The organism is Sphingobacterium sp. UBA3549 (assembly GCF_002376635.1).
Lineage (GTDB): Bacteria > Bacteroidota > Bacteroidia > Sphingobacteriales > Sphingobacteriaceae > Sphingobacterium.
Map to the genome: position 1 here is coordinate 1 of NZ_DFOE01000020.1, position 57671 is coordinate 57671.

Sequence of the window (57671 nt, forward strand, 5' to 3'; positions counted from 1 at the left end):
TGTAGTTCGTAGGGGGGATACGTTTCATTTGCTATTTTTATCTCTAACAAAATCGAAATTTGCAATTCAAACTTAAATCATTAATATCAGCAATATGAAAAGTCTATTTAGTAAAAAAATTGAAGATATATATCGCAATTTAATGGGATGCTATGAGGATACTAATAGGTACTCGCCAACTATAACAGGAGCGGAAAGAGAAATCTTTAATAAAGAGCTATTCCAAAAAATTTTACCAACTTCATACCGCGTGGGATCAGGTAGCATAATTGATTGTAAAGAATTGTAAATCTTTAAATCATTTCGGCAAATTGAACTAAGCAAAAATATAAGTACTTTAGTCAAAATTTGGGAAGTAAAATCTTTGTTCCAATCTGTCAGCTAGCTGGGCACATTAATGTATTTTATGTTATAGAAAGAGGGTAGGCTAAAGATTTGTTATTTTATAATGGTATTGCGATTGTCTCTGAAAATCTAGAAGATTTGCAAATCATAGAGAAAATACTTGAATCAAATATGTTTCTAAAGTATATCAAAAATACTACTAAGGATTATTTATTTGGCTATATTTCAATGAGCAAAAACTATATTAAAAATTTTGGGATTCCGAAATTAAATGTTAGTCAGAAAAAGGAATTACTTAGCTTGGAAAATGTCGATGATTTTTTAAAAAAATTATACGGTATTAATAAATTGATCTGATTGACGTAAATAAAAAGTATTAATTGTAATAATGTTTTCAATTTTTCAAGATCATTTTGAAAAATTTCCTAATTTTGAAAGAATCATTTCGGATGATGATTCTTTGAAACAAGATAAAAATCCATATTCATGGCACTAATAGAAAAGTACCTTAAAAAGTACGTTTAAATGGTCTGGAAGAAGTTGGTTCGATTCCCTCCCTTTCCGCCAAATGATACAAATGCCACGAATAAGCGGTATTCGTGGCATTTTTGTCTTTAGCACTATAAAATACGCACTGGAAACGGCTCTAATCCATAAGGTTCGAATCCCGCCGATTCCACAAAAGGTGATCGTGAGCCACATTTTAGTAAAACATTTGACGTAATAATCTGCAAAATCCCTTTTACAAACCTTCATACGTTTTGTCTATCAAAAATGAAAGCGATTCTTTAATTGCCTTCCTACCGTCTTCACTTGCTATATCAATACCGCAAAAGTTACTACCGTTAACAGCAGCATATAAATTAAGGTAGTAGGTACCGGCAATTAGTATGGCCATAACTGCACGGTACTTCTCTGCGTTAGTGCCAAAATACGGATCGGTAATCGTCTGAAGCAAAGTTTCTCCATTTGCTTCCTGCTTTTGGGTTAATCTTTTCAGGGATTCTCTTTCTTCAGACAATCTCCATAAAAGAATTTTTTGAAACTCCGGATTACCTCCTACATAATCGAATTGTTGTTGCAGCATTGCTTTAGAAAATTCATGCCCGCCATCGGTAGTCGCTACAGGAACCTTATTGCCTTTAATATTACTCCAAAAGTCTTGGGAATCTATATATTCATCCAGCAATCCGTTTAAATCACCAAAGCATTTATTAATCATCTTCCTGTCCAGGCCAGCTTCTTCAGCTATCTGATTCGTTTTCAGTCCTGCATAGCCCGATGATATAAGGATTTTGCCTATCGATTTTAAAAATTTTTCCCGGCTCCTGTCCTTATTCCGTATTATTCCCGCAACTATTTTTCTGTCCATGATATGTAAATATAAGTGCTAAGATACTTATTATTTCAAAATATTTAAATAAGACCCTTAAATGGGTCTTATTTTATTTATATTTACATCGTTCAATTCAAAATTATCATCGATTACTTAACCAATAAACATTAATTAAAAATGGAAAGAAAATTATCTGAACTGACATTAGACGAATTAAAAGAAAGAAAGAAAAAAATTGCTGGGGTAAGCATAGGTCTTGGTATTGTAATGGCTATAGCTTGCCCATTCCTTTTTTATTTTGCCATTACACAAAAAAATTACGCACTTATGGTAGTTGCAACAGGTTCTCTAGCATCACTGGCTCCGGGACTGTCTGTGATGAGCCAAATAAAGAAAGAGATTAAAACAAGGGAAACAAAAACGGAGTAAGTACCGTCCCAAACATGCTTGCCTGTTTGATCACACAGCGGTCAAGGATACGCCGTTCCATCAATTGGGCTTTGGTACGTTCTCGCTGTCTTATTCCGATATATTCGAAATCACGCAGTACAAAGCCATCTATTTTATGAAAAGGATAGATTACGAACACCTGATCAAAACCGGGCGCACGCTCTGGTACCGCACGGTTTTCCATATTGAGCCGTGTGCGGTATTCGTTGATCTCACGGAAACCTTGTTCGTTCTTGGCAATGGCTACAATGCAAATCTGATCGCCCTTGCGAAACTCCATCCCAGCCAGCAGGTTGAGTCCGGCCGCTCGCCCCAATTTGATAAAATCGAGTGAGCCGGAACTCTTGTTGATATCGGTCAGCACAGCAGTATCATAGCCTCCCGCCAGCATTCCCGAAATGAGATCCTGCAGACTGAGGGTGCCATATCGAAGGCTAAAGTAGCTATGTAGATTTAAAAGCATCTCCCCCTCCTTTCTCCGGCAAGCGGTGCGCAGATCCCTTTCATCAAAAATTCTGATCCATATCGCTTTCTGATCTTATCCATGCCCTGCATCAGGTTTACTTCCTCTGCACTATCATCAAACAGGTCGGTCTGATAGGATCCGTAGATCAGTCCAGAAAACTTGATTCCGATAAGGCGAATAAGCATCCGCCGACTATAAAGCTTTTTAAAAAGGGAAAGCACAACATCTGTGAGTTTCCGGTCCGAGTTTGTATAAGAAACCAATAACAGCTGGGTATGGGTATCAAAATTACTGTACCTGATCTTGAGCGTAACACAGCTGGTCAGTTTCTGGTCTTTTCTCAGATTAAAGGCCAGTGTATCGACCATACCGATCAAAGTCCGGCGCATTATATCCATATCGATAGTGTCCTGTTGAAAAGTATTTTCCTTGGACATAGATTTCTGTTCACGGAAAGGTACGACGAGAGAATCGTCAAGTCCATTTGCTTTGCGCCAGATATTGATCCCGTTCTCACCAAGCACTTTCTGCATGGTAAATACTTCCATCTGCTGTAAAGTACCGATTCTGGAGATACCCATGTTGCGGAGTAGTGTAAAGGACTTCTCTCCGACCATCGGTATTTTTCGGATGGACAATGGCGCCAGAAATCCTTTTTCTGTTCCGCTGTTGACATGCTTTTCGCCACAGGGTTTGGCCTGACCGGTGGCGATGTCTTTCAATTGTATAAAAAGCCGTCCGCCGGCTTCCATTAATCTGGTAGTTGCCCAATTCAAAATAACTAATATTATTAGCAAAAAGTCAAGGGAGCGCAATGCTAATGTAATAAAAAGCCACTTTCTTCAGATGAAATTGAAAGGCTTGAAAATAAAGTGTTTTCTTCTGAGCGACTTTCAGTCATAAGAGATATATTTGTTTTCCAATGGTATACGGGAATTTCTTACATTTATGACTACCAGTTAGTACCGGATGATATCAAAAATGGAATCGACGGCAGCTTATGGATAATGACAAGCAGGCAAAAATCAAAATCGAAGACTGATATTCCTCTTCTGCCCCAGGCGATCGAAATTATGGATTGATACAAAAATCACCCATTATGTATTGAGCGTGGATCTATTCTGCCTGTTAAATCGAATCAAAAAATGAACGAATACCTTAAGGAGATCGCTATAATCTGCAATTTGGCCGGCGAGCTTAATACACATAAAGCAGGGCGGACATTTGGGAGTACCGTAACACTGAAAAATGGATTGTCTATTATAATAATGAAAAAACTTGATTCAATAAAGGAGATGCTTTTAGGAAATAATATGTAAGACAATTAGATGCACATAAAATTAAAATTCATAATTTAATGTCCGCTAGCATCAGTAACATGTTACTGATGCCTATTAACGTATGGCCTAAAGATTCTTCATCTTAAAAATCTGCGAGGTGTAATTTAACTCCTTTGTCTGCAAAATGTTTGTTTTGGCCCGCGCAAGGAGGGCAAATTCTTTGGGTGCAAGGTTTTTTAAAATTTGTTCTCTCCATTAGCAACTATATATGTATATTGAAAGGCAATGCTTTCTCATTGAAAAACTGCAATGTAACAAATTAACGCAACCAGTTGTCATTACCTTAGGTTCACCTTTTAAAATATCATATGAAAAGTTCTTTCAAGATCATTTTACTACTATTTGCAAGCACATTGTCTCAGCAGGTTTTTGCGCAAAGTACTTCGGACAGCATTGATCTCTTCATAAAAGAGAAAATGTTCAAGTTAAAAATTCCTGGACTTCAACTTGCCATCGTTAAGAACAATAGGTTAGAGAAGCTGTCCGCCTATGGCCTCGCCAACATTGAACATCAGGTTGCTGTTGATTCAAAAAGTTCATTTTCAATCAATTCCATGACAAAGACCTTCGTGGGTGTAGCTATCATGCAATTACAGGAGCGGGGGAAATTAAAGGTAGAAGACCGCATCTCCCAATATATTTTAGATATTCCTGATGATTGGAAATCGATTACCATTAGGCAATTATTAAGCAATACTTCCGGACTTCCGAACAACATAGACTATAAAGAACAGGTTCTTGGTGATGGCACAGAAGGGAAAAACTGGGAGATGGTAAAGAAATTACCGATGCAATTCAAACCGGGAGAAAGGTTCAGCTATAATCAGACCGGATATTATATCCTGGGAAGAATAATCACTATATTAAGTGGTCAGCATTTCACTAAATTTATTGAAGATAATCAATTTAGGGTGGCAACGATGAGCGCAACGCAGTTCGGCGACTCCAATGACATCATACCCAATAGTGCAGGGGCATATTCTACAATTGTCAATGTGGACGGTAAATGGATCAATGACGGCAAGCTGCATAATGCCTTTGCCACTTTCCCACTCTTCTTCAGAACTGCAACAGGTATAATCTCAACATGCGAGGACTTGGCCAAATGGCTGATTGCATTACAAAGTGGAAAGCTGTTGAAAAATAAGAAGAGCGTGCAGCAATTGTTTACTTCCGTAAAATTGAACGACGGTCATATTGATGGTTTTAACAAACTCACTAACGGCTATGCATTGGGTTGGCCTACCGTAGTCAGAGATGAACATCCCGCAGCTGCTCCTGTAGGTGGAATGCGCTCTGCATTATTCGTCTATCCTAAAGATGATCTGTCGATAATCGTTCTGACTAATCTTCAGGGTTCTAACCCCGAATGGTTCATTGATGAGATAGCAGGATATTATTTTCCAGATATGAAAATAGCAAACGGTTTTGGATTGAGTAAAAATCTTAAACTGCTACGGCAGGAACTTTTGAAGAATAATTTTCAGAACAGTTTTAAAATCTATTCCAATATTAAACGTAGCAATAAAGCATTTGATCTGTCAGAAGACGAGGTCAATTCGTGGGGATACCAGCTTATTGAACAAAATATGAACAAGGAAGCATTACAGATTTTTCAATTAAACACTTTGTTGTTTCCGAAAAGTGCAAATGTCTATGATAGTTATGCAGAGACGTTAGAACTGCTAGGAAATCGCAAAGAAGCCATCAAAAATTACAGCAGATCCCTTGAACTTAATCCAAAAAATGACAATGCTCGCCAATTTTTAGAAAACAAAAAATAAGAAATTTCTAGATCAGTAATTCATTATCGATCTGCTCCACATTAGCGTGGTCGCCCAAAGAAACTGGTTATTTTCAAATATCGAACTTCCCTCAAGAATCAATTTCTCCAGTGAAGCATTTCATAGGGATAATATTGCTATTCTTTAAGACTGTTGTCATCCAAGCCGGGAATTTTAACCAGAGCGTCAGGTTCAAAACTCCAGTAACCTGTATCGGAATGCCCCTTATACCATTGCTTCTGAAGATAGAGTCGAATATTAAAAAGCGCCTGATCTGCTATTACCATTTCTTTATGAAAAGTTAAAGTCAGAATCAAATGAACAGCTGATCGCTGTAGTCGTTGTTGTGATTCAGGATTAATTAAAATTGCTCTTAAAGAAGCGAATCGGCAGATTCAGAAAGGCTTTGATTTTAAAAGCTGGTAGTACATTAGTTATTGAATTGATCTAAATCATACGATTGATTTTAAACTATTTAATGCTCATCCTTTACATAAGATAACTATGCAGCCCATTCAGCTATATAAACAAGAGGTAAAAGAAATGACTGAATTAATCAGAACGCAATGAAGTGATGTCCGTTCAATCACTGAGCAGAATAATCTTTCGCCTACTAATACTAGTATCGAACACTAGCAGGGAAATCACAATGAAATATTACAGTCGATATCTAACACATTTGGCCCCTCTAGAGACCATAGAAGATAATATTATCTATGATGGTTGTAGAAATTACATGTATGAGAAAAATTCAAGAGTGGAAAATGCTTCAGATGTCCTATCTGTATATGAAGGATTAAGAGATGGAACATTATTCTTTATGCATAAGTTGTTGAATTCATATTCCATTAACGAACGTGTAGCTAAACATTTCATTGTTCTGAATCGTTCAATTAATTTAAAATGTTGCTGGGCAGATAAATCGAGCCATTTAATTCATTATATTTATTATAAAATATCCATATTAGAATAATTTGCTACAATTGAATCTTAAATTTCAAATATTCTACTAAAGATTCCTGGTTAAAATAAGAAAAAATGAACGGAGCGCACTGGCATCTAATTTTAAATCATCTACCACTGATATTCCCACTGGTAGGTTTAATCGTCCTGATCACAGGATTCATCTCAAAATCTGAACCGGTTAAAAGAACAGCGTTTTTGGTTTTTATTTTGGGAGCTTTGGCAACAATCGCTGCAATGGCGACCGGAGAAGGTGCTGAAGATGTTGCAGAAAAATTGACCGGAGTGACGAAGGACTATATACATGTTCATGAAGAGGTAGCGGAAACTTTTGCCTTGCTTTCATATATTATAGGTTTAGGTTCCCTCCTAGCAATCTGGGCTAGCATTACGAAAAAGTCATTTTCCAATAGTATATCTATTTGTTTACTCGCTTTTGCTTTGGTCTTGATGTTCTTTGCAAAGAAGACTGGAACAACGGGAGGTGAGATAAGGCATGAAGAAATAAGAACTGGCTTTATAAAGTAAATGGACTGCTTTGCAGGCTTAAACTTCAATCTATATATATTGGGATGTATGTCATCTAACCATGGATTTTACTCAGTCAAAATTTAGGAACAATTAGCAAATTTGTTTGTTGTAAAGTGCATTGAATGTTACTGATACTTCAAAACAACTATTACTTCCACTTAAAACAGCTATTAATTTTATATAAATAGCTGTTTTTTGCTTATAAGGTTTAAGAAGTTATCTATTGTCAAAAAAATAAATGTCAAAGTCTTAGAAGTGTCGGAAAGATTAGACGGTAGAATATAAACCCATTATAGAGCCCTTACAAACTACCTAGGAGCTTTGGGAAACAATAATATATCTAGTTTTGAGGATAATGCTTTTGCAACCGACTAGTAAAAGTTAAGCAGTATTCCGCTTAACACTTAATAAAAAAAAACAGAGTAAAAACGATCCTAAAGGCCAAGAGCCTTTACGATCTTGCGATTCTGAAAAGCCTATATCAAGAAAAAGCGCTACAAACTTAGAATTAATGCGCAGTAATTACGACAATCGGCATCAGGCTTTGCCCCAATTCCGTGAGTTCACACTCCAATTTGAGCGGTAGTTCGTCGTATGCTTTTTTTGTGAGAAAGACGATCGACAGGACTGAGATTATGCCCTATTGTATGTATAAGTATTGCAGATTAAGATAAATTTTAATGCTTGCAGCAATTCAGTTATAAACTTCCTCAATTCGGTTATTTTTCCCATCGCGCATTGACGCAATTTTGCAATAACAAAAATTTACAAAATGAAAATTATACTGACAGGTTCTTTGGGAAACATTGGTAAACCACTCACAGAACTACTTATCGCAAACGGACATGACCTCACCGTAATCAGCAGTAAACAGCAAAGGGCTGCTGCCATCGCAGATCTTGGGGCAACACCCGCCATCGGAAACATTAATGATGCTGAATTTCTCATTTCAACTTTTAAGGGAGCCGACGCTGTTTATCTGATGGAAGCATGGGAAGGAATCGGAAGTCTATTGGACAAGAACATAGACTTTATGGCAGAATTTAAAAAGATTGCTCATACCTATGTGAAAGCAGTTCAGCAGTCAGGTGTCAAAAATATTATCCACCTGAGCAGTGTTGGAGCCCATTCCGCTGAGGGTACGGGAAGTCTTCTGGTACATCACAATGTAGAAAATATCTTGGGGACATTGCCTGAAGATGTCTCTATAAAATTTCTGCGTCCCGTGGGTTTCTTTACCAATATATATAGATGGCTGCCGATGATCAAATCTGATGGAGCCATTATTCAAAGTTATGGTGGCAGCAAAAAAGAGCCATGGGTTTCTCCCGTGGATATCGCAATAACAATTGCCGAGGAAATGGAAAAACCTTTTACCGGTAGAACGGTACAGTATATCGCAAGTGAGGAAGTTTCACCGGACGAAATTGCTGCTGCTCTGGGGAAAGCAATCGGAAAAACTGATCTGCAATGGAAAATTATACCAGCTGAACAGTTATTAGATCAGATGCTTTCTGCAGGAGTTAATCAGTGGATTGCCGAAGGTCTGATAGCGATGCAGCAGGCTCAGTCAGATGGAAGCCTGTATGAGGATTACTACAGGAACAAGCCTAAGCTGGGAACAACAAAGCTTAAGGATTTCAGTAAAGAATTCGCAGTAGTGTACAATAAATAATATAATTATGAATACAATGAAAAAGGTCCTTATTACAGGGGCAAACAAAGGTGTTGGACTGGAAACCGCACGACAATTGTTGGAAAACGGATATTATGTTTTCATTGGAAGCCGAAGAATGGAAAATGGAGAATCAGCAGTACTCAAGCTTAATCAGGCCGGTTACTCCAATGTGGAAGCTATCCAACTGGATGTGACAGATCAACTATCCGTAGACCGCGCGAGAAAAAAAATAGAAAGCAGAACAGAAGTACTGGATGTCCTTATCAATAACGCGGGAATAAACGGTGGAATGCCACAGGCTGCGCTGGAAGCCCCAGCTGAGAATTTTCAGAAAGTGATGGACACAAATTTATACGGGGTAATCCGTGTAACGCAGGCTTTTATCGACCTGCTCAGAAAGTCCGATGAGCCAAGGATAGTCAACGTCTCATCCAGTGGCTGCTCCCTAACGCTACATTGTGATCCTAGCTGGAAATATTATGACCACAAAGGGGCTGTATATACAGCTTCCAAGGCAGCCATGAACATGTACACCATCAATCTGGCTTATGAACTGCGCAATACTGATTTTAAGGTCAACGCAGTCTGTCCGGGATTTGTGGCGACTGACTTCAATGCACATCGCGGTACGGGTACTGTACAGGAAGCCGGAGCGAGAATTTCAAAATATGCTATGATCGGTAAGGATGGTCCAGGTGGGAAATTTATCAGTGAAGAGCACAATCCACAGACCGGTGAAACTCCCTGGTAATAATTGAGTATTTTTGTAAAGGTATGGGATAATAAAAAATCTGTACCAAGCTTTAAAATAGTAACGGCTGTTATGAAAGATATAAAAAACAAACTGCATAAATTCGGCTCCCTCTCAGAGTTTCATCAGATCTTTGGATTGCAGAAACCTGAACATCCCCTGATCAGTTTTATATCCATTCAGGATATGAAGATGCCGGAGGAAACCCTGCCCGAATATATGGTACTGGATTTCTACAAAATAGCATTTAAGGATACTGTCGGAAGGGCAAAGTATGGGCAGAGTCATTATGAATTTGGTGAAGGTGGAATGGTATTCACTGCACCGGGACAGCTATTCGAAAAGCCTAAAAACAGCCATAGTAAAGGTTTTCTTCTGCTGGTACATCCAGACTTTTTCATGTCATTTCCCTTAGCAAAAAAGATTAAGCAGTATGGCTTCTTCTCCTATTCTACAGATGAAGCGCTGCACCTGTCCGAAAAAGAAAAAGGAACAATATTTTCAGTATTTCAGATCATTAAGGAGGAGCAGGATAGCCGAATTGATAATTTTAGTCAGGATGTACTCATTTCCCAGATAGACCTTTTGCTGACCTACTGCGAGAGGTTTTATAAAAGACAGTTTATCACCCAAAAAGCTTTGAACAAAGGTCTTATCGAGCAGTTTGAAGATATGCTTGACCGCTATTTCAAAGATGAACGGGCGAATCAGCAAGGTTTACCGACAGTACAGTATATTGCGGATCAGCTGCACCTCTCAGCAAGCTATTTAAGTGATATGCTCCGCTCGTTAACGGGACTCAATACTCAGCAGCATATCCACCACAAGCTCATTGAGCATGCAAAAGATATACTGTCAACGACGGATCTATCGGTTTCTGAAATTGCCTATCAACTGGGTTTTGAATATCCGCAGTCATTCAGCAGATTGTTTAAAAGTAAAACTTCCATGAGTCCGGCTCAGTTCAGGCAGTCGTTCAATTAACCAAAAATATAGAAGTGGAAAAGTGAGATAAGATTTAAATGAAACCTTATTTCACTTTTTTTTAACCAACAACATAATATTTGACTACTGTTGCTTCAAAATTCTATCTTCAAAGTCTCAAAAAGTGGCTTGACCTTAAAAACTTTTGTTTATAAATGATGATCGGAGTTTATGTGCGATCGTCACATTTCTCTGATTATTTTTGTTATTTTTTTAATGTTTCTTTGACGTGTAGCCCGCACGCTGACCAAAAAATATTCGATAACAGCACCGCAGTTGTTTACGTAGTTGCGTACAATGGCAGAGAAGGCCAGCTGGGATATGTTCATGACAACATCCTTGGGAATATTTAGCAACCATTCTATCTGCTTGATGCCCGTGTTATCAAAATTGGAATCTGTGGAAGTTTGTAATTTTTGACGCGCGTTAGTTATTGATTAACATTTTTTGAAATTGCTTGCCGATAAATTGGTTAATGATATGCTGAAAGTCCTTCTGCAGAGTAAAAACGGTTATCGTTGCATTAGATTCTGGCGAATAAATAACATCAGTACCCCACCAGCCGCCATGGTAATATGCATTAAATCCCATTTCAAAATGATAAATACCCAAACAATATCTGCATTGATCTGGTGATAGGACGTAGCTATGCATAGCTTCCAATAATTTTTTATCATGAATAATTTTCCCGCTAAAGAGATACTGAAAAAATAATGCGGTCTCTCTTGCAGTCATAGCAATTCCACCGCCACCGTAAAGATCCCATGAGGGATCAATATCGTAGGAATCCCAATTGTACTTTTTGGCATATTGATGGGCAAGCGGCATTGTATTCTCTGGATACTTTTCCAGGTCAATAAACCAGGTTTTAGTCAACTCCAATTCTTTATATTTTAATAAACCACGCATAGCGGTATAAAAGGGCTTCCGCATTTTTTGCTCAATAATCTCCGTCAGTAGTAAATAATTGATATCCCCATAACTAAATTTCTGTCCTGCTGGATGTGGATCCCCTATTTCAAGGGATCGCCTGACCTGCTCCTCTTTCTTCCATTTATAGTTTGGATGCAGATTAACAAACTGGAAGTAAGCTTCATCTACATAGTCCTGAATACCAGATGTGTGCGACAGTAGATGCTTTACCGTAATATGATGTAGATCATAGCCTTTTTTTTCGAACAATGTTCGCGTATTTCGCGATAGTAAATTTTTAATGGGCTGGTCAATAGTAAGTTTCCCTTCTTCCACCAACCTAAGTATTGCTGCAGCAACATAAGGTTTGGTATTGCTTGCAATCAGAATAGGCTGTTGATAATCCAATGGTTTACTTGATTTTATGGCTGATACGGGGCCGCAATTTATGATTGGCCATTCCGACAAAATCAGTGCGACAATTTGTATCAGGTTTTCTTTCAGTATGATCAGCAGTAGTCCGGGGTAAATAAGAAATATTTCGACTTTCCATAATTATTTTAAAGTAGTAAACTTTCCAAAAATGAGGATTTTTAAAATCTGAAAAAATCTTAATAAATGATATATAATAAATAAGCAGATGTTCTATCTTACAAATTTTAAATAGATTGGAAAAATAATAGCAGCCTCATTTCTAAATGAGACCGCTTATTCAGTATCATTATATCTTTTAATATTTTACTGAGCCATACTCATAATGTCATCATTGCCACTATATGTATTTCGTGAATTCATCTAATGGTAAACGAACTTTCGCCGCATTTACATAGGGATCTTTTTCGGAATCTCTATACCCTAGAGAAAGCAAAACTACACTCTTTAATCCCTGTTCTTTTAATCCTAAAACCTCATCAAATTTTGCAGGATCAAACCCTTCCATCGGAGTGGCATCTATACGTAAATCTGCCGCTGCTAAAAGTCCGTTTCCCAAACCGATATAGGCTTGCTTTGTTGCCCAAATAAAATTTTCTTCCGGTGTTCTACCTGTAATATTAACCACCAATATTTTACGAAATTCGCCTAATGCCTCAACAGGAATTCCTCGGGTATCCGCCATTCTTTGCATATAGTCATCAACGTGTTCTATTGACAAATTGTCTAAAGCAGCAAATACCAATAAATGGGAAGCTTCTTCAACCTGGGGATTGAAACCGCCTTCCGCCAATTGTTTCCGGATTTCCGGATTTTTTACTACAATCACACGGTAAGGCTGCAAACCAGCTGATGAAGCTGAAAGGTTGATCGCTTCAAGAATTGTTTTAACATTAGCATCGCTTACTTTTTGCGCGCTGTATTTTTTTACGGCATAACGCCATTTTAATGATTCTTTTAAACTCATTGTGTTTATTTTTTAGATTACTTTTTAAGAAATTATTTTTATAAACCAAACACTTCCTGAATGCCTTTTTCAAGATTTGCAGGCACTCGACCCAATAATTTTTCAAGGTCATTGGTAACGATTTCGAACTGACCGTTTTTAATATCAACATTAAAGCTGGTTATTACAAAATTGATAAAATCATCCACTCCTGCTTCTTTTAGCTGTTCCTTAAAAGCTTCTGTCTCCGCTGCCGTGTAGGTTACTTTTTTACCAGAGATCTTGGATAGAGTATCTGCTACGTCTTGATAAGAATAAAGGGCATTTCCTGCAATGTCATAGATTTTGTTTTCGTGTCCGTCCTGTAACAGTACATTGGCAGCGGCTTCTCCCATTTCTCTTCTGAGGGCGAAAGGAACTTTTCCGTTTCCTGCGGGTAAATAAAATCCTGTCTCAAATACATTTTCACCCGCGTAAAATGGAACAAGATCCATATAAAGGTTATTTCTAAGAAAAGTATAGGTTAAACCGCTTTCAAGGATATGATGTTCCGTTTTAAAATGATCATCGAGACCTTGTACTGCAGATGTTTCTATATTTCGATGAGAAACTCCGGTGTAGACAATATGCTGTACACCTTTGTCAACTGCAACATCAATGAGACGTTTATTTTGTTCCAAACGATGGGGCATGATAGTGGGAATGAGTAAGACTTTACTCACGCCTTTCAACGCTTTATCTAACGATTCCTCATCATCAAAATCTCCAATACGAACTTCAACACCCTGATCTTTTAATTTTTTAGCTTTGTTTTCATCTCTGGCTAAAATTGCAAATTGGTCCCGCTCTAAATGCTTTAAAAGATGCTGTGCGGCTGCACCTCCAAGATGTCCTGTCGCTCCTGTTACTAAAATCATTTCTTTAATTCTTCTAATTTTTAAAAATTGTCATTAATAGGCAGCAGTAAATCTTGTTTGATGATGCTTAGGATGTTCAACTTCATCGGCAATAACAACCGCTAGATCTTCTACAGAAAGAATGTTTTTACCTTCTTCATCCAGCACGGGATAATCTGTTCCCAATCTGTATTTTCCTGTTCTGCCTGTGGTTATGCCCTGGTGCATATCTGCTGCCGGACTAAAGAAAACCCAATCCAGATCTTTTTCTTCTTTCAGGAGATGGTAATAATCTCTTGCCGCTTTCGCTCCCGGAACAAAAGGATTGTCTGCCGGAAAAGAATCCAACATCTGCGTACCATCCGGCAAATAAAGACTGCCCGCTCCGCCAATAGTAATGAAACGTTTTACACCAGACTGTTTAACACCTTCCTGAATGGCTTTTGATCCGGCGATAAATTCTTCATAAATATTCGGATTGGTCCATCCTGAACCATAAGCACTGACCACAACATCCACATCTTTGATCACTGTGCTCAATGCATTGGCATCAGTAGCATCAACCGCCACGTATGTAAGGTTATCTTTATCCGTTTGTTTTTGGGAACGTGAAATTCCTATTACTTCAATTCCCCTGTTTACCAATTCGTTAGTAATACTTTTACCTACAAATCCCGTAGTTCCAATTACTGCTACTTTCATTTTTTTTTATTTATTAGTATGTTATTGCCTATTTATCTTCTTATTCCGCTCGTCTTTGCTAGATCTCCAAATTTACCCTGCTGAAAATCGATGTACGCCTGATCAAGTTCTTGCTCATTATTTAAAACAAAAGGTCCTCTTGCAGCATACGGCTAATAATATACCTCGCCTCCCAAAACAAGGAAATCTGATGCCTGGGTAGCTTTAATTTTAATCGCGCTGCCATCTCTTTCAAAAAGCACAGCCTGGCTTGGCTTGATTATTTGATGTCCAACTTCCACCTGTCCGTTTATTGCTTTTTGTCTTTTCATTTTGATTATTTTAATAAAACAAATTTATAGTACATTTGCTATATAAAATATAGTACTATACTTATGTATAGTAAGAAAGTAATTAATGATGGAAGTAAAATTGGATTTGGAAGCAATTAGAGATTGTCCAAAATCACTCGTAATGGCAATCAATGACACCATGAATGTTCTTAGCGGTAAATGGAAATTTCCGATTATGGCATCATTGATATTTGGCAAAAAACGTTTTAAGGATCTAGCAGGGGAAATCCCGAAAATTACGCCAAGGATGCTCTCAAAAGAACTTAGAGATCTGGAAATGAACGGTATTGTAAAAAGAACTGTTCACGATAGCATTCCTGTCATCGTAGAGTACGAATTTACGGAATCAGGGAAAAATTTTAAAAAAGTTATGGATGCTATGGCGGAATGGGGCTTGGAACATAGGCAACAACAAATGGTTAACTACAAACAACAGTAGTTTAAAAATTGGTTCCTCGAAAGTACTTACTTTGGTTCGACCATCTCATCGCAGAACGCAACATTAAAATCTTTCCTATTTCTAATTTTTAATAATTTATAAGCTTTATTATAAACATCTGTAAATTTGCTATCCGCCTCCACAACCTTTCTATCCTGCATCTGACATATGACTTGATCGTCTTTTACATAGTATCTGTATTCCGTCTTAGTATCCGGACCGATCGCTGGGCCGGACGTTAAAATTTCCAATGCAAAGATGAGCTTACCCTCCTTAAAATAGAATTCCGTCAGCGTATAAGCATCATCCTTTATAAATTTCTCCACGATCTTGCGCACACTTCCTTTTTCTAGATAATACGTCGTCTGTCCCTCATCCACACAGTCAAGATCCATATATTTGAACTCCTTAATTTTAAAACGTAGCTTATTAATCCGATTATATTCTGCTCGAATCGAATCGATTTCAGTGCCCACAGAATAATTATGCCCAGCAGGGTCAAGTGATGTTTTAAGATGCCTTAAAGTGTTTCCCGACAAAGAGTTGACTGGTAAAAAAGACACAAATGACTAAATGAAAATATAAACGCTATACATTGTAAAATTTTTTGTACTAAAAAGTTTTATTTTATAAAGAACAGATACTAATAGTGATAGTCTGAAACTGCAGTGTCAGCAATTACAAATTTGATCTATTAAAAAACTAAATGCTACTCACTCTTTATTTGAGCTAAAGGCATACAATTACTGAAGCAGTTTTAATGCCATTAATACTTGTTTTAAAATTTATATGTACCTTTTTTATTCATGATATTTAGAATAAAGCTGAACGCGAATCTATCAACGCTGTCCTCAAAATCAATAAAACAAGAAGAGGAAATTTTTAATTAAAGGCTTGGGATTAAAAAAAAATTTAGATCGGTGTGATTTTTCAGACCATGATGCGAATAATTAAGAAAAAGAATAGTCTTGAATAAATTAAACTTAAATGGAAAATATAACAGAATTCACTTTACACAGCGGAAAGATAGGTACTCATCTACACAAACCTGATTATACAAGGGCTTCCGTATTTTTTGCTCAATAATTTCCGTCAGTACTAAATAATTGATATCCCCATAACTAAATTTCTGTCCTGCTGGATTTCGGAGTCTGCTATTCCTTTCGCATAGCTCCAGGAAATGTGCTTCTCGCCCCGACGGAGCACTTCGGTTGGAATACAATGAAGTTGTTCGAGAAACAGTTGATCCAGTCCAAGATTTTTCAAAGAATCTTCAACATGCTTTCTAATAGAATCATAGCTGAAATTTTGAGGCCAACCATTCTCATTATCCTGTCTTCTGCCATGTTTCGTTGCGACATATAGTTCTTTCTTATTTTGCTTCAAAAATACTTAAAAAGCAAATTTAAGATTCGTGGGCAGTATTTTCAATACGTACGTGGGTCGGAGCATGAAATCTTTGCCGCAGATTGGTTTTATGCCGGAGGTGTTATCAACGCATCCTAAACCCTATAGGCATTTCTGGAAACCCGGGGACAAATACAGCGATATAATTACAGGCTGGGCATACCCTCGGAAAGATTATAATAAGTGGGGCGAGCTGGTTTACCAATGGGTAAAACACTGTTTGGCCAGATATGGAAAAAAAGAGGTTGAGACCAGGTACTAGAAGGTCTGGAACGAACCGAAAACTATTGTGTACCGCTTAGTTTATAAAATAGTACACCGTGAGCTGGAATTTCAAGCTGCAATGCATCCGCATTTGTCTGTATTTGAGCTATGTCTTTTTGGCGCCATAAATCCCGAATTATCTGCTTGCCATAGATCCCTAATTTACTAAAATCGCTATAAGAAAGATTGAGCTTTTCGAGTCCAAAATTAGCAAAGGCTACGGCTTTGCTACCATCTTCGAGATCCTTGGTATAAATCCGAAGATCATCTATCGTTTGCTGACATGTACCCTGCCGACCAAGTGCATCCTGATTTATAGCTATAACTTCGTCATTAGTCAACAGGTTCAAAGTAAAACTGTCTAACTTTTCAAGATCACATCCGATAAGCATTGGAGCAGAAAAGATACTCCATAGACTGATATGTAAATACTGCTCATCAGGTTTAAGTCTGGTTGGATGAGAGTTTCCCCATCCCACAATTCCTACAACTAGCATATCGGGATCATTCCAATTACCCGGTTTTGCATAACTAGCAGCTTTATCGTGCGCCAATGCAATATCTCGCACACTGGCCCAGCTGTCAGTTATATCGTTTGTGGTACGCCAAGATTGCGCATGAACTTGATTTCCCCACTTCCATACATCTCCCATACCGTATTGACAGAGATTGTAAACTATGTCCCGAGATTGCTTTTTCAAATAGTCTCCCATAAGCTGAAATGGATAAACCCCTTTCTGAAGGTCTCCACCTCCTTGGAAAGATAAAGAAGGAACAGTTTGTGGATCGCTCGTGATCGGCCGATTGATAACCCCTCCGTAACTGCACCAGTCATACTTCAAATAGTCAATCCCCCATTCTGCATACTTTTCTGCATCTTGCCGTTCATAACCGTAACTTCCAGCACATCCACCACAGGTCCAGGGACCCGGAGATGAATAAATGCCAATCTTGAATCCCGAATCATGTATATATTCTGCCAGCCCCTTCATATCTGGAAACTTAGAGTTTGTGATAATATAGCCGTCTTTATCGCGCATATTTCCTGCAAAAGCTGAATCTTTCTGATCCCTATTAAACTGCCAAGAGTCATCAATATTGATATAGCTCCAACCATGATCAACGAGACCGCTTTTGACTAAGGCATCAGCAGCACGCTTAACTTTTTCAGCAGATACTTCATGCCCAAAACAGTTCCAGCTGTTCCAGCCCATGGTTGGAGTAAGTGCTATTTCATCTCCACATACAATACGTAACTGCTTTAAAGCCGCCCCTTTTCCATTTCTTGCTGCTAATTTCACCTCATAAGTACCTTTTTTCGCTATATTTCCCGTGATGATTCCGGTATTTGAATCTAAATTCAGGCCTTTTGGTAAATTTTCAACCGAAAAACGCATTGGCCTTAATCCAGTAGCAGCTATTCTAAACAAAAATGGTGACCCCGGTCTGACACCATACACCGAAGCGTTATTGATACGTGGTGTCTCTTTTGCTTTTGGGGTAAGAATATAGGGAACTGATGCTATTGGATCAAAAGTTTTGAAAATAGCCTTTTCATCTGCAATAAATTTTGCATCTACCCAATTGGCATGATCATAATATGGACCATTACCCCCGTCTGTTACAACTAAGGCCAACTTTTTAACACCCTTCAGCTCGACATCAATTTTTTTTGCAGCATCTTTTGATCGCATAATACCACTTGACCATAATTTTTTCTTATCTCCATAAACAATAAATTCAACAGCGGCATCGTGATCCCGGACAGCATCGTCTAATCCAACGAATGCTGCGAATTTTTTCGCTTTTCCATCTACCTGAATAAAAAGTGAACTTTCAGCATGTGTACCAAAGCCTCGTTTATAGACTTGACCAGCGATCGTTAGTGGCTTTCCACTAACAGACTTATTTGCTTCGGGATTTCCGTGCCCCACTGTCGCAACTTTCAGGTCCAAGTCGTCTAACCACACAGTTCGCTGAGCGTAGACAATGCGCGTCATTGACAACAATAATAAGATCAGTATTCCTTTTTTTATGCTGTATATCATATTTTGTATTTAATTTGTTTACGGTTAAAAATATTATATGTCTTATCGATGTCTTTCAACTAGGCGAACTTGAAATATTCGACCTGTACTATTGTTTTCCCGCGCCTTAAATTCAACGCGAATCTTTGTTTTGTTTTTCGTCCACTCTTGGGGAATGGAATAAGTGATATCGAAAAACCTACTCTGTTCCCATTTTTTACCGACATCTTCTGTAACCAATATCTTGTCATCAACCAGAATATCAAATTTCTTATTCCCAAGCTCATATCCCCAATAGCGAACTAAAAGATCTAATGGTTGTTTCTTATTGGTTTGGAGTTCAAAAGAAAAGCTGCCTCCTCTATTAGTTTGACGCCATGACTCACCTTGATGTACACCTTTGGCTATGTTTTCGCCTTTCAAGACGTGGTCTACTTCGGGTTGCTGCTCTCCTAGCTTGATCATATCTGCAGTACGCTGATCTAACCCAACTTTTTCCTGTTCTTTATGCTGCATTTCCTTTTTGAGATAATCAAATCTATTTTTTGTTACAGACAACCAATACATCATATAACGGCTATCATGAATTTGATAAAATGGCTGAAGTGTCAAATTCTTTTCATTTCCCCTGGTAACCACTGCATTCATCCTGTAATGGAGTGAATCGCTATCTAACGGCGCGCTTTCATTCAGCAATTTTAACAGATCCTTTCGTTCTCCCAATAGGATCGGACTGTCGAACAGCGAAACCAACGGGCCATGTGCTATATGCCCCCAACGATGGTCATCGGCAACCAAGCCATCCAAATTTTCAGTTCCCACTTTTGCTCCCATTAAGATTGGGCCACGAAATAGCGCTACATAATCCGGGTTAAATGGAAGTTCTTCGACGTGAAATTTTAATTTTGTATCTAATGTAACTATGTCTCCTTTATTCCATATGCGATCAATAATAATGTACTCCCCTGGTTTGGTATTATCCGCATAATTAAACCCGTCCACCTGTACTTTAAGTTCGCCTTTCTGAGCCCAAAGCGGATAACGCACAAACATTTTCATTCGAGTGGGCGTATCAAGATCAATAGTTAGGGAACCTTGGCCGGTTACGGGTAAATTGCCTTGCTGGGTCAACGTAATTTTCTTCTCTTTCCACTGAACTTCCGAAGGCACAAAAAGATTTACATAAAGGCTATCACGCTGATGACTATAAATCATTTCGCCATACTTACCATGATTTTCCATTCCGGTCCCCACACAACACCACATTGCACTATTAATACTAGAGTACACTCTATAATGTGCAGGTCTAGCAGACGTAAAATAAACATAACCACCATGCTCAGGATGCTGGGTTGAAAGAATGTGATTGTAAATTGCTCGTTCATAAAAATCCATTAACCTAGCATCGTGTCTCATTCTAAAAAGCCCTTCGGTCAACTTCAACATATTATTTGTATTACAAGACTCAGGGCCTTCACGCTCTTCTATGTAACTTAAAAAATCCTTCTGGGAGGGAAAATGTTCGCGCCGACTATTTCCACCCAATGCAAGCGAACGATAGCCCACTACAGTCTCCCAAAAAAATCGCGCCGCAGTAGCATAATCCATATCATCTGACACTTCGGCAACACGTTGATATCCCACAGCTTTGGGAACTTGTGTATTTGCATGCTTATTATCGAGATTATCCACTTTTATACGCATACTGTCAAATATTTCCCGATGTGAGAATCTCTTTGCTGTCTTTAAATAACGATCGTCTTTCGTCATTTGGTAGGCGTCTGCATAAACTTCGTTCATTCCACCAAATTCATTAGCTAACATTGTCTCCATCTGACTATCATCTAGCTTACTGATCAGTTGCGCACCCCAATCACATAGCTTTAAAAACATCTCTTTAGCTTGCTCATTACCCCCGTACAACCACGCATCCCGCAGACCGGCATAGGTCTTATGCAAATTATACCACGGCACCCAATAACGCCCTACAATATTCACATTTCCTTTCCCAACTTCATTCCAGATATATTTACCCTCAGGAACACCCCCTAAGTAACCATTGCCCTGCTTGTCCTGACATTTTTTCAATTCAGAAAGCATATATTCCATACGTATTTTTAATTGTATATTATCTGTGGCAGCATAATGAATGGCCAATGCTGAAAGGTAATGTCCACCAATGTGACCATCGAGATCAATCCAATTGCCAAAACTCGGAGCTTTTGGCGGCAGACCAGCCTCTTTTAGAAAAGGGGCCAATAGCCTATCGACATCATAATGGAGCAGTGTTGTCACATTTAGGTCCTGCGCATGTTTAAAAGGGCTTTCTAAGAGCTTAACATCCGCTAAAGCGAAGTTAGTTTTGTAAAGACGATCTTGCGCTGACGCTGTACCGCTAAAGAATAATAAATAAATCAAAAATTTAAAGTAAGCTCTCATAGCTAATAAGGTTTAATAATTTTGTTGAAATAATCTGCTTTGGCCTGCGATTTTTGAAAAAATAGTCCTATTCAACAGATACTTTTTCGATCTGTCAACCAGTGTCTGTCTTTTTCTCCTATTCAAATGTATGTACGTATCTAAGCCTGAGGCGAGCGATCCCTTACTTACAATTGGTTATTGATGACGCTATTTTTATACTCAACCACCGGATCATTAAAAGCGGTTAATAAAGGCAGGTGCATGTTGAGATTCTTAGATCACTCTTCAAAATTATCATACTTGGCCAAAAATAACGTCGTAAAATGTTACTTTTATTTTAATATTTGTTTCAATTAATAGTATTTTCAGATCCTAACACCAAAATACCGCACTGCTAAAGATATACAAGCCGACAATCCGCACTAATCACAAGATTATCAAAGTAAACAACTATCCTCAATGTGCACTCTTTCTCGCCTAATTTTTATTTATTACTTAACCTGTTGTGGCGAGTTTGGATTGTATGGGCTCAATCCACAGTTAAGCTTTAGGTAATACACTATCCGCACTGAAAGAATCTCTTTCCGTAAGACCTGCTACAAATTTATTGCAGTTAAAATAAAATTGCTGCAGCATCTATATGATAGGTGCTTGAAGTCCACTTTGGCAATCCACGTATATCTATGAATCAGAAATATAAGATAAGTAAATATCAATCTTACTTATATAATATCATCGTTTAAAAATGCATAATTCAGCGCTATTATATACGAAGCAGAGTATTAAACAAGTGATTTGAACTCACATCTACATACAGTAGTCTGCCTCTGACATACGCGAGATCATAGCTCCCAAAGCGATAAAGTAGAATTTAAAACTAAATTTTACACCTGAAAAACAATAAGTTAAAAAGGATGTAACAAAAAACAATGTTTATGAAACACGATGATATTTCAGTTTTGAAATGTTATTTCGACATTTATAATCTTAAACGGGCTACAGCATTCGACAGAAGTCAAAGTAAAAGTCCTAAAACCAATTATAAATTCTATTAAAGTTATGAAAAATCCAATTGCAGGAATAAAAATTCCTATGCTCCTACCCACTCGTCCATTCCGATCTTTGGCAGCTGTTAATAATCCACAGCTAGATGGTGTACCGCAAATCTACTACGTTTCATCTATCAGTAAAAATTGATTTAGAAGCTCGATCGAAGACAACACTCTTTCTAGAAAGAAAAATCTGAACTAGCTAAACTGTTTAAATTATGAGAATTCAACTATTAATCATTCTCTTTCTATCTACTTGTGTTTATGCATTTGGGCAAAATACACAGATAGAGGGCTCCGTTAAAAACATACTAGGCGACCCGTTAATCGGCGTCACTGTGGGGATAGAAAATTCCAGTATCGTGACCAAGACAAACAAAGACGGGTTTTATACCATAAAAGCACCAAAAAATGCCACACTGAGCTTTTCGAGTGTAGGTTATAAGACTGTCACTGTTGCGACTTCAAATCGTAAAACAATCGACATTATTCTACAAGATGACACGAGAAAAATTGACGAAGTCGTTGTTAACGTGGGTTATGGCACCATGAAAAAAAGTGACCTTACAGGGGCTGTTTCGTCAATTACAGCGGAGAGTATACAGCAATCTGTACCCACTACGATAGATCAGGTCTTTCAGGGACGAATAGCAGGCCTACAAATGTCATCCAACTCAGGTCTTCCCGGAGGGGGAAGCTCTATTCAGATTCGCGGCATAAACTCTATCAATAGTACAAATGAACCTATTTACGTTGTAGATGGAGTCATTATGAGTGGGCAGACTGGTAATAATGACGTGAATGCACTGGCAGGAATCAATCCGAATGATATCGAAAGTATCGAGGTACTTAAAGATGCATCTGCTTCCGCAATTTATGGCGCCCAGGGCGCAAATGGTGTAATTATTATCACCATGAAAAAGGGGAAAAATGCTCGTCCAATTATCAATTTCAATCTAAAATATGGTTTAGAAGAACTCCCAAAAAAGATAAAAATGATGAACCTCAGGGAGTATGCCGTACACCACAATGCTTTCTCCGATGTGCTCGGCTATGGCCATCGAACAGACTTTGCACATCCTGAGTACCTAGGAGAGGGAACAAATTGGCAAGACGAACTTTATAGAGTGGGCAATCTACAAACATATGATATCGCCGTACGAGGCGGAAACCAGATTTCCAATTATGCCGTCTCCGCGGGTTATCTCAATCAAGATGGTATGATTTACGGATCGGGCTTCAAGCGATTCACTTTTCGGTTAAATCAGGAAACGGAGTTGCGTCCATGGTTAAAAATGGGTGCTGTACTTAATGGTAATTATACGAAGCAAGCTACAGCAGTTTCGTCATGGGGTGTTGTTGGTAGTTCTCTATTGCAAACGCCATCTATCCCTGTCCGAAACGCCGATGGCACATTTGGTGGACCTTCATCTGAATACGATGCCAATAATCTTGGATTTTCAAACCCTTTGGCCATCGCACAGCTCAATCAACGTAACCGAGCTCAATTTGGAGGAAGAGGTAATTTTTATCTGGAGGTTAAACCGACGACATGGATGAATTTTAGATCCGAGCTTACTGGCGAAGGCAATACCAATAACTATCAGCAGTTTTTACCCGCCTATACTTTTGGTGCTTCCATCAAATCTAATTCCGAAACTAGACATGAAAAATCCTTTAATACATTCTGGTCACTGAAAAACCTATTCAATTTTAATAAGGATTTCGGTAAAAAGCACAAAACAACATTAATGCTAGGACATGAAGTCATTGCCACTCGATATGAGTTTTTAATGGGTGAACGTCAATATGGCTCAAGCGAGTTGCCAGGTCTTGACGCTGGAGATGCAGAGTATGATTCGAATGCAGGCAACTCCAATGAAACCAAAAGAATTTCCTTTCTGGCGCGAGGCACCTATAATTATGATAACCGTTATCTCTTTACAGCGACATTTCGCCGTGATGGATCGCATAACTTTGCAAGAGGCCGTAGATGGGGTAATTTTCCCTCGGCAGCGCTTGCATGGCGCGTGTCTCAAGAACGATTTTTCGCTCCTTTAAAAAATAGCATTGATGATCTCAAATTTAGGGTGAGTTATGGCGCAGTTGGCAATGCCAATGTAGACGCATTTGCCTATCAGGCCATTTTAGCTAATGTCCTCACCAACAATTGGGGAGTAGCTTATTCGACTTCAAATATTCCGAACGAAAATATTACGTGGGAGACAACAAAATCTTGGAATATAGGCTTTGATCTCAGTTTTTTAAAGCGGCGTGTTGAATTGGTTTTCGATGCTTACAATAAAGTCACAGATGATCTTCTCCTTCGTTTGTCTTTGCCCTCATTCACGGGTACACGCGGCAATACCCCAGGTTCAGCTGCTCCTCCTTATTATAATATTGGTGCTATAGAAAATAAAGGAATTGAATTTTCCCTCAATACACATAACATCAAAAAGACCGATTTCAACTGGAGAAGTGGGCTTGTGTTTACCCTTAATCGAAATGAGGTGACCCGCATGAATACCAAAACAGCAACAATCCAACAGATTGATTACTCCAATGGCACCAACATCATCACCCAAACCATGCAGGGCAAGCCTATTTCTCAATTTTATGGATACAAACAGATTGGCCGAATTAATACTGCATCTGACTATCTACAGGATAATGGTAATGGAACGAGTACCGTGATTACTGCGACATTTAAAAATCGAATTGGTGACATTGTCAATAATGACGGCTTAGCAACTTCCACCTATGTCGGTGACATCCTTTATGCAGATCTGAATCAGGACGGAATCATCAACGATGCCGATATGACATTGATCGGAAGTCCGCTGCCGAAATTTACTTTTGGTTTCAATAACACGTTCAATTATAAAAACTTTGATTTCACGCTGTTCTTAAACGGTTCTTTTGGTCATAAAATCTTTAATATTTTTAGAGCAGCGCTGGATAATCCCAGAACGTATAGCAATGTCCGAAAAGATGTTGCCAACTATCCAAAAATCGGTTATTATGACGGTGATGCACAAAATACAAATGTGTGGAATGCATTTGTGCTACCAGGTTCAGATCCTGAATTAGGACGCATGTCTGTCAGAGATGCACAAAACAGCATCTTTAGTGATCGTTTTGTGGAAGATGGAACTTTCGTGAGGGTACAAAATATCGCTCTAGGTTATCGGTTTCCAACAAAATTTCTGTCTAGATATAATATCAACAATATTCGGGTGTATTCCAATTTACAAAATGTGTTCATCTTCACCAAGTATAAAGGCTATACACCTGAAGTAGGTTCCAGTTCAGGGCAAAGTATGCTTCGCTATGGCGTTGACGGTGGTTTTGTTCCTTCGCCTCGCACATATACATTAGGTTTAGATATCACTTTTTAACCATTTGATCATGAAAAATACATTTTATTATATCCCATTAGCCTGTGCTATATTAGGTTTTTCAAGCTGTGAAAAATACCTTGATGTAACATCTGAAACACAGAAACAGGCAACACAATCTTTTAAAAACATAGCCGATCTCCGTGGCGCAACGGCTGCTCTATACTGCCGACCATGGTACACCACCAACACCTCTGTACGGGAAATCACAGAGGCCAGAGCTGGAAATCTATATGTGGACGGAGTGACCGGTGAATTGATCACTACTGCCCTATTCTCAGAAGTTGCTAACTACAATAATATAGCAAACTCTTGGGCATCTTTATATCTGGTGATTACCCAAGCTGATTACATTATCAATGATTATGTGAAAACAGCGATAGCAAATGGTGTAAACGAAACGGAAGTAAAAGCATGTGAAGCTGAAGCACGTTTTATGCGAGCAACTGCATATTGGTACCTCGCAAACTTATGGCACGATGTACCCATTATCGACGATCCTAGAAACCATACTTTAAATCCCCTAACACCACCTCATCGCTTTGAAGATGTGGTGCAATACGCCATTAACGACCTCATATTTGCGTCAGAATTTCTCAAAGATACGGATACAAAAGGAAGAGTGACTAAAGATAGTGCAAGGGGGATGCTATCAAGGATATACCTAATGGCTGCGAATTATGCGATGGGCAACCATTTTTCAACCGATTATCTAAGTCGAAACAATGCAGGAAGCAACAACGAATTGGCAGACACCTATTTTCAGCATGTCAAGAAATTATGTCAACAAGTGGTGGAAGGCGGATATTACTCCATGCTGCCTGATTTCGAACAACTGTGGAGGACACAAAACAATAATAATTCGGAAACCCTATTTGGCATTCAATTTATACCGGGCATTACAGATTGGGGATATACGAGTCCATTGAATGATCTTGCCTACAACAGGGAGTTAACAGGGAACTTAAATGGAGGCGGGGCACTCTTTGTTTCTTACGATATGCTCAAGTCCTTTGTGGATGATGGTGCGTTGTCCAGAATGCGCGGAAGTGTTTCGATTCCTGGACAAAATTACAGTTATATCGGAACTCACTTAAAAGCAGGAAGCTGGACTGTACCTAGCGGAAAAACGAAGGTCAATTTAAAAAAATTTGTTGTAGGTAGTAGTAAAGACACCGATGGAGCGGCTGTTCAGGGGAATACAGGTTTAGTATCACCCATGTTACGGATGTCTGAAATCTATCTCATGTATGTCGAGGCTGCTCTTGGAAGACAACAACAGACAGCTGATCAAATAGCGCTAACATACTTTAATAAAGTAAGGGAAAGGGCATTCAGCAAAAATATCCAGAATTATGTGCCAGCAACAACGATTACCCGAAACCGATTATTTATGGAAAGAAGGCTCGAGTTTTTTTATGAGACGATCTACTGGACTGACCTTAAGAGGAGATCCTTTTACGACATGGAATGGACCCTTAACTTACTCAATAATAAACTAAAAGATAGCGATGCGGAAACCCCATTTACCAATTATGCCTCTTGGGCATACACCTATGATCCTTTATTGTATCCCGCAGGTAAAGGTTGGACAAACTCTCCTCGCGCCCAAAGTGGTTACAAACCACAAGCCGTGGTACATAACCTGCCCGCAGGATCTTATGTGCATGCAGTGGGTTCAACATCCAATATTTGGTGTTTACCCTACCCATCTGCAGATGTAACAACTGATCCTGAATTGACCTCAGCTCCAATAAATTATGACTTTAAATAATTTGATATGAAAAATTTAAGAATTACATATATATTTATCATAGCGCTAATATGTTATAGTTTTTTTTCATGCAAGAAAGATTCAGCTAGCAGCAGCATACAAGTTACAGGTGTCTGGTCTCACAGCAGAAATACAGAACCCACCCAGATATCTTCTGTTTTTTTCAATAATTGGATCCGTATCCACGGCAATGGTTTTACTGGCCTACAGCGTGTCTACTTCAATGGAACACAGGTGCCTTTTATACCAATTTATGTTACCGATACAGACATTATCATCAACGTGCCGGAGACCATACCAACAGGCAGTGATGTAACGGACCAAACATTGCTAAACACCATCAAGCTAGTGACCACAGCAGGTCAAATAAGCTTTGACGGATTTATTTTTCGCGACCCAGATAAAATTCCATCGATCAGTGGAATATCTTATACAATGCCCTATGCTGGAGACCTCATTGAAGTATACGGTAAAAACCTGAAAGATGCGAATGCCGTCAGTTTCCCTGATTCAACAAAAGGTACTATAAAATCTGCCAATGACTCCATCTTACAAGTGATTGTTCCTGCAAACATCGATAGACAAAAATATGGACGCATTACGATTGAGATCGATAATGAGCACTATTCTTCAGCTCCCTACATGTTTTTTCAAAATGGAATATTTCTAAAAACTTTTACAGAGGAAGCTATGGTTGCTGGAGGAAGTAACGGGATCAAAATCTACTCGAATCCAGGGGATATTGCGGCACTGACAGGCCTTCAGCGAAATCCAGAATACGTGATTGCTATTCCGGCTACAAAAACAGATATACCCGTAGCAACAAACAATGGTATTAGCGGCAATTTTTTTAAGTTTCACGCTTATAAAGCTTTCAACAAATTGATTGAGAGCAATAGCGAGATAAAAGGAACAACCTCCATTGAAAATCTCGCCATACAATTTGAACTTTACATGCCATCACCTTGGATATCAGGTGCTATCCCTTTCAAAATGAATAAAAACAGAAGTGGCGTGAACTATGCATATCTCTATAATATCACCGCTTGGGAATGGAAAAAAGTGATTACTGGCGGATTAGAATTAAGTCCATTTAGATTTGACAACGGGTGGAAAACAATTACGCTCAAATTTAGTGAGTTTCCAACACTAGCAATGAGCTCACTAAAAGATTATTCCACATCATTGCAAACAAATGGCTTCGAGTCTTTAGTCGGATATACGAATTACGATCTCAACGAAGATGGCCATACACCACAAGCCGTTAAGAATTTTCAGATGTACCTTGCAAACTTCCGACTTGTTCCATTAACAAATTTAGAATAACAGATCCGTCATATCATCCCCTCCCTTATCAATCCTTTCCGCCCAGAATTAACTCTAATTCCTGGGCGGATTAATTTTGACGTTTGTCCGATATTGTTGCTGTAGGTCGGTAACATTTTATAGTCAAAGGAGTTTATTAGGCTTTGTCTATATTAACAAGATTAGTTATTGGTGAGGAACCGAGGTAAGCGGATTTGAGTCCACCTAGGTCTATGATTAATCGTTGCAGAACAATGCCCTGATCCTATTTTTTGACATATCCTTCAACTTTTGTACATGATCCATCCGTGATCATCGGATGTGATGATTCATTGAAAAATGCCTATAAAAGAAAAAATCCTCTTTACATTCAGTAAAGAGGATTTTTGTACCCGGAGCCGGAGTCGAACCGGCACGGTTTCCCACTGGTGTTTGAGACCAGCGCGTCTACCAATTCCGCCATCCGGGCATATCCGTTTGGGATGATGCAAAAGTAAGCAAAGTTTTTATTATTCCAAATTACCTTACTAATCATTTTTAAAACCCACTGAGAATGAATAAGAAAATTTAAAAAAAACCTTTCACTCCGCTATAAATAGATTGAAAATGGGCTTTTTTACCTAATTTTAATTAGGAAACAATCAAATGATCATGGAAAAAGTAAAACTCGGAAATAGTGAAATTGAATTCAAACCGCTTGTCTTTGGTGGAAATGTATTTGGTTGGATCATAGATGAGAAGCAATCCTTCGCGCTGTTAGATGCTTTTGTCGATATGGGATTCAGCCTGATTGATACATCTAACAACTATTCGGATTGGGTACCGGGGCACAGCGGATCTGAATCAGAAACAATCATTGGCAAATGGATCAGCCAAAGGGATATACGCGATAAAATTCAGATTGCCACAAAAGTCGGTGGACGCCGAATGGATAATAGTAAACCTAATCTGAAAAAAGAGTATATTATCAAATCTGTGGAAGATTCGCTCTTGCGCCTGAATGTAGATACAATTGATCTTTATCAATCTCATCACGATGATCTGACAACCGGAATCGATGAAACACTAGAGGCTTACCATCATCTGATCCAGACTGGAAAAATAAAATGGATCGGTGCATCAAATCTCAGTCCGGAACGAATTGCGGAATCCCTCCGGATTGCTGAGGAGCACAATCTGCCCGCTTATATTGCTATCCAGCCGGAATACAACCTTTACGACCGAGTGAAATATGAAGAACAGTATGAACAATTGGCCCTTAACAATCACCTGGGTGTAATCAGCTACTATTCACTCGCCAGCGGCTTCCTCTCGGGCAAATACCGCTCTTTGGATGATATAAAAGAGGTAAAGCGCTACGATGCATTAAAAGATAGGTTTAATGCGCGTGGTCTCCGTATTTTAGCTGTATTAGCTGAGATAGCCCATAGCCAACAAGCAAGCATGTCAGCCATTGCCTTAGCCTGGATTTTACATAGACCTTCCGTTACAGCTCCTATTGTAAGTGCAACCAGTATCCAGCAGCTCGAAGAACTCAGCAAAGCTGTAGAAATCAAACTAACACCTGAAGAGTATTATCTATTGGACAAAGCAAGCTCATAGTAAGCTAAAATACGGATAAATTAATTTAATGGTTTGAAAACAAATACATTAATCCTGAAATAATGGGGTAACCAAATAATATTTGGCTGTACGCCATAGAGGATAATTTGACTGATTTAAATAACAAAACTTATTATTTACATAAAACACATAAAACCCTGTCTACCAACAATAAAAAAAGTGCAACAAAATATTATTTTGGTGCACTTTTTTTATTAAATCGGGCTTTATTGATCTTGCTTATTTATCTTTTTCATTCAATAGCGACAGAATGGCAACGGGCACCATTGCACTGATATCCCCCCCATTAAACCAGACATCTCTAACAATGGACGAAGAAATATGGGCAGTTCCAGATCTACTCATCAAGAAATAACTTTCCACCTCGTTATTGAGCAGCAGATTATTTTGAGCAATGGCGTTTTCAAATTCGAAATCATTGGTATTCCGGAGCCCACGTAATATAAAACGCGCTTTAACCTGCCTGCAGAACTCCACGGTTAAGCCCTTATATTTATGCACCTCAACCCCGCTTACGTCGCTAAAAACACGGCTAATTGATTCCACCCGCTCGTCATGGTCTAACATACCCTTTTTATTGGCGTTATATCCTACCGCAATAATGATTTTATCAAATAACGGCATTGCTCTTTCGACAAGATCTTGATGCGCTAAAGTAAAAGGGTCAAAGGATCCCGGAAAAACAGCAATTTTCATATTAGATCGTATTAGTGTAAAAAGAAAATGATGAATACCCGTATTTTCTAGTTTCTATAAAATTTGGATGATCTTCCATCTGCCTTGTTGACGGATGCTCAACAACGAGGAGCCCACCATTACGCAGTAATTGTTGGTCAAAAATTAGTTTTGGTAATTGTGGTAATTTAGGAATATCATAAGGTGGATCGGCAAAAATAAAATCATAAGTCTGCTTACAGCTAGCAATGAATTTGAATACATCGGCTTTTCTTGCTTTAATCTGCTCCAATTTCATCTTATCCGCGGTATCATTGATGTATTGCACACATTTGAAATGAAGGTCTATCGCGTCAACATGCTCCACATCCCGCGATGCGAGCTCAAAACTAATATTCCCTGTTCCTGCAAAAAGATCCAGACATGCTAAACCATCAAAGTCCAGCCTGTTCTGTAAAATATTAAACAGCGCTTCTTTGGCGATATCCGTGGTTGGTCGCACAGGTAAATTTGATGGTGGATTGAGCCTTAAGCCACCTAAACGACCTCCGATTATTCGCATAGTATAGAATCAAATAATACATTATATGGCGCCAAATTTGATTCGACTTCCCTATCTGCCAATACAACTTTTGTTTTTAAATCCAATATTTCAATATCAGCAGTATAAGTCGAGATACGCTTATAATAAGATTCATTTGGGATTTCTCCTGAAAGAAGCACTTTGTTAATGGAATCGCCAAGGTTGAATTGCGTTAAAATATTAAGCACATAATAGCTGATATCATCCAGGGTATGAATTTCAAAACTATTATAGAGCTGGAAAACACCGTTTTTAAACAGGTAAAAATCAACCGTATTTTCAGCCACAAAATGAAGCCCTAAGACACTACCTCGAATCGAAACGCGCTCCTGTGCGCGGTCAAGCACAACAGCGAATTCGGGAAGTATCACAGCATCAGGAAACAACCTCCTCCATCTATTTAATAACAATCCATCAAACTGATATACAGCAATTAAATTAAGGTTATCTAAAGAATAGCTAAATGTATTTTCAAGATCAGATGTGCCTAAAAACTTCAGGTAATCGCCCATCTTTTCACTCAGAAAAAACTCTTTCGGAATAAATGTAAAAGTTTGATGCGGTATCACCACACGGACAAATCGAAACGGAAGACTCATAATTCGCGTGGCATCTAAAATCGGCTCCTCTGAAGGATACTCGATCAAAATCGGCGCAACCGACTTTTTATCAACCACTGCCAAGACATCTTTCTGAAAGCCAGCCTTGACCAAAAGATTGTACTCTGGTAAATAATGAATATTGAATTGCTTTGAAATATAATTCATTCGCTGAATTGTAAAAATTAAAATTTCTTAAAGCAAAAATAGCTTTTTCTAGAGGATAAGACAAACCTTTTAAATAACTTTGAAGGTGTTCATCAAAAATCTGTTAATACAGCAATTTCCATTGCAGGCCACCGATCAGCAGTTGGAGGCCTTCGAATTACTGGAAGAATTTCTACTCGCTTTTGACAAGCAATCCTGCTTTGTCCTTCGAGGATACGCCGGTACGGGAAAGACAACGTTAATTTCGGCGCTGGTCAAAGTACTGCCAGCATTACGCAAAAAAGCTGTCCTGCTAGCTCCAACGGGTAGGGCTGCAAAAGTGATTACCTATTATTCGGGTCGCAAAGCACTGACAATCCACAAGAAAATCTATCGAAAAAAATCTGCTGTTTCATTTCAGCTGGATTTCACTTTAGCAGAGAATCTTCATGAAGATACCCTATTTATTATCGATGAGGCTTCAATGATCTCCAATGCTCCTGTAAATGCCTTTTCGGGAAGTCTTTTGGATGACCTGATCCGCTATGTGCAATCCGGGAAGAATTGCACCCTACTATTTGTCGGAGATACCGCTCAGTTACCACCTGTAGGACTCCTGGACAGTCCCGCATTAAACCCAAATTATCTCGAAAGTGAATTTCATCTATGCGTTTATCCGTTTGAGCTGACCACAGTGGTACGTCAATCCAAAGATTCTGGCATACTGTATAATGCGACAAAAATACGCGAAGAGATAACCTCTGCAGAGGAAGATCAAGATAATTTTCCTTTTCCAAAATTCATAACTAAAGGATTCAAAGACCTTTACAGAATGACAGGTGAACGATTAATCGAAGGGATAAACTATGCCTATGACAAATATGGACTCGAAAATACAATGATTATCTGCCGTTCAAACCGCTCCGCAAATTTGTACAATCAAAACATAAGAAATAGGATCTTATTTCGGGACGAAGAACTCACCGGCGGAGATTATATTATGGTTGTAAAAAACAACTACTTCTGGCTACAGGAAAATAACATGGGCGATGGATTTATCGCAAACGGCGATATGGCCAAAGTACGAAAAGTGAGCAATATCCATGATCAGCATGGATTTCGATTTGCAGATGTCACACTTGAATTTGTAGACATTGACGAAATAGAACCTATCACTTGCCGCGTCATCCTAGACAGCCTCTATACGGATAGTCCCAACCTGCCCTATGAAGCCCAAAAAGCACTCTACGAAGAGATCGCCTTGGATTATGCCGATATTATGGATAAAAAAGACCGCCTCGAAGCAATCAAAAAAGATCCCTATTATAATGCACTTCAGATTAAATTTGCATTTGCAATTACCTGCCATAAAGCGCAGGGCGGCCAATGGCCAATCGTCTTTGTAGACCAGGGTTATTTAAACGATGACATGTTGGATCTTGAATTTTTAAGATGGCTATATACTGGGGTGACACGGGCAACAAAGGAGCTTTTTTTGGTTAATTTCAGTGAAAACTTCTATCCATCATAGGATTATTACACGAATCATTCGCAAAAGAACCCCATTATAGATATTTTTACATCCAAAACCATTATTACACGATTATCTATATTATTATTTAATGCATAAGTTCTACTTTATCTTAGCGGTCGGCTTATTACCCTATATGGGTACCGCACAACAGGCGAAAGAGGCGCCTATAAAGGCCAACTATCAGTTGGCGGCGAAATTTTCCCCTGAAAAATTAAAGAAAATGATTTTTTCAACCAGTATCAAACCAAACTGGATAAATTTTTCTGATCGCTTTTGGTATGATTACGCAAGCCCGCAGGGAAGAAACTGGTACATTGTTAATCCCGCCCTGAAAAAGAAAGAACTCCTTTTCAATAATGACGACGTCGCCGCTCAAATTACTAAAATCGTTAAAAACCCTGTAGATGCCCAACACTTGGAATTACAAGGGCTTCGGTTTACTAAAGATGAGAAGAAATTAAGATTTCAGGTTCAGAGTACGCAAGATACCGTCAAATCCAAAGATGAAATACAAAAACTGAAGAATAAGTCCGATACCACCAAAAAGAAACTATTTTATCTGGAATACGATCTGGCAACAAAGTCTGTGTTAGAAATCAGTGACTCGACAAAAGTAAAACCACCTTTGGGTTGGGCGAGCTTCTCCCCTGATACCAATACAGTTTACTTTGCAAAAGACTACAATTTGTATTGGATGGACAGGTCCAACTACCTTAAAGCGGTAAAAAATGAAAAGGACAGCACCATTGTAGAACACCAAATTACAAAAGACGGTGTGCAATATTATGCCTGGGGCGGCGATGAATACAGTACAACTACCGGTGACGAAAAAGATAAAGATAAAGAAAATGAACCTAAACGTAAGCGGGTATGGATCAGCTGGTCGCCAGATGGGCGTTATTTTACCTTGAGCAGAAAGGACAACCGTTCATTAAAACCTTTGTGGGTAATCAATAATGTTGGCTCATCCCGCCCAACACTTGAAACGTATAAATACCAAATGCCAGGTGAGGTCGATTCGACGGAAACTGAACTTTATATCTTTGATGCAGGAGCAAAAACTCCACGTCGCATCGATGTGTCCGCGTTTAAAAATCAGGCCCTCTCAACCTGGACAAAAACTCCGGATAAAAATTCGTATAAAGAGGATTACTTTATCAATTACTGGTTAGGCAATAACGAGGAATTTTACATTTCACGTTCTAGTCGCGACCTCAAACGGATTGACCTCCTAAAAGTCAATGTAAATGGCACAGTAAACAACATTATCCAAGAACGCTCTAATGTCTATCTGGATGCTCAAAAACCATTCCTGATTGAAAATAAAAAGCAATTGATTCATTGGTCAGAAAGAGACGGATGGGGCCATTACTACCTGTACGACACAAATGGAAAATTGATTAATCAGATTACAAAGGGCGCCTTTCATACGGAAGAAATTACTGGTTTAGACCCTGCTTCAGGAACACTATACTTTACCGCATCGGGCCGTGAGAAAAACGAAGACCCTTATTATCTGCACCAATATAGTATAAATACAGGAGGCTCTGGTATTAAATTATTAAATCCGGGAAACTTTGATCACCAGGTGGAAATGAGTGAATCTTCAAGGTACTTTGTTAATAACTCCTCCAGGGTCAACACAACGCCTGAATCTGTCTTATACAATAGCAATGGACAAAAAGTAATGACATTGGAAAAGGCCGATCTGTCGTTACTTTTTGCTGCTGGTTACAAATTTCCGGAACCCTTTAAAGTAAAAGCTGGAGATGGTACCACGGATCTTTATGGGGTGATGTATAAACCATTTGATTTTGACAGCACCAGAATGTACCCCATTGTCGAATATGTCTACCCTGGACCTCAAACCGAAGCGGTCAATAAGTCATTTGGCAGAAGCATGGACCGAATCGACAGGCTAGCACAGTTCGGTTTTATCGTCATCACCGTCGGTAACCGTGGCGGACATCCTTCACGTTCGCAGTGGTACCATACCTATGGTTACGGAAATCTGCGCGACTATGGTTTGGAAGATAAAAAAGTGGCCGCAGAACAGCTTGCTGACCGCTATAAATATATTGATATTAACCGTGTGGGTATAACTGGCCACTCCGGGGGAGGATTTATGTCTACAGCAGCGATGCTTGTGTATCCTGATTTCTTTAAAGTTGCCGTGTCTGGAGCAGGAAATCATGAAAACCAAATCTACAACCGCTGGTGGAGCGAGCGCCATCATGGTGTAACAGAAAAGGTATCCGCTAAAGCAGATACTACGTTCTCGTACCAGATAAATAAAAATACAGAGATCGCAAAAAACCTTAAAGGTAAACTATTGATCGCCACCGGCGATATCGATAACAATGTACACCCGGCTAACTCGATTCGAATGGTCGATGCACTCATTAAAGCCAACAAAAGATTTGATTTCTTACTATTACCGGGACAAAGACATGGTTTTGGCGATATGACAGAGTATTTCTTTTGGAAAATGGGCGATTACTTTAGCGAGTATCTGTTGGGCGATTCCAAAATGAACGAGGTCGACATGACCGAAATAAATCGAGAAAAGCCACAAAGATAACGGCTACATGACACACGATGAAAAATTAGCATTTCTATCCGTTACCTTGAGATCTTTCGAGGTAGCGGATTTTTCTTTGGATATTCTTCAGGGAATAACACTGAGCGATCTGTTGAACATTTCCTTAGAGAAAGATAAAAAGATCGCCTTTCGCGCCGCATGGGTTTTTGAAACCATCGTTTTGAAAAATACGGCACTGCTAAAATCTGTTCTCCCACAATTCCTGGATAATTTAAAAAAACAAACGAATTGGAGCTGCCTTAGAAGTTACACTAAGGTTCTGCTATTTTTGACGTCGAAAAAAAATAAAGAATATACACTTGGGAATGAGGCGGAAGAAGAGATCATCGAGTACTCCTTCCAATGGATGATCGACCCTCCCTGTCCTGTCGCTGTATTGGTCAACTGCCTGGACATCTTAAATAACCTACGAAAAAAGCATCCCTGGGTACAGGAAGAGTTAAGGGCGCAAATAAACTATTTTCAAAGGACAAAACCTAGTCCAGCCCTAATGAGCCGGACTAATAAAATTATGCAGCAGAAAAGTTAAAACACACTTTTCATTCGCGCTTAAAACAGTGTGTTTCCTTTCGAATGATTGACACGGCCCAAGTGCTTATAGGCCGCTTCGGTACACTCGCGACCCCTTGAGGTCCGCATAATGTACCCTTCTTGAATCAAAAAGGGTTCATAGACTTCCTCAATCGTACCTTCATCCTCACCAACAGCAGTAGCTACAGTTTTTAGTCCGACAGGTCCACCTTTAAATTTGTCTATAATAGTCGTTAAGATTTTGTTGTCCATCTCGTCTAAACCATTTTCATCCACATTAAGCGCGTGCAAAGCATATTTCGCTATTTCTTTATCGATGCTTCCATTACCCTTTATCTGAGCAAAATCCCGTGTACGGCGTAGTAAAGCATTGGCTATCCGGGGTGTACCCCTGCTCCTCCGCGCAATCTCATAGGCCCCTTCCTCGGATATCGGTGTGTTTAAGATATGAGCCGAGCGCAATACAATAGTTGTCAGCAATTTTGCATCGTAATATTGGAGGCGTGAATTAATTCCAAAGCGTGCACGCAAGGGGGCAGTCAAAAGTCCCGAGCGTGTTGTGGCCCCGATCAAGGTAAACGGATTCAGGGAAATCTGAACAGAACGTGCATTTGGTCCTGTTTCCAGCATGATGTCAATTTTGAAATCCTCCATAGCCGAATAAAGATATTCTTCCACCAAAGGACTTAATCGATGAATCTCATCGATAAACAAAACATCACCTTCTTCCAAATTTGTCAATAACCCCGCTAAATCACCCGGTTTATCCAATACAGGTCCTGAAGTAATTTTGATACCAACCCCCATCTCATTCGCAATAATGTGCGACAAAGTTGTTTTTCCTAAGCCCGGAGGGCCATGCAGCAAAACGTGATCCAGCGCCTCGCCTCTCAGCCTAGCCGCTTTCACAAAAATATTGAGGTTCTCTAATATTTTAGCCTGTCCGGTAAAGTCTTCAAAAGCCTGAGGCCGCAATGCTCGTTCAATATCACGGTCGGTATTACTGAGACGTTCTGCATTTGGATCTAAATTCTCGTTCATTGTGGCAATATTTTTAATTTCTCTTATAGCGCTTTCCGATACTACCTAATTTTAATTGGATTACACCAAAAAATGCTTCCTTAAAGATACTCGTACTCATCTTTGATGTACCTTCGGTCCGATCTGTAAATATAATGGGTACTTCGACCACCTTAAAACCATATTGTATAGCGGTGAATTTCATTTCAATCTGAAAGGCATAACCCACAAACTTAATCTTTTCGAGTGGGATTGTACGGAGGACTTCGCGTGTGAAACAAACAAATCCCGCAGTAGCATCCTGAATATCAATTCCGGTTATAAAACGAACATATACCGAAGCGAAATATGACATCAGTACGCGGCTCATTGGCCAATTGACAACATTCACGCCCTTAATATAACGCGAACCTATACTCATCTCTGCGCCGTCCACACAAGCCTGCCGTAAGCGAATCAGATCCTCAGGATTGTGGCTGAAATCCGCGTCCATTTCAAAAATATAGTGGTAATGTTCGCGAGAAAGCGCCCACTTAAATCCATGAATATATGCCGTTCCCAACCCCAGTTTCCCGATTCGCTCTTCAATAAACAAACGGCCGGTATATTCATTAAGCTGTAAATTCTTGATGATCGCAGCAGTTCCATCAGGAGAACCATCGTCTACGATTAAAATATCAAATGCATGTGGTAAGGAAAAAACTTTGCGAATGATTTTTTCAATATTTTCCTTTTCATTATATGTTGGAATGATAACTAAACTATCCGTCACTTTTTTATATTTAAGACCAGTAAAGGTAAACATTTACGTTAAATTCCAACGCAGGAATTCAATGAAATATATAGGACAATCCATATTGATCCAGTGAAAAAGAAGTAAACCCTTCAAACTCAAACCAACATCGGAACCGAAAATAGGTTTTGATCAATAGATTGCATTGTATCAAAAGAAAAGCCCGTTACTTTGGGAGTAACGAGCTTTCATTAACCAATTATAAACTTAAATTATGAGACTGCAAATATGATTAAAATTGCTCTCAATTACAAATTTATTTGCGTTTTTATGCAACATTTTCAATACATTGTGTATTCTAAATTTGCTAAATCGTTTATTAAACACGCATACTACCGCAGATTAGCGATCTACCTCACCCAAAACAATATCAATCGACCCCAAGATCGCAATCAAATCAGCAATCAGCACCCCTTTTCCGAGTTCTGAAATCACCGAAAGGTTATTGAAACTTGGCCCCCGCGACTTTACACGCAATGGAATATCTGATTTATCTTTTGTGACAAAGTAAAAACCCAATTCTCCTTTCGGATTTTCAGCACGCACATAATAATCCTGAGCTTTCAAATTTATTTTTTTCGGTACGAGAGCCCGCGGATCAAATTCGGCTGTACGTTTAAAATCTTTCTGCAATCGTTCAAGGCATTGCTCAACGATGCGAACAGATTGCTTGACCTCATCTACCCTAACTTTATAACGGTCCCAGCAATCACCGAGTGTTCCCATTTCACCTGTCCCTACAGGTATCTCAAAATCAATCTCTGGATAAACCGAATAGCCATCTATTCGTCTCAAATCCCATTTTATACCCGAAGCCCGCAGCATAGGTCCCGATACACCATAATTTATCGCAACGTCCGCAGGAAGTACACCTATTTTAGCCGTACGGGATATAAATATCTGATTCTGAGTTAATATCTCATCCAGTTCGACCAATTTAGGTTTGAAGTATGCAATAAATTCTGCACAACGTGCTTCAAAGCCAACAGGCAAATCATAAAACAAACCACCAACCCAAATGTAGTTGTACAACATCCGGGAACCAGAAGCCCACTCAAGCATATTCATAATGTGTTCACGGTCACGAAAACACCAGAGAAACGGCGTTGTTGCACCGATATCAATGCCATATGTTCCAATAGCAATCAGGTGCGATGCAATTCGATTGAGTTCACAGACCAGCACCCGGATGTACTCTATTCTTTTGGGTAGCCGACTGTCGAGACCAAGCATGCGTTCGACACCCATAACGAAAGCATGACTATTATTCATCGAGGCTAGATAATCGAGACGATCAGTAAAAGGAATGGTCTTTGCATAATTTAACGATTCGGCATGCTTATCAAAACAGCGGTGTAGATACCCTAAATGTGGAACAACCTCTTTCACAACCTCTCCATCTGTAATCAGCTGAAGCCGGAGTACGCCATGCGTCGAAGGATGCTGAGGCCCCATGTTTAACACCATTTCCTGACTGGAAATCGCTGTAAGGTGTTTTTCATAGCGTACTAATGCCTCTCTATATTTTGGATTCGCCATTTCGATCAATTAATATGAATGCCATGATATGTTTCTGCCTCTTGATAATCCTTGCGCAGAGGATACCCTTCCCAATCGTCGGGAAGCAGAATCCTTCTAAGATCCGGGTGTCCCTCAAAATAAATTCCCATCAGGTCAAACGCTTCCCGTTCATGCCAATCTGCCGTACGCCATACCGAAGTAAGCGAAGGAATCTCAGGTAATTCGTCCAGCGAACGATGACCAGACAGCTCAACTTTTAAGACCAAACCGTGTTGATAAGGCAATGAATTGAGATGATAAACAACGGTAAAATGCGTTTGATAGTCCACCGCAGTAAGATTGCTTAAAAAATCAAAGTACAGCCCCTCTGTATCCCTCAGGAACAAACAGACGGCTATTATATCGGCCTTATCAATAAATAATGCAGGCTGCAGCCCATTGCGATCTTCCTTAAGAATAATTTGAGTTCCAAATCTGGAAACCAACATCGATTTAATTTCGTCAAATGTCATATTTATGGAGCTATGCGTGTAATCTTCCAGGAATCAGACACTTTTTTATAAACGATACGATCATGCAGCCGGCTTGCACGTCCCTGCCAGAACTCGAAATAAATCGGTTTCAGCAGATAGCCGCCCCAATGTGATGGTCTAGGTACAGCTTCGCTTCCATTATATTGGTGTTCGAGTTCTTCCACCCTGTTTTCCAAAAAACTGCGGTTTGGAATCTCGTGGCTCTGCGGGGAAGCCAGTGCACCGATACGGCTCGCTTTGGGTCGTGATTGAAAATATTCATCCGAATAGGCCTCACTTACAAAATCAATAACACCTTCGATCCGGACCTGCCGCTGTAATTCAGGCCAGAAAAACAATAATGCAGCATGCGGATTAGCTTTCATGTCTTCCCCTTTACGACTCTCATAATTTGTAAAAAAGACTAAACCTTCTGCTACAATATCCTTCAATAGAACAACTCGAGAGGACGGCAAATGATGGGAAGAGACGGTTGAAAGCACCATAGCATTGGGTTCGGTCACCTCGCTGTGAATAGCCGCATCAAACCATTTTTTAAACTGGTGGACTGGATCACGATCCACATCCGATTCAGATAGGCTACCTAATACGTAATCCTGTCTGATTGCTGCAATATCTTTATGTTGAATGGACATAGAAACCTATATTTATGTCCTACAAACTTACTAAAATCATTGCTTTTTCTCTATAAAGTTAGTAGAAATTGACAAAATCCCAATTTTGGCACAAATCTCGCATAGTTCTAATTAAAAAAGATTAGATCAACAACTCATTAAAATACGCGCTATATGTTTACCGAACTTGACCCACAAAAAGGAAGTCTGTTAATTTCCGAACCGTTTATGTTAGACCCTAGATTCCTCAGATCCGTGATATTGCTATGTGAATACAATACGGAGGGATCTCTCGGCTTTGTTTTAAATAATCAAACCAATGTCCGCATAGGCCAATTATTGGAATCTATACCGGATTGCAATTTTCCCATCTACGTGGGTGGCCCCGTGGCTCAGGAAAGCCTCTTTTTTGTACATAACCGGTTTGATTTATTGCTGAGTGGCGAAGAAGTTGCTCCTGGAATCTATTTCGGAGGCGATGAAGAGAAGCTTATCGAAGCCATCCAAACGGATAGCATAAAAGCTGACGAATTAAAATTCTTTATCGGCTATTCCGGATGGTCTGCAGGTCAACTGGACGGGGAAATCAAAGAGAATAGCTGGGCTGTACAGAATAAATACCACCATCAGCTCATTTTTGAAGGGAATGGTGAATTGCTATGGAAGGATGCCATTATTGGACTTGGCCCTAAATATGCACATGTTGCCAACTTTCCACAGAGCCCTAGCCTGAATTAGGCTAAGGGGCTTTCGCTTGCTGACAGTTCCCTTTAAGATCCGATAGAAGCGACCCATAGATGTATGACAAAATGGGAAGTTTCCTGCCATCATGTCCTACTAAAACCGATTTGGAACACAGATTGTACGTTTTTAACAAATCATAAAATTAAAAATAGCGACATACAAATTATGAATCCAGAAAAAGGTAGTATTTCAATTCACACGGAGAACATATTTCCCGTAATCAAAAAGTTCTTATATTCCGATAATGAAATTTTCTTGCGTGAACTGGTATCTAATGCCGTTGATGCTTCTCAAAAAATCAAACGCCTGGCTTCTTTAGGTCAATATCAAGGTGAAACAGGCGAATTGATTGTAGATGTAAAATTTGATGAAGCTGCCAAAACCATCACTATTTCCGACAATGGTATTGGTATGACAGCAGAGGAGATAAAAAAATACATCAACCAGATCGCTTTCTCAGGGGCCACAGAGTTCATGGAAAAATTCAAAGAAGCAAATGATGCAAATGAAATCATTGGCCGTTTTGGTTTAGGCTTCTATTCCGCATTTATGGTCGCCGATACGGTGGAAATCCAATCCTTATCTTATCAGGATGGCGCAGAACCGGCTCACTGGACTTGCGACGGTAGTACATCTTACGAAATTTCTACAGGAACAAGAACCACACGTGGTACTGATGTCATTTTACATATTAACGAAGAATCAACTGAATTTTTAAGCCAGGCACGTTTACAGGATATTTTAGATAAATATGCTAAATTCCTTCCTGTACCCATTCGTTTTGGGACCAAGACCAAATCTGAACCGGATGGTGAAGACGAAGAAGGAAAACCAAAATACAAATCTGTAGAGGTAGACAACATCATCAATAATACTAATCCTGCCTGGACAAAGTCACCGTCTGAATTAAAAGATGAAGATTATCTGGCATTCTACCGCGAGCTGTATCCGTATTCAATGGATGAACCATTGTTTTGGATCCACCTCAACGTCGATTACCCATTCAACCTGACCGGTATCCTTTACTTTCCTAAAGTTAAAAATGAACTGGAGATCCAGCGCAATAAAATTAAGCTTTACTCTAGACAAGTGTTCATTACCGACGAAGTGAAAGATATTGTTCCAGAATTCTTGATGTTACTTCACGGGGTGATCGATTCTCCAGACATCCCATTGAACGTATCCCGTTCATTTTTGCAGGCTGATAGCAACGTCAAGAAAATCAATAGTTATATCACCAAAAAGGTGGCTGACAAATTGAACGAAATATTTAAGACTGACCGCAAGGGCTTTGAAGAGAAATGGACGGATATCGGCTTATTTATCAAATATGGTATGCTAAGCGATGAGAAATTTGCGGAAAAAGCAAATGACTTCTGTTTAGTAAAAAACACGAACAACGAAAGTTTCACCATCAAAGAATATTACGAAAAAGTCAAAGACATTCAAGTAGATAAAGATGGAAATATTGTCTACTTATATACACATGATGCTGCCCAACAAGATGGCTTTATCCAAACTGCTTTAAATAAAGGCTATGATGTCTTGACGCTTGATGGCCCACTGGATACGCACTTCGCTGCTTATTTGGAGCAAAAGGGCGGTGAAAAGGTTCAATTGAAACGTGTGGATGCTGACGTTATCGATAAATTGATTCAGAAAGACGAAAAAGTCGAGCTGGCTCTTTCGGAAGAAGAATCCAAAAAAGCGCTGGAGGTTTTCGAAAAAGCAATTTCACGCCAAGATATGAAAGTTGAAGTTGACGCGTTAAATGAAGGTGATCTGCCAGTATCTGTAACGCTTGATGAATTTATGCGCCGAATGAAAGATATGGCCAAGACAGGTGGTGGTGGTATGAATTTCTATGGTTCATTGCCCGACAATTATAAGGTAACCGTCAACGGTAACCACCCACTGATCAAAAGAATTTTATCAGCATCCGACGAAGAGGGCTCAAAACTGGCAAAACAAGCTTTTGATTTAGCACTCTTATCCAGAGGTTTATTGTCCGGAGCCGATCTAACATCATTTGTGAAGAGAAGTGTAGAAATGATTTAATATAAGTTCCCTTACAAAAAAGGCGGTTTCTATAATAGAAACCGCCTTTTTTGTAAAAAACGAAAAGCAAACGGGAACTTCTGGATTAATAAAGTAAACATTCCTGCCAATATGGACGCGTTTCGATGTTTTTTATTAAAATTTAATAAACTAATCTTCACCTAGTTGGCTTTAAACGCTGTTTTTTTTCAGTCAAATATTTGGAGGGAATAGGGTTTAATCGTACTTTTGTATCATCAAAATCACGGTAGGTATAGCTCAGTTGGTTAGAGCACTAGATTGTGGTTCTAGGGGTCGTCGGTTCGAGCCCGATTACTTACCCAAAAAGGCAGATCAAATGATCTGCCTTTTTTAATTTCGTAGGTTCCCAGCCAACTAAATAAATTCTCTTTGACCAGCTACCCATAATCTAAACAAATTTCAAGTACAACTCCTTCCCTTTTACAATCCAGGTACAGGATCCATTAGCGCTGGATAGCGCGGATTATAGATAGCTACAGCAACTCTAGAGTCTGCACAGCCATAATATAAAAACCATTTTTGTTTAAAAAACACCAATCCTTCGATAAAAACCGTTCCGTCTATATATTGCCCGCTTTTCTCGAAAGATTCCATGGGGCGCAAAAAAGGAACATCCATTCGCGCCAATACGCGCGTAGGATCTCGCGGATCAAATAGAACCTGCCCCGCTGAATAGGTGTTTTTAGCAAAACGCATATCTCCTTTCGCAGCATGATTCTTACCATTGTATAACAACAAAATTCCTTTATCCGTAAGCACTGCCGGAGGACCGCACTCAGTCAATGCGCTATCGAAATAACCATGCCTTGGAGAGATGAAGGGTTTCATTGCTCCTCTATTGTCTAGTACGGGTTCCCAGTCAATCAAATTATCGGATGTGGCACCATAAACACCGTACTCACCCCAGTACAACCAATATTTTCCGTTGATTTTAGCAACGACCTGCTTATTGCCTTTCAATACGGTCACAATTGAGGCTGATTTATGCGGCTCATTGATTAAATTGGGCTTATTTTTCGATTTTTTAAAAATAGGTCCATATTTAACCCAGTGTTTCAGATCAGAAGAGATGGCTAAACCTAAGCGCGGCACCTTTCGGTTCCATTGGGTGTAAAACATGACAAAGCGCCCATCCTCTGTTTGCGCTATCCGAGGATCCTCAGTCCCACCAGGCCATTCATTATCCTGTTGGTCGTCGGGAGCAGGATAGAATACCGGTGTTTTGAGTCGTTCGAAATGAATACCATCTGCACTGGCTGCTAGTCCCAGCCTGGAGGTACGGTGGCCAATCGCTTTTCCCGTCCGGTCCTCTGCACGATAAATGACATACACACTATCTCCCTTAACAACCGCTGCAGGATTAAAGGTATCGTTATTCTCCCATCGAATTTCCTTTTTCAGAATTGGATCATAAAATACCGAACCCGTATCTGGCTCAATAATTGGATTGACGCCTTCGGGCCGCTCAAAGCCCCCAAATACCCAATTTCCTTTTTTAAACTGTGCATTACGCTGTACGTTACAGCCGCTTAAAACGACGAACAGAATAGCGCCTGCAATTTTTACGATATTATTCATATTTTCATTGACTTTAATTACTTTAATATTGCTTTTAACAATAGCCTGTAAAAGCGGACATTATAATTGGTTACAATAGAAGATGAGCGAAATTATTGCTGATCAACGTTCAATACGCCCATCCATTATACGCTAAAAAAATAAGCCAATTTCAGGGCAAATAACTCATTCCATTTGCAATAGGCTGTTAACCTTCAAATAAATAGAAAACCGAATATTGCAATACACAGTATAAAATTATATATTTATAGCATGATCTCAAAACAGGAACATTACTATTCATTACAAGTATAGTAGAACATCCGCTTTTCCTCGGCGCTCTCCGGTTTATCTACTGACGACAAAAGAATTGCGTAATCGGCTATCTAAAATACGTTAGAAATAGAAAATCGATATGGGCGAAATAATAAAAAAGCACTTGAGCTGTCCATGCATAAAATAATAACTGGCGAAATCTGCCGTATTTTAAACACAATGAAATATACTCAAATTAACACAGGAATACTTAGTTTCGGCATGTCTGGGCGTGTCTTTCACGCACCATTTATATCTACCAATCCACATTTCAATCTCAGTGCCGTTGTGGAACGCTCGAAAAAGGCCGCGCATGAATTCTATCCCGGAATAATAAGTTACGATACTATAGCTGACTTACTAGCTGACGATACTATAGAACTGGTTATTGTGAATACACCAAACTATACACATTTTCAATATGCCAAAGAAGCCCTAGAAGCAGGGAAACATGTTTTGATAGAAAAGCCCGCTGTCGATGACTCCGCACAATTCGATGCGCTGCTTGCCATTAGTAAACAACAAGGAAAACAATTATTTTTCTATCAAAATAGACGCTATGATAGTCATTTTTTAGATCTTAAGAAAGTAATAGAAAGTGGAGCATTAGGAAAGCTGATTGAAGTGCATTTCAGATTTGATCGCTATAAAATGGAATTGGGACAAAAATACTTCAAGGAAGATACGCAGTATATTTCCAATGGTATTACCTATGACCTCGGTCCTCACCTTCTCGATCAGGCAATCTCCCTTTTTGGAAAGCCGATTAAATTCAGCAAGACGACGTCTATTAACAGACCAGATTCAAAAGTTGCAGACTACTTTCACTATCATCTCTACTATCCAGCTGAACTGAACGTCTACTTAACGGGCAGTCTGCTGGTCGCTTCTCCAGAACCAGCCTTTGTCCTACATGGTACAAAAGGAAGTTTTGTCAAAAACATGACGGATGTGCAAGAACAGCAATTGCTGGATGGTATGCTACCTGACGATCCATCTTATGGCCTTGAGCCAGCAGGACTCGAAGGGAAACTCGTGACCATAGATGCCGCTAATCAAAAACATGAATCTTTCGTAACCCCACATAAAGGAGATTATAATCAGCTATTTGAAGCTATTTATGAAAGCTTAAGAAATCATGTCAATTACCCTATTCAAGCTGATCAGATTAAATGGCAGATCGAGTTGCTTGAAGCAGAAAACACCTAAGTTTATAAAAAATCAAATGGCGGCACCGTTCGAGAAAAGAGATATGTGCTGCCATTTTTAATTTCCTTCCCAGCGGCATTCGTTCGGTTCGATATGTATCATCACATGACCAAGGTCAGGAATATGTGCTTTCAGATGGTCCTTAAGTTGATGCGCCAGCTCATGCCCTGCTCGTACTGTAATTTCACTATCGACAATAGCATGGAGATCGACATGATATTTCGCTCCGGATTTACGAACAAAACATTTTTCTGTCGCTTTTATCCCCTCAACTTTTAATGCCTCTTTCCGGATATCATCAATGACTTCATCGTAGACATTTTCATCCATGATCTCGCCAAGCGCTGGTCTGAAAATATGATAACAGTTATAGAGTATAAATCCAGCAGCAAATAATGCCGCATAGTCATCCGCATTTTCGTATCCTTTTCCGAGCAACAATGCAATAGATATCCCAATGAAAGCTGCAACTGATGTTATCGCATCGCTTCGATGGTGCCAAGCGTCCGCACGAAGTGAAGAGCTATTCGTTTCTTTACTTTTCTTCATAACGATTCTATAGGAAACCTCCTTCCAAACAATAATTCCCCCCAGCACAAGTAGCGTCCAGGGTTTGGGTAGATCATGTGGCGTTCCTATATTCTCAATACTTTCATAAGCGATTATGGTTGCGGAAACAATGAGAAAGCCAACGACAATAAATGTAATAAGGGGTTCTACCCGACCATGACCATAAGGGTGATTGTCATCGGCAGGTCGCTGCGCATATTTTAAACCAAGAAGCACTAAAAATGAAGAGAAAATGTCCGCTGTTGACTCAATGGCATCCGCAATCAGCGCATAGGAGTTTCCGAAGAAACCTGCTAGCCATTTTAACAAGGCCAGTAATGCATTACCCACAATACTAAAATAAGTCGTTCTGACTGCAGTCTGCTCTTGAAGTTCGGACATCGCTATAAATTAACTTGACAACGCGAAAATACTGTTTTTCTTTTCAAATTCTATTCTCCATCTATAGAAAATAGCGATTGCAACAGTTGATCGTTAGCTGCCACTTGCGATATCCTGCAATGCTTTTTTTATCTCAGGAGTTCCATAGTCACGGCTTCCCTCCAGGCGTTCTACGATCTTTCCAGCTTTATCCAGGATGACTGTTGTCGGTATGGACTGTCCTAAGAATTCTGCAGGAATATCCCCCGCTGCTATATAAAGAGGTAGGTCATACTTATTTTCTGCCATAAATGCGGAAGACTTCTCCATGTCGCCATCAACATCTACCATGAGAAAAACGATATCCTTATGATCTTTAAGCGATTGCCTAAGCTGGTCAATCGAAGGAAGTTCATGGATACATGGAGGACACCAGGTCGCCCAGAAATTGATAAACACGACCTTACCTTTTAAAGCACTTAATGGAAGAACCTTACCCTCTTTATCCTTAAAAGATAACTCCTGGGTTGTAGGTGCACTAACTTCAGCAGGTTCCTCCACCTTTTCGGTCTTGACCTCATTTTTAGTACCTGGATTTCCACAGCCAAAAAATAAACCGGTCGATAACGCGACAAGTCCAAAAAAAATAGATCTGCTATTAAACCTTATACTCATTGTCTTTTGTTTCATTAAAATTATTTCATTTACAAATAAATCCTCCCTCGCTAAGCGTTTTTTTGAAGTAAAGCCAAAAGCCTAGATCAAAAATTCGTATATCTTCTCAACCTTATAGTCTTGGGGGCCAATTTTTCAAAGCATGAGCTAATTTAATCTTAATTATTCGGGGCCGCAAATGTCACATATCCTTACACAATCTAAGTCGCTGACTATAAACAAAATAAGCGACAATAAAAATAAAATTAAAAAATTGCAAGCGCTTTTCAGGGAATTAAAAGTGAATAAACCAGCACCTTTCATACCTCAAAAAAACACCCTAAAAGTTTTGTCTAACTTTTAAGGTGAGGTTTAATAACAGCGCTTCTATAGATTTATTGAAGAACTATGCAGAGTATGCCGTGGCATTAAAGCCCTTCTTTTTGATAATTTCAAGGATTTCTTCCTCTGAAACACCATCAGATTTTACTGTCAAGATCTTGTCTGCATTCGCAGTGTCAACACTCCATTCACAGATGCCCTCCATACTATCCAGATCAGCGCTTACTTTGGACACACAGCCCCCACAGTTAAGGTCTGTTTTAAATTGAAGTTCTTTGCTTTCCATGTTATTTAATTTTAATGTTATCAATCTATTTATTTTTCTACGGGAATACCCGTATAATTCATTTGGCTGCACTTGCAGTTTTCCTATCTTGGTCTACCATATTTACACTTTATGGCAAGCTTCCAATCCATGCTTAATGACCTTATTTTTTCCAGCGAAGCCGCAAGCTATTGCTGACAACACTAACACTACTCAGTGCCATTGCTGCTCCGGCTATCATAGGGTTTAGCAAGAAACCGTTGAATGGATACATAATACCTGCAGCGAGCGGAATCCCAATCAAATTGTAAATGAACGCCCAAAACAAGTTTTGCTTAATCGTTGCGACTGTTTGTTTCGAAAGTCGGATTGCCTGTGGTATTTTCGTTAAATCAGAAGAAATAATGGTCATTTTTGCCACGTCCATTGCGATATCGCTTCCTTTTCCCATGGCAATACTGACATCTGCTGTCGCTAAAGCTGTACTGTCATTAATACCGTCTCCAACCATAGCTACAACCCGACCTCTTTCCTGTAGTTCTTTAATAAAATCAGCTTTTTGCTCAGGCAATACTTCCGCTTTATAATGTTGAATACCTGTTTCAGCAGCAATTGCCCTGGCTGTGGCCTGGTTGTCACCAGTCAGCATATATAGCTCAATTCCCATTGCCTGCATCTCCTTGATGGCACGTACAGAAGTTTCCTTAATCTGGTCTGCAATGGCAATGACAGCTAATGCAGTCTGACTATTGGCAAACCAGATCACTGTTTTAGATTGATTTTCCCATTGCGTGGCATGGTCCATCAATTCCGTCGGAATGGTGATCCGATTATCATCTAACAGCCTTCGATTCCCAACATAATAGGTTTCATTGCCGTCACTAGCCTTTACACCTTTCCCTGTGATACTTTCGATAAAAGATATTGGAGTAACTATCACATCCTTAAAATACCCTACAACAGCTTCTGCCAAAGGATGTTCCGATTGTTTCTCCAAGCTTAACAAGATGCCTTTTAATTTATCCGTATTATCCTTCCAATACACGTCAGTTACCATAGGCTTTCCCGCCGTAATGGTTCCGGTTTTATCCAACACAATGGCATTTACCTTTTTGGCTAGCTCTAGACTTTCCGCATCCTTAATTAAAATACCCTGCTCCGCTCCCTTGCCAACACCGACCATGATGGCCGTAGGTGTTGCTAAGCCCAATGCACAGGGGCAGGCTATCACTAAAACCGTTACTGCAGCCAATAATCCCTGCACCAGATGATTTTCCCCACCCAATGTAAACCACAGTAGAAAAGTTAAAATAGCAATACCAATGACAACAGGAACTAATATAGCAGCAATTCGATCAACCAGCTTTTGCATGGGTGCTTTACTCCCCTGCGCGTCCTGTACCATTTTAATAATATTTGCCAACATGGTTTCTTTACCAACTTTTGTGGCTATGAACTGAAAGCTGCCTTTCTGATTGATGGTCCCTGCGAACACGTGTTCATTTTCCATTTTTAAAACAGGAACTGGCTCCCCACTTAACATACTTTCATCGACATAAGAATTTCCACCGATAACAATACCATCGACTGCGATTTTCTCTCCTGGTTTTACCAAAATGATGTTACCTGCATTCACATTTGCTATCGGTACCTGAAGTTGTGTACCGTCAGACTGAACGACCATAACCGTCTTAGGCTGTAGTCCCATTAGCTTTTTAATGGACGATGAGGTGTTGCCTTTCGCCTTTTCTTCCAGTAGTTTGCCCAATAAAATAAAAGCAATAACAACTGAAGCTGCCTCAAAATATACATGTGCATGCAAACCGCGTTGATGCCAAAATTCAGCAAAAAGCATGTTAAATACACTAAAAATATAGGCTATTCCTGTGCTTAATGCAACGAGTGTATCCATGTTGGCCGAGTGGTGTTTTGCCTGTTTCCACGCATTGACAAAAAAGCCCTTCCCAAACCAAAGAACCACAGGGGTCGAAAATAACCACATCATGGGATTAGCATAAGGCATATCCATAAAAAACATACCAATGATCACTACGGGAAGTGACAGCAATACTGCCCACCGTGTTTTGATCTTAAGCTTACGGAATTTCTCGGCGTGAATAGCCTCCAAAGTTTCCTGCTGTGTGGATTCCTCTTCGATTAACAGATCATAACCACCAGCTTGGACCGCCTTTTGGATTTTTAAAGGATCTGTCACACCCGGAACATATTCAACAGTAAGATTTCCTGTCGCAAAATTTACAGCTGCATTAACAACACCCTGTTCGTATTTTGCCATACTCTCGGCACTAACGGCACATGAGGCGCAAGTCATCCCAAGAACTGGAAATGTTTTCGTCAATGTGGAAACACCATAACCAAGATTTCTGATTGTATTTACGCTGCTAACAACGGCTTCACGATCTTCTGGTACGATAGCAACTCTTTGATTGTTCAATTCTACCCGATAGCTCGCCAAACCTTTAACCTGAGCTAGGCCTTTTTCGATAATTGAAGCACAATGTTCGCTTTCAACATCCTCTATAGGTATATAAATCGTATCTTTATAAATAGCTGTAGCCATAACTGATGTTTAATTTGTACTACAAATTTGGCCATAAATAAGATGGAAATCATTACAAAATTACTGTTTTCATTTGTAAGATTTACGCGATAATAGAATACGAAAGGTTAAACTTAATGGAATAAATTATAAGGAGAGCTCTGCTTTAACTTTCAACTTTTTCCACAAAACCATAGATAATATAATCACCACGTTCTTCGAGTTTAATCGTTTCCATTTCACTCCAGCCCGATGCATTGGTATCTTCATCGGTAAAATTCTGAATTTTGTCAAATGCGACACCGATCTTTGTTTTCCCATCTGCATAGATCTGATATTTCGCAGAAGTCTGCCAGCTTACTTTTTTTCTAAATAACCGTAAACCTTCTCTTTTCAAAAAACCGTGCATTTCATTCGATAAATTCATATTCTCATTTGTTTTACCCGCCCACACTACTCCCCTATTTATTTGGCAGATGCTATTTTTGGTTTAAGGACTTACCTAAAGCCTTTTCTTTACATTATCTATCTGAGCTACATGACTTTACTAGCTAAAGAAATAGTTTTTCAACGCTGAAATAGATAGCCCTAAGATAGCGAACCCGATGAAAACCAACAATTAAACTACTGCTATTTTATCGTACTCAAATCTTATTTCGTCGAATTTTCTAGCGGCACAGGATGGCACTTCTCTCCATACTCATTATGATCCGCCAGACTATTCAAACAAAGTCTACTGAATCAAAAACAGAAATAGCAACACACGCTATTTTTTTATCGAATAGAACTACTAGTTCGTCGGCTTCATTTTCCATTCCGTCGATATTTTTCGTTGTTATTTTCCGTATAAAGCACATTTGTTTACAATTTAAACGTATTACCTATGGAAAACATTGAAAATTTTTTAGCGGAAGATTTTGTACTGGATGTACAAACTGTCTGCGTGGTCGAACCGATCTCATTTTATGATTTTGATGATATGGAACTGATAACAATTAGGACAGTTACATCTTCAAAAGTGATATAAAAGAGGATAAAGCTGTAAAGGCGTTCTGGTAGGCGCCTTTATAGCAATTGTCTTCGCGACCCCCATACATAAAAAACAAACCAAATACATGACTTCACCCAAACTAAAATGTTTTCTCATAGAGGATGAACCACTGGCAACAAAAAAAATGGTGGAATACATCCATATGTTTCCAGATCTTCAATTGATAAGAATGGTCGAAGACATTGAAAATCTAGCATTATTTAGGCAAGATCTAAAATCTGCGGACATCCTATTCTTAGATCTCATTGTTAGCGGCGGCAATATCAATACGCTTGCCGAATTGATCGTCGATATCCCTATCCTAATTATTACCTCAGCTTTGTCACGTTGGCAATATCCCGAATTTATCAAAAATAGGAAGCATTTTGCACTGCAAAAACCAATTTCGCCCGAAATGTTTCAGTCCTGTATAAAACAGGTCATGAAATACTAGTCCCACCTACCCATGTCATTATTCCAGTTATCCGATTATTTTCTTCTGCGCACACCATTACTTCCCGCTACAGTTGCCGTTGATCTGTTAACGATAAAAGAGGCAGATGTTATGGAAGAGAAACTTCGTCATCTGTTTCAAGGTGAGCAATTAAAAGAAGCGCTATTTCTAGCAAGCCCGACCTTCTCTGTAGAAATCGAAAAATGGCTTGAATACAAGAAAGCGAGCAGTCTAAAAATGATTACTTCGCTACTGAAATATGCGATTCGCATGAGCAGCAGGAGTACGCCTTTCGGCCTATTCGCAGGTGTATCTTTGGGGAATGTTATAGCTTCCGAAAAAAAGGTGTCATTAATCAGGGGTAATACACATAAAACTGTACTAAAACTGGATGCCTCCGTTCTAACAGGAGTTATTGGACGGCTATCAAATGATCAAAGAATTTACAGTCAGCTCTATTATCGTATCAATTCGACCTTATACTTAGAAGGTAAATATTACAAATATTATCAAAAAGTAACAAACGGGAAGAAAGGACAGAATATACTGAAACGCATAAGGCTTACCCCGGTTTTGCATCGTGTCGTCGAATATTTCGAAAGCAATGAGCGAGCTGCCCACTATCAATCATTGACTGATCTGCTGCAGCGTTTTGGGGCGTCAACAGCGCATGCTACCCTATTTGTCAATAACCTCATCAGTCTCGGGATTATATCCTCCGAATTACAGCCCAATGTAATTGGTCGAGGTTATCTTGACAGTTTGATAAAGACACTGGAAAGAGTGGATAAGAAGGGAAATTATTTAAAGCGTTTTTTAATGATAAAAACATGGCTTCATAGCACGCTACCTGTCATGGAGATTCAAAAGGCCATCGTTAAATTATTGCAACCTTTGGCTACAGACCTCGATATGACCAATTTGTTACAAGGGGACCTTCTTATCACTATGGAAGAAAATAATCTATCAGATGCCGCATTAAAACACCTAAGAGATCAATTTCAAGATTTGCTACCCCTTTGCCGCCAGGCAAAGTTGACAGATTTCGACCGTTTTAAAGCTGCATTCTCGGATAAATATGAAGATAGAATGATCCCACTGACTACAGCTCTTGATCCCGATACCGGCATTGGTTATGGTCGTCAAGAAGGTGCCTACAATATAACCGATGAAATACTTGGGGAAGTTAAAAATATCGCTCCAACAGACGAAAAAAAATATGGCGACCACCATTATCAAGACTTGGTCATTGAAAAATTTGTAGAAAGTGTAAAAAGTCATTTCACTGAAATTCAGCTTACCAGCAAAGATTTAAATCATATTGCTAAACAGCGTAAACAGACTACCAACGCTATTCCTTCTTCATTCTATGCTATCGGCAACCTCCTTAAAAGTTCAAGTGAGGATAATTTATGCTTCAATCTGGGTACTATTGGTGGTTCGTCATCCGGAAACTTAATTTCCAGATTCGCACATCTGGATGAAAAATTGAATAACAAATTAAAGGAATCTGCCAACAGAGAGCAACAGCAATTTCCCGATGCAATACTCGCCGAGATTTGCCACTACCCAGATAACAATGCCGGAAATATCATTTATCGACCAGCGCTACGAAGAGCATCTATCTGTCTGACCCCCACTATTGACACAGAACAAGAACAAATTGATGTTAGTGACTTACACCTGTTTCTCAAAGACAATCGCTTAGTCTTGTGGTCCAAAAAATTCAATAAAGTCATTATCCCCCGTTTGACGACGGCCCACAATTTTGAGCAGGGAATGAATATCTATAAATTTCTTGCAGATTTTCAGTTCCAAAATAATAGACTGGATCTTTCCTGGAATTGGGGAATTATGAAAGAACAGCCGAGACTCCCCAGAATAACCTACAAAAATATTATCTTGTCTAGAGCACAGTGGCGAATTCAAAAACTCGCAAAATACCCAAGTGCCCCCCATGCTTTTGTCAAAAATATGCAGGCAGAGCTCAAAATTCCTACAATGGTCGTCATCAGCAGCGGCGATAATGAACTGTTGATAAATTTAGATAATCCTTTGTGCGCAAAAATACTATTGGATCATGTGTGTAAAAGAGATACTCTATTAACCGAAGATATCTTGCAAGACTATTCATCAGTAGTCTACGATAAAGATGGAAGTGTTTTTGCCAACGAGATCATTATTCCAATAGAAGCAGCGCATGATGCTCGTGCAAATGAGTCAGCCCCTCAAGAAAATAACCTGAAAAGGTGCTTTCCCTTGGGCAGTGAATGGCTTTACGCCAAAATCTACTGCGGTTTACATTTTGCAGACACCCTGTTAAAGGAAATTTTCCCCTTAATCATAACGACTATTCATCAGCAAAAAGCTATAAAAAAATGGTTTTTCATACGTTATAACGATCCAGTACCCCACATTAGATTTAGGGTAGAGCTTTCAGACCCAAGCCATTGTTCTTTCGTTGTATCCACTATAAATCACCTATTGGAACAATTTGTGCAAGAGGGTCTGATTTCATCAATATCCTTTGATACTTACAAACGCGAGATTGAACGATATACCCCATTATGTATCGAACTTAGCGAGGAGTTATTCTTCCGGCAGAGCGAAATCATATTAATGACAATTCAGCAAAGTAGTTCAATAAACGATCGCTGGCTTTTGGCTTTTCAAAATATGGAATCGCTATTCGAAGCCGCAAAATTTACGATGATCGAAAAAAAAGATTTTTGCATACGTATGAATACCCTTTATCAGCAAGAATTTGACAATAATAAAAATCTCTGGGTTCATCTCAACAATAAGTTCAAAGAGAAAAAAGACTGGTTCGCTAAACCATTAGACAAACTGGGAGAAACCAACGAGAGACTAAGTGCAGTCCAATACAGCATATTCTCCACCTTACGGAAACATACAGATCAAGAAGAGTTTCGGTCAACCCGGGCCTCGTTATTGTCAAGCTATATCCACATGTTTATTAATCGATTGTTTATGTCGGATCAACGTTTGCATGAACTTGCGGTCTATCATTTTATGGTTTGCTATTATAAAATGCAGATCGGGAAACAGAAAGAGTTTATGAACCCGATAAATTAAACTTTTATATAAGTCCCATCTTGGCAAAAAGCTGATTCCGATATTGCAAACCTATACCGAGTTCTGTTCCATTTTTCAGAACTACTTTGCTTGCCTCAACCCCCTTGATTTGCTTGATATTGACGATATAAGATCGATGCATACGGGCAAACATATCCCAAGGTAGTTCTGCTTCCATATCTTTCATGGTAGACAGTAGAGTTTGCATACCTTCTACAGAATAGATCTGTATATAATCCCCCCAAGCTTTTAGGTAGAAAACATCCGTAGGATCTATAAAAATAGTCTTATTCCGATCCTTTATCTTAATCGCCTTTCGTTCTCCATGTGCGGCCCTTCTAGAAAACAGCATAGCCTTTTGAACTTTCTCGATCGCCTTGATTAACCTTTCTTCTGTCAGGTGTGGCTTTAAAATATAATCGATTACATCTAGTTCGAATCCATCGACGGCATATTCATAATGGCCAGTTATAAACACAACAAAAGGCGGATGAACAAGTCCTTTGAGAAAAGTAATCCCATCCATCTCTGGCATATCAATATCTGACAAAATAAGGTCTATTTCATGCTTTTTCAAGATATCAATGGCCTGCGAAGGATTTTCAAATACACCCAATATTTCGATCAGTCCCAATTTGGAAACTAGTTTCTCCAGGCGACCTCTCGCAATTGGCTCATCTTCAATAAGGATAGTTTTAATTCTATTCATAAGTACTTCTCAATCCACAG

Annotated in this window: 50 protein-coding genes, 2 tRNA genes and 1 pseudogene; 23 read left to right on the top strand and 30 right to left on the bottom strand. The window is 39.2% G+C overall.

What is annotated here, in order from left to right; genetic code table 11:
* Nucleotides 1-435 precede the first annotated feature (435 nt).
* Nucleotides 436-702, top strand: a complete 267-nt coding sequence (locus B2W36_RS10980; RefSeq protein ID WP_293887759.1) for a hypothetical protein — start codon at nucleotides 436-438, stop codon at nucleotides 700-702.
* 385 nt (nucleotides 703-1087) lie between these two features.
* Here the strand turns inward: B2W36_RS10980 and B2W36_RS10985 are convergent, their stop codons facing one another.
* A complete protein-coding gene (locus B2W36_RS10985; protein ID WP_293887760.1) occupies nucleotides 1088-1717 on the bottom strand; it encodes a TetR/AcrR family transcriptional regulator in 630 nt (209 codons plus the stop codon).
* A gap of 141 nt (nucleotides 1718-1858) precedes the next feature.
* Between B2W36_RS10985 and B2W36_RS10990 the strand changes: the two genes are divergently transcribed.
* Nucleotides 1859-2110: a hypothetical protein gene (locus B2W36_RS10990; protein WP_293887761.1), complete on the top strand. Its 252-nt coding sequence runs from the start codon at nucleotides 1859-1861 to the stop codon at nucleotides 2108-2110.
* On the opposite strand, the gene B2W36_RS10995 is transcribed toward B2W36_RS10990, so the two are convergent.
* Entirely contained in the window at nucleotides 2082-2594 is a 513-nt protein-coding gene (locus tag B2W36_RS10995; protein ID WP_293887762.1) for a PHP domain-containing protein, read from the bottom strand. The two genes, B2W36_RS10990 and B2W36_RS10995, sit on opposite strands and share 29 nt — an antisense overlap.
* On the bottom strand, nucleotides 2585-3373 hold the full coding sequence (locus tag B2W36_RS11000) for a DNA polymerase Y family protein (protein WP_293887763.1): 789 nt from the start codon (nucleotides 3371-3373) through the stop codon (nucleotides 2585-2587). Before B2W36_RS11000 ends, B2W36_RS10995 begins: the two co-directional genes overlap by 10 nt.
* An 872-nt stretch (nucleotides 3374-4245) precedes the next feature.
* Here B2W36_RS11000 and B2W36_RS11005 point away from each other — a divergent pair.
* Complete coding sequence (locus B2W36_RS11005) at nucleotides 4246-5721, top strand: class A beta-lactamase-related serine hydrolase (RefSeq protein WP_293887764.1); 1476 nt, start codon at nucleotides 4246-4248, stop codon at nucleotides 5719-5721.
* A gap of 137 nt (nucleotides 5722-5858) precedes the next feature.
* Here B2W36_RS11005 and B2W36_RS11010 read toward each other — a convergent pair whose 3' ends face one another.
* The gene (locus B2W36_RS11010) at nucleotides 5859-6008 is read right to left on the bottom strand and encodes a PoNe immunity protein domain-containing protein (RefSeq protein ID WP_293887765.1); all 150 of its coding nucleotides are present in this window, start codon (nucleotides 6006-6008) and stop codon (nucleotides 5859-5861) included.
* 751 nt (nucleotides 6009-6759) lie between these two features.
* On the opposite strand from B2W36_RS11010, the gene B2W36_RS11015 reads away from it, so the two are divergent.
* The 4 genes from B2W36_RS11015 (at nucleotide 6760) to B2W36_RS11030 (ending at nucleotide 10628) form a co-directional block, all read left to right on the top strand.
* A complete protein-coding gene (locus tag B2W36_RS11015) occupies nucleotides 6760-7212 on the top strand; it encodes a hypothetical protein (protein ID WP_293887766.1) in 453 nt (150 codons plus the stop codon).
* 775 nt (nucleotides 7213-7987) lie between these two features.
* Nucleotides 7988-8890, top strand: coding sequence for an NAD(P)H-binding protein (locus tag B2W36_RS11020; RefSeq protein ID WP_293887767.1), 903 nt, complete (start codon nucleotides 7988-7990; stop codon nucleotides 8888-8890).
* 7 nt (nucleotides 8891-8897) lie between these two features.
* Nucleotides 8898-9644: an SDR family NAD(P)-dependent oxidoreductase gene (locus B2W36_RS11025; RefSeq protein WP_293887768.1), complete on the top strand. Its 747-nt coding sequence runs from the start codon at nucleotides 8898-8900 to the stop codon at nucleotides 9642-9644.
* 72 nt (nucleotides 9645-9716) lie between these two features.
* Nucleotides 9717-10628, top strand: a complete 912-nt coding sequence (locus B2W36_RS11030; RefSeq protein WP_293887769.1) for a helix-turn-helix domain-containing protein — start codon at nucleotides 9717-9719, stop codon at nucleotides 10626-10628.
* Nucleotides 10629-11054: 426 nt separating this feature from the next.
* Here B2W36_RS11030 and B2W36_RS11035 read toward each other — a convergent pair whose 3' ends face one another.
* The 6 genes and pseudogenes from B2W36_RS11035 to B2W36_RS22585 all read right to left on the bottom strand — a co-directional run bounded on the left by B2W36_RS11035 (nucleotide 11055) and on the right by B2W36_RS22585 (nucleotide 14827).
* Nucleotides 11055-12008, bottom strand: a complete 954-nt coding sequence (locus B2W36_RS11035; protein ID WP_293887770.1) for a serine hydrolase domain-containing protein — start codon at nucleotides 12006-12008, stop codon at nucleotides 11055-11057.
* A gap of 304 nt (nucleotides 12009-12312) precedes the next feature.
* Entirely contained in the window at nucleotides 12313-12939 is a 627-nt protein-coding gene (locus B2W36_RS11040) for an NAD(P)H-dependent oxidoreductase (RefSeq protein ID WP_293887771.1), read from the bottom strand.
* Nucleotides 12940-12977: 38 nt separating this feature from the next.
* Nucleotides 12978-13835 (bottom strand): SDR family oxidoreductase, encoded by an 858-nt coding sequence (locus tag B2W36_RS11045; protein WP_293887772.1) that lies wholly within the window; start codon nucleotides 13833-13835, stop codon nucleotides 12978-12980.
* A gap of 33 nt (nucleotides 13836-13868) precedes the next feature.
* Nucleotides 13869-14516: an NAD(P)-dependent oxidoreductase gene (locus B2W36_RS11050; protein WP_293887773.1), complete on the bottom strand. Its 648-nt coding sequence runs from the start codon at nucleotides 14514-14516 to the stop codon at nucleotides 13869-13871.
* Nucleotides 14517-14548: 32 nt separating this feature from the next.
* Nucleotides 14549-14653, bottom strand: a pseudogene (locus B2W36_RS22660) (hypothetical protein); the annotation flags it as partial.
* A 15-nt stretch (nucleotides 14654-14668) separates the two neighbouring features.
* A complete protein-coding gene (locus B2W36_RS22585; protein ID WP_313448143.1) occupies nucleotides 14669-14827 on the bottom strand; it encodes a hypothetical protein in 159 nt (52 codons plus the stop codon).
* An 85-nt stretch (nucleotides 14828-14912) separates the two neighbouring features.
* On the opposite strand from B2W36_RS22585, the gene B2W36_RS11060 reads away from it, so the two are divergent.
* Nucleotides 14913-15287 carry a winged helix-turn-helix transcriptional regulator gene (locus B2W36_RS11060; protein WP_293887774.1) on the top strand — a complete coding sequence of 125 codons (375 nt, stop codon included), beginning with the start codon at nucleotides 14913-14915 and terminating at the stop codon, nucleotides 15285-15287.
* 26 nt (nucleotides 15288-15313) lie between these two features.
* Here B2W36_RS11060 and B2W36_RS11065 read toward each other — a convergent pair whose 3' ends face one another.
* Both B2W36_RS11065 and B2W36_RS11070 read right to left on the bottom strand, forming a co-directional pair.
* Nucleotides 15314-15682, bottom strand: a complete 369-nt coding sequence (locus B2W36_RS11065; RefSeq protein WP_293887775.1) for a hypothetical protein — start codon at nucleotides 15680-15682, stop codon at nucleotides 15314-15316.
* Nucleotides 15683-16385: 703 nt separating this feature from the next.
* Entirely contained in the window at nucleotides 16386-16673 is a 288-nt protein-coding gene (locus B2W36_RS11070) for an aldo/keto reductase (RefSeq protein ID WP_293887776.1), read from the bottom strand.
* Nucleotides 16674-16701: 28 nt separating this feature from the next.
* Between B2W36_RS11070 and B2W36_RS11075 the strand changes: the two genes are divergently transcribed.
* Nucleotides 16702-16956 carry a GH39 family glycosyl hydrolase gene (locus B2W36_RS11075; RefSeq protein WP_293887777.1) on the top strand — a complete coding sequence of 85 codons (255 nt, stop codon included), beginning with the start codon at nucleotides 16702-16704 and terminating at the stop codon, nucleotides 16954-16956.
* Between the two features lie 22 nt (nucleotides 16957-16978).
* Here B2W36_RS11075 and B2W36_RS11080 read toward each other — a convergent pair whose 3' ends face one another.
* Nucleotides 16979-19006 carry an NPCBM/NEW2 domain-containing protein gene (locus B2W36_RS11080; RefSeq protein WP_293887778.1) on the bottom strand — a complete coding sequence of 676 codons (2028 nt, stop codon included), beginning with the start codon at nucleotides 19004-19006 and terminating at the stop codon, nucleotides 16979-16981.
* Between the two features lie 42 nt (nucleotides 19007-19048).
* Nucleotides 19049-21424 carry a glycoside hydrolase family 127 protein gene (locus B2W36_RS11085; RefSeq protein ID WP_293887779.1) on the bottom strand — a complete coding sequence of 792 codons (2376 nt, stop codon included), beginning with the start codon at nucleotides 21422-21424 and terminating at the stop codon, nucleotides 19049-19051.
* A 1249-nt stretch (nucleotides 21425-22673) separates the two neighbouring features.
* On the opposite strand from B2W36_RS11085, the gene B2W36_RS11090 reads away from it, so the two are divergent.
* From B2W36_RS11090 to B2W36_RS11100, 3 genes are read left to right on the top strand one after another with little or no spacing between them, the layout of a single operon-like run.
* Entirely contained in the window at nucleotides 22674-25853 is a 3180-nt protein-coding gene (locus B2W36_RS11090) for a SusC/RagA family TonB-linked outer membrane protein (protein ID WP_293887780.1), read from the top strand.
* 10 nt (nucleotides 25854-25863) lie between these two features.
* On the top strand, nucleotides 25864-27627 hold the full coding sequence (locus B2W36_RS11095) for a RagB/SusD family nutrient uptake outer membrane protein (protein ID WP_293887781.1): 1764 nt from the start codon (nucleotides 25864-25866) through the stop codon (nucleotides 27625-27627).
* A 6-nt stretch (nucleotides 27628-27633) separates the two neighbouring features.
* Nucleotides 27634-28953 (top strand): glycan-binding surface protein, encoded by a 1320-nt coding sequence (locus tag B2W36_RS11100; protein WP_293887782.1) that lies wholly within the window; start codon nucleotides 27634-27636, stop codon nucleotides 28951-28953.
* Nucleotides 28954-29321: 368 nt separating this feature from the next.
* On the opposite strand, the gene B2W36_RS11105 is transcribed toward B2W36_RS11100, so the two are convergent.
* A tRNA-Leu gene (locus B2W36_RS11105) sits at nucleotides 29322-29401 on the bottom strand.
* Between the two features lie 182 nt (nucleotides 29402-29583).
* On the opposite strand from B2W36_RS11105, the gene B2W36_RS11110 reads away from it, so the two are divergent.
* On the top strand, nucleotides 29584-30534 hold the full coding sequence (locus B2W36_RS11110; RefSeq protein ID WP_293887783.1) for an aldo/keto reductase: 951 nt from the start codon (nucleotides 29584-29586) through the stop codon (nucleotides 30532-30534).
* 240 nt (nucleotides 30535-30774) lie between these two features.
* On the opposite strand, the gene coaD is transcribed toward B2W36_RS11110, so the two are convergent.
* Genes coaD through B2W36_RS11125 form a run of 3 tightly spaced genes read right to left on the bottom strand, consistent with a single transcriptional unit; the run spans nucleotide 30775 to nucleotide 32580 of the window.
* Entirely contained in the window at nucleotides 30775-31251 is a 477-nt protein-coding gene (coaD, locus tag B2W36_RS11115) for a pantetheine-phosphate adenylyltransferase (protein WP_293887784.1), read from the bottom strand.
* 1 nt (nucleotide 31252) lies between these two features.
* A complete protein-coding gene (gene rsmD, locus B2W36_RS11120; RefSeq protein WP_293887785.1) occupies nucleotides 31253-31792 on the bottom strand; it encodes a 16S rRNA (guanine(966)-N(2))-methyltransferase RsmD in 540 nt (179 codons plus the stop codon).
* A complete protein-coding gene (locus B2W36_RS11125; RefSeq protein WP_293887786.1) occupies nucleotides 31783-32580 on the bottom strand; it encodes a DUF3822 family protein in 798 nt (265 codons plus the stop codon). Before B2W36_RS11125 ends, rsmD begins: the two co-directional genes overlap by 10 nt.
* Nucleotides 32581-32665: 85 nt before the next feature.
* On the opposite strand from B2W36_RS11125, the gene B2W36_RS11130 reads away from it, so the two are divergent.
* The 3 genes from B2W36_RS11130 to B2W36_RS11140 all read left to right on the top strand — a co-directional run bounded on the left by B2W36_RS11130 (nucleotide 32666) and on the right by B2W36_RS11140 (nucleotide 37224).
* A complete protein-coding gene (locus B2W36_RS11130; RefSeq protein WP_293887787.1) occupies nucleotides 32666-34090 on the top strand; it encodes an ATP-dependent DNA helicase in 1425 nt (474 codons plus the stop codon).
* Nucleotides 34091-34181: 91 nt separating this feature from the next.
* Nucleotides 34182-36674, top strand: coding sequence for a S9 family peptidase (locus tag B2W36_RS11135; RefSeq protein ID WP_293887788.1), 2493 nt, complete (start codon nucleotides 34182-34184; stop codon nucleotides 36672-36674).
* Between the two features lie 7 nt (nucleotides 36675-36681).
* A complete protein-coding gene (locus B2W36_RS11140) occupies nucleotides 36682-37224 on the top strand; it encodes a hypothetical protein (protein WP_293887789.1) in 543 nt (180 codons plus the stop codon).
* Nucleotides 37225-37244: 20 nt separating this feature from the next.
* Here the strand turns inward: B2W36_RS11140 and ruvB are convergent, their stop codons facing one another.
* The 5 genes from ruvB to pdxH all read right to left on the bottom strand — a co-directional run bounded on the left by ruvB (nucleotide 37245) and on the right by pdxH (nucleotide 41728).
* On the bottom strand, nucleotides 37245-38267 hold the full coding sequence (gene ruvB, locus B2W36_RS11145; protein WP_209580257.1) for a Holliday junction branch migration DNA helicase RuvB: 1023 nt from the start codon (nucleotides 38265-38267) through the stop codon (nucleotides 37245-37247).
* 13 nt (nucleotides 38268-38280) lie between these two features.
* Nucleotides 38281-39018 (bottom strand): polyprenol monophosphomannose synthase, encoded by a 738-nt coding sequence (locus tag B2W36_RS11150; protein WP_293887814.1) that lies wholly within the window; start codon nucleotides 39016-39018, stop codon nucleotides 38281-38283.
* 363 nt (nucleotides 39019-39381) lie between these two features.
* On the bottom strand, nucleotides 39382-40578 hold the full coding sequence (locus B2W36_RS11155) for an NADH-quinone oxidoreductase subunit D (protein WP_293887790.1): 1197 nt from the start codon (nucleotides 40576-40578) through the stop codon (nucleotides 39382-39384).
* A 5-nt stretch (nucleotides 40579-40583) separates the two neighbouring features.
* Entirely contained in the window at nucleotides 40584-41072 is a 489-nt protein-coding gene (locus B2W36_RS11160; protein ID WP_209580261.1) for an NADH-quinone oxidoreductase subunit C, read from the bottom strand.
* Between the two features lie 2 nt (nucleotides 41073-41074).
* Entirely contained in the window at nucleotides 41075-41728 is a 654-nt protein-coding gene (gene pdxH / locus B2W36_RS11165; RefSeq protein WP_293887791.1) for a pyridoxamine 5'-phosphate oxidase, read from the bottom strand.
* Nucleotides 41729-41881: 153 nt separating this feature from the next.
* Here pdxH and B2W36_RS11170 point away from each other — a divergent pair, with 153 nt between their 5' ends.
* The 3 genes from B2W36_RS11170 to B2W36_RS11180 all read left to right on the top strand — a co-directional run bounded on the left by B2W36_RS11170 (nucleotide 41882) and on the right by B2W36_RS11180 (nucleotide 44830).
* Entirely contained in the window at nucleotides 41882-42445 is a 564-nt protein-coding gene (locus B2W36_RS11170) for a YqgE/AlgH family protein (protein ID WP_209580265.1), read from the top strand.
* Between the two features lie 171 nt (nucleotides 42446-42616).
* A complete protein-coding gene (htpG, locus tag B2W36_RS11175; RefSeq protein ID WP_293887792.1) occupies nucleotides 42617-44509 on the top strand; it encodes a molecular chaperone HtpG in 1893 nt (630 codons plus the stop codon).
* Nucleotides 44510-44756: 247 nt separating this feature from the next.
* A tRNA-His gene (locus B2W36_RS11180) sits at nucleotides 44757-44830 on the top strand.
* A gap of 120 nt (nucleotides 44831-44950) precedes the next feature.
* Here the strand turns inward: B2W36_RS11180 and B2W36_RS11185 are convergent.
* Nucleotides 44951-46108 (bottom strand): glycoside hydrolase family 130 protein, encoded by a 1158-nt coding sequence (locus tag B2W36_RS11185; protein ID WP_293887793.1) that lies wholly within the window; start codon nucleotides 46106-46108, stop codon nucleotides 44951-44953.
* Between the two features lie 474 nt (nucleotides 46109-46582).
* On the opposite strand from B2W36_RS11185, the gene B2W36_RS11190 reads away from it, so the two are divergent.
* A complete protein-coding gene (locus B2W36_RS11190) occupies nucleotides 46583-47611 on the top strand; it encodes a Gfo/Idh/MocA family oxidoreductase (RefSeq protein WP_293887794.1) in 1029 nt (342 codons plus the stop codon).
* A 57-nt stretch (nucleotides 47612-47668) separates the two neighbouring features.
* On the opposite strand, the gene B2W36_RS11195 is transcribed toward B2W36_RS11190, so the two are convergent.
* The 5 genes from B2W36_RS11195 to B2W36_RS11215 form a co-directional block, all read right to left on the bottom strand.
* Nucleotides 47669-48562: a cation diffusion facilitator family transporter gene (locus B2W36_RS11195; protein WP_209580279.1), complete on the bottom strand. Its 894-nt coding sequence runs from the start codon at nucleotides 48560-48562 to the stop codon at nucleotides 47669-47671.
* A 93-nt stretch (nucleotides 48563-48655) separates the two neighbouring features.
* Nucleotides 48656-49231: a TlpA family protein disulfide reductase gene (locus B2W36_RS11200; RefSeq protein WP_293887795.1), complete on the bottom strand. Its 576-nt coding sequence runs from the start codon at nucleotides 49229-49231 to the stop codon at nucleotides 48656-48658.
* 370 nt (nucleotides 49232-49601) lie between these two features.
* Nucleotides 49602-49823 (bottom strand): heavy-metal-associated domain-containing protein, encoded by a 222-nt coding sequence (locus tag B2W36_RS11205; RefSeq protein WP_293887796.1) that lies wholly within the window; start codon nucleotides 49821-49823, stop codon nucleotides 49602-49604.
* Between the two features lie 142 nt (nucleotides 49824-49965).
* A complete protein-coding gene (locus tag B2W36_RS11210; protein WP_293887797.1) occupies nucleotides 49966-52383 on the bottom strand; it encodes a heavy metal translocating P-type ATPase in 2418 nt (805 codons plus the stop codon).
* 145 nt (nucleotides 52384-52528) lie between these two features.
* Nucleotides 52529-52789 (bottom strand): hypothetical protein, encoded by a 261-nt coding sequence (locus B2W36_RS11215; protein ID WP_293887798.1) that lies wholly within the window; start codon nucleotides 52787-52789, stop codon nucleotides 52529-52531.
* Nucleotides 52790-53245: 456 nt separating this feature from the next.
* Here B2W36_RS11215 and B2W36_RS11220 point away from each other — a divergent pair, with 456 nt between their 5' ends.
* From B2W36_RS11220 to B2W36_RS11230, 3 genes are all read left to right on the top strand, one after another.
* Complete coding sequence (locus tag B2W36_RS11220; protein ID WP_293887799.1) at nucleotides 53246-53389, top strand: hypothetical protein; 144 nt, start codon at nucleotides 53246-53248, stop codon at nucleotides 53387-53389.
* A gap of 88 nt (nucleotides 53390-53477) precedes the next feature.
* Entirely contained in the window at nucleotides 53478-53846 is a 369-nt protein-coding gene (locus tag B2W36_RS11225; protein WP_293887800.1) for a hypothetical protein, read from the top strand.
* A 12-nt stretch (nucleotides 53847-53858) separates the two neighbouring features.
* Nucleotides 53859-56942 carry a lantibiotic dehydratase gene (locus B2W36_RS11230; RefSeq protein WP_293887801.1) on the top strand — a complete coding sequence of 1028 codons (3084 nt, stop codon included), beginning with the start codon at nucleotides 53859-53861 and terminating at the stop codon, nucleotides 56940-56942.
* A 4-nt stretch (nucleotides 56943-56946) separates the two neighbouring features.
* On the opposite strand, the gene B2W36_RS11235 is transcribed toward B2W36_RS11230, so the two are convergent.
* The gene (locus B2W36_RS11235) at nucleotides 56947-57651 is read right to left on the bottom strand and encodes a LytR/AlgR family response regulator transcription factor (RefSeq protein WP_293887802.1); all 705 of its coding nucleotides are present in this window, start codon (nucleotides 57649-57651) and stop codon (nucleotides 56947-56949) included.
* Nucleotides 57652-57671: the final 20 nt, after the last annotated feature.

Excerpts from the sequence above, each read along its gene's own strand:
- B2W36_RS11235 (WP_293887802.1), bottom strand. The coding sequence starts at position 57,651 with ATGAATAGAATTAAAACTATCCTTATTGAAGATGAGCCAATTGCGAGA.
- rsmD (WP_293887785.1), bottom strand. The coding sequence starts at position 31,792 with ATGCGAATAATCGGAGGTCGTTTAGGTGGCTTAAGGCTCAATCCACCA.
- B2W36_RS11040 (WP_293887771.1), bottom strand. The coding sequence starts at position 12,939 with ATGAGTTTAAAAGAATCATTAAAATGGCGTTATGCCGTAAAAAAATAC.
- B2W36_RS11155 (WP_293887790.1), bottom strand. The coding sequence starts at position 40,578 with ATGGCGAATCCAAAATATAGAGAGGCATTAGTACGCTATGAAAAACAC.
- B2W36_RS11030 (WP_293887769.1), top strand. The coding sequence starts at position 9,717 with ATGAAAGATATAAAAAACAAACTGCATAAATTCGGCTCCCTCTCAGAG.
- B2W36_RS11205 (WP_293887796.1), bottom strand. The coding sequence starts at position 49,823 with ATGGAAAGCAAAGAACTTCAATTTAAAACAGACCTTAACTGTGGGGGC.
- B2W36_RS11140 (WP_293887789.1), top strand. The coding sequence starts at position 36,682 with ATGACACACGATGAAAAATTAGCATTTCTATCCGTTACCTTGAGATCT.
- B2W36_RS11125 (WP_293887786.1), bottom strand. The coding sequence starts at position 32,580 with ATGAATTATATTTCAAAGCAATTCAATATTCATTATTTACCAGAGTAC.
- B2W36_RS11025 (WP_293887768.1), top strand. The coding sequence starts at position 8,898 with ATGAATACAATGAAAAAGGTCCTTATTACAGGGGCAAACAAAGGTGTT.
- B2W36_RS11090 (WP_293887780.1), top strand. The coding sequence starts at position 22,674 with ATGAGAATTCAACTATTAATCATTCTCTTTCTATCTACTTGTGTTTAT.
- B2W36_RS11225 (WP_293887800.1), top strand. The coding sequence starts at position 53,478 with ATGACTTCACCCAAACTAAAATGTTTTCTCATAGAGGATGAACCACTG.
- htpG (WP_293887792.1), top strand. The coding sequence starts at position 42,617 with ATGAATCCAGAAAAAGGTAGTATTTCAATTCACACGGAGAACATATTT.
- B2W36_RS11015 (WP_293887766.1), top strand. The coding sequence starts at position 6,760 with ATGAACGGAGCGCACTGGCATCTAATTTTAAATCATCTACCACTGATA.
- B2W36_RS11110 (WP_293887783.1), top strand. The coding sequence starts at position 29,584 with ATGGAAAAAGTAAAACTCGGAAATAGTGAAATTGAATTCAAACCGCTT.
- B2W36_RS10995 (WP_293887762.1), bottom strand. The coding sequence starts at position 2,594 with ATGCTTTTAAATCTACATAGCTACTTTAGCCTTCGATATGGCACCCTC.
- B2W36_RS11085 (WP_293887779.1), bottom strand. The coding sequence starts at position 21,424 with ATGAGAGCTTACTTTAAATTTTTGATTTATTTATTATTCTTTAGCGGT.
- B2W36_RS11170 (WP_209580265.1), top strand. The coding sequence starts at position 41,882 with ATGTTTACCGAACTTGACCCACAAAAAGGAAGTCTGTTAATTTCCGAA.
- B2W36_RS11230 (WP_293887801.1), top strand. The coding sequence starts at position 53,859 with ATGTCATTATTCCAGTTATCCGATTATTTTCTTCTGCGCACACCATTA.
- pdxH (WP_293887791.1), bottom strand. The coding sequence starts at position 41,728 with ATGTCCATTCAACATAAAGATATTGCAGCAATCAGACAGGATTACGTA.
- B2W36_RS11065 (WP_293887775.1), bottom strand. The coding sequence starts at position 15,682 with ATGGATCTTGACTGTGTGGATGAGGGACAGACGACGTATTATCTAGAA.
- B2W36_RS22585 (WP_313448143.1), bottom strand. The coding sequence starts at position 14,827 with ATGAAAAGACAAAAAGCAATAAACGGACAGGTGGAAGTTGGACATCAA.
- B2W36_RS11185 (WP_293887793.1), bottom strand. The coding sequence starts at position 46,108 with ATGAATAATATCGTAAAAATTGCAGGCGCTATTCTGTTCGTCGTTTTA.
- B2W36_RS11160 (WP_209580261.1), bottom strand. The coding sequence starts at position 41,072 with ATGACATTTGACGAAATTAAATCGATGTTGGTTTCCAGATTTGGAACT.
- B2W36_RS11060 (WP_293887774.1), top strand. The coding sequence starts at position 14,913 with ATGATGGAAGTAAAATTGGATTTGGAAGCAATTAGAGATTGTCCAAAA.
- B2W36_RS11050 (WP_293887773.1), bottom strand. The coding sequence starts at position 14,516 with ATGAAAGTAGCAGTAATTGGAACTACGGGATTTGTAGGTAAAAGTATT.
- B2W36_RS11100 (WP_293887782.1), top strand. The coding sequence starts at position 27,634 with ATGAAAAATTTAAGAATTACATATATATTTATCATAGCGCTAATATGT.
- B2W36_RS11195 (WP_209580279.1), bottom strand. The coding sequence starts at position 48,562 with ATGTCCGAACTTCAAGAGCAGACTGCAGTCAGAACGACTTATTTTAGT.
- B2W36_RS10985 (WP_293887760.1), bottom strand. The coding sequence starts at position 1,717 with ATGGACAGAAAAATAGTTGCGGGAATAATACGGAATAAGGACAGGAGC.
- B2W36_RS11220 (WP_293887799.1), top strand. The coding sequence starts at position 53,246 with ATGGAAAACATTGAAAATTTTTTAGCGGAAGATTTTGTACTGGATGTA.
- B2W36_RS11095 (WP_293887781.1), top strand. The coding sequence starts at position 25,864 with ATGAAAAATACATTTTATTATATCCCATTAGCCTGTGCTATATTAGGT.
- B2W36_RS11200 (WP_293887795.1), bottom strand. The coding sequence starts at position 49,231 with ATGAAACAAAAGACAATGAGTATAAGGTTTAATAGCAGATCTATTTTT.
- ruvB (WP_209580257.1), bottom strand. The coding sequence starts at position 38,267 with ATGAACGAGAATTTAGATCCAAATGCAGAACGTCTCAGTAATACCGAC.
- B2W36_RS11045 (WP_293887772.1), bottom strand. The coding sequence starts at position 13,835 with ATGATTTTAGTAACAGGAGCGACAGGACATCTTGGAGGTGCAGCCGCA.
- B2W36_RS11010 (WP_293887765.1), bottom strand. The coding sequence starts at position 6,008 with ATGGTAATAGCAGATCAGGCGCTTTTTAATATTCGACTCTATCTTCAG.
- coaD (WP_293887784.1), bottom strand. The coding sequence starts at position 31,251 with ATGAAAATTGCTGTTTTTCCGGGATCCTTTGACCCTTTTACTTTAGCG.
- B2W36_RS11190 (WP_293887794.1), top strand. The coding sequence starts at position 46,583 with ATGAAATATACTCAAATTAACACAGGAATACTTAGTTTCGGCATGTCT.
- B2W36_RS11020 (WP_293887767.1), top strand. The coding sequence starts at position 7,988 with ATGAAAATTATACTGACAGGTTCTTTGGGAAACATTGGTAAACCACTC.
- B2W36_RS11210 (WP_293887797.1), bottom strand. The coding sequence starts at position 52,383 with ATGGCTACAGCTATTTATAAAGATACGATTTATATACCTATAGAGGAT.
- B2W36_RS11215 (WP_293887798.1), bottom strand. The coding sequence starts at position 52,789 with ATGAATTTATCGAATGAAATGCACGGTTTTTTGAAAAGAGAAGGTTTA.
- B2W36_RS11005 (WP_293887764.1), top strand. The coding sequence starts at position 4,246 with ATGAAAAGTTCTTTCAAGATCATTTTACTACTATTTGCAAGCACATTG.
- B2W36_RS11135 (WP_293887788.1), top strand. The coding sequence starts at position 34,182 with ATGCATAAGTTCTACTTTATCTTAGCGGTCGGCTTATTACCCTATATG.
- B2W36_RS10990 (WP_293887761.1), top strand. The coding sequence starts at position 1,859 with ATGGAAAGAAAATTATCTGAACTGACATTAGACGAATTAAAAGAAAGA.
- B2W36_RS11080 (WP_293887778.1), bottom strand. The coding sequence starts at position 19,006 with ATGATATACAGCATAAAAAAAGGAATACTGATCTTATTATTGTTGTCA.